The organism is Tateyamaria sp., from assembly GCF_059783535.1.
Genome location: NZ_JBYNDP010000001.1, coordinates 57,949 through 115,018 on the forward strand (window position 1 = coordinate 57,949; position 57,070 = coordinate 115,018).

Genomic DNA, 57,070 nt, shown 5'->3' on the forward strand with positions numbered 1-57,070 from the left:
CTGCTTTGCGATGCAGGATATTGCGCCGATGCCCGCGCGATCCCATCCACGACGTCATCACCTCGGACAGGCTGCGTTGGCCTGCGGCTATGTTTTCCGCGCCAAAGCAGTACCGATACCCAACACGGTCCAAACGTTGACCAATGTCAGATCCATCCGATCCTTTATGGGCAAAGAACCCAGCGCGCACCATGTCTTCGGCATGGGCACGCGCTGCAGCCTCCAGCTTGGCATCGTAAACAAGCGGCGCGCGGTTCTGCGCGGCACGCTTGGCGTTGATTGCTGCCATTGCCGTTGGATCGGCTGCCGCAGCGTTCGCCACCAGGATCAGGGCAATGGAAAACAAAACGTGTTTCATAGGGCAGCGCTCAGGTTTCGGGCCATCTCGTTCTGGCGTGCGATGACCTGTGACAGATCAATGGTCGTCAACTGCCCGTCACGCACAACCTGTCGCCCTTCAACAAACAGATCCCGCACCGTCGTTGGGCCAGCCAGCAACAACGCCGCCGGGTCCCAACTGCCCGCAGCCTCGATCCCGCTGATATCCCAGATGGCCACATCTGCCCGCGCACCCACTTGCAGACGCCCGCATTCAGGGCGGCCAAGAATATCGGCCCCGCCGCGCGTTGCAATCTCCAATGCCTCCTGCGCGCTCATCGCATCTGCTCCCGTTGCCACCCTCTGCAACAACATGGCCTGTCGCGCCTCGGCCACCAAATTGCCCGCATCGTTGCTGGCAGAGCCGTCAACACCCAGGCCAACTGGCACGCCCGCATCGCGCATGGCCCGCACCGGCGCAATGCCAGACCCGAGGCGACAGTTCGAACAGGGGCAATGTGCAACGCCGGTGCCCGTCCGGGCAAACAGGTCAATTTCATCCGCATCCAGCTTCACACAATGCGCATGCCATACATCAGGCCCAACCCAGCCCAGATCCTCTGCATATTGCCCTGGCCGACATCCAAATTGCGCAAGAGAATAGGCGATATCCTCATCATTCTCGGCCAGATGGGTGTGCATCATCACCCCCTTGTCCCGCGCCAGCAAAGCCGCATCACGCATCAACTCACGACTGACCGAGAATGGCGAACAAGGTGCAACACCGACCCGGCACTTGGACCCGGGTTCAGGGTCATGAAAGCCATCGATCACCCGCGCCATGTCCTCCAGAATGGCCGCTTCATCCTCAACCAGCCCGTCCGGTGGCAACCCGCCCGCACTCTCGCCAATGCTCATGGCGCCGCGCGTCGGATGGAACCTCAACCCGACCTCTTGCGCGGCGGCAATCGTGTCTTCGAGCCGGACACCATTCGGGTAGAGGTACAAATGATCTGAGGACAGTGTGCAGCCAGACAGGGCCAATTCGGCCAACCCGATCTGCGCAGATGTGAACATATGCTCAGGTGTGAAGCGCGCCCAGATGGGATAAAGGGCTTGCAACCAGCCAAAGAGCGGCGCGTCTTGCGCCTGCGGCACAGCGCGCGTCAACGTCTGGTAAAGGTGGTGATGCGTGTTGACCAAGCCCGGTGTGACAATACAGCCCGCCCCATCGACGATCTCGGCCGCTGACTCCAGCTCATGCCCAATTTCGGCCACTTGTCCGTTCCGCAATAGCACATCGGCATCCCGCAGAATACGACGGTTGTCGTCCATCGTCACGACGTGTGCCGCACGCCGGATCAGGGTTGCCGTCACAGATGGCCCGCCAGAATGTCCAGCGCCGCGCGATGAATGTCGGCATTTGCGGCAGCAACCACGCGACCGCCATCATGCACCGGGCCACCCGACCAATCCGTGACAATGCCACCGGCCGCTTCAATGAGACCGATAGGGGCCTGAATGTCATAGCTGTTCAAGCCGGCCTCGATCACCAGATCGATCTGACCGGCGGCCAAAAGCGCATAGGCATAACAATCCATGCCGTAACGCACCAGTTTGACGCACTCTGCCACGGCCTCGAACCCGGCCCGTTCTGCCTCCGTGCCAACCTCGGGAAACGTCGTAAACAGAACGGCGTCGGACAAAGGACGCGGCGCTCGTGTCGCAAGTGCATGCTGCCCCAGCGGGCCGCGCAAATGCGCGTGACCATCTGCCCCCCAGAACCGTTCCCGAATGTAAGGCTGGTCGATCATGCCAAAAAAGGGGCCATTCCCATCACCAACGGCGATCAAAACGCCCCATGTTGGCGTACCCGATACGAACCCGCGGGTACCGTCGATCGGATCCAACACCCATGTGAGGCCACTGGATCCGGACTGCGCGCCAAACTCTTCGCCCAGAATGGCGTCGTCCGGACGCTTGTCCGCCAGCACAGCGCGCATCGCCTGTTCTGCAGCGCGATCCGCTATGGTCACTGGATCATACCCGTCAGACGCCTTGTTTTCGTCGCCGAGGTCACGCGCGCGAAAATGCGGCAAGATGGCAGTCGCAGCCGCGTCTGCCATAGAATGGGCCACTTCGGCCAACTCAGAAATAAGTGTGCTCATACCAATCGGGTGCCAGAGTGGCACCCGTGACGCAAGCCCGGACTACATCGAAGAGATCAGGCGACGTCGCTCAAAACCCGTGCAAGCTCGAAAAGGCGGCGGCGCTGTGCCTCGGGGATCGCGTAATATGTACGGACCAGCTCCATTGCCTCTTTGTCGCTGAGCATATCGGCAGGGACAGCCCCGGTCACCGCAGCCTGGCTGACATCTTCCTTCAGACCTTCGAAGAAAAAGGCAGCAGGAACGCCCATCGCTTCTCCGATATCCCAAAGACGGGACGCGCTGACGCGGTTTGCCCCGGTCTCGTACTTCTGAATCTGCTGAAATTTGATGCCAACCATGTCAGCCAGCTTTTGCTGGGTCATCCCGATAAGCCACCTACGCTGCCGGATACGCTTCCCGACATGTACATCAACCAAATGTGCCATGGTGCTCCCAACCCTGTGATGTCGTTATGGGCGCGCTTTGCGCCCATTTGAATGGCGCGTTCCGTACTCTCGCGCCGTGTTCATTGGCAATATAATACGTATGACATGCCCAATTTTCAATGAAAGATACCCGCTTGACGGGAATCGCATGCGCGGTTTTCAGCCATAAGGCGTGTCGTCACAAGTGATACTTTGACCAAGGAGAACTTGTGCCTCCTGGATTCCAAATGGTACCAACATCAGAATGGAAATCAAATTCTCTATACTTTTCAACATACTAAATCGCAACACTTAGAGTTCTCGTTGATCCGCCGCAGCGGTAACACGTGATGACTACCAAAGTAACCACAATTTTATCTAGGTCAGCAGGGATGACAGGCACGCCCGTCGATTGGCCGATTTCCGCCCAATCACCTCCGCGCTGCCCCTGATGTCAGCGGTTCGCGACGGCGCGCAAGGTCGTTGCGTCCGGCGCCGCGAAAGCGCGACGCAGGAAACCGACAAGCGCGTCATGCACCTCGTTGACCGCACCTCCCGCTCCATACAGATTGATACTGTGCATTGGCAGGTCAGGCAACGCGCCCCCATGCTCGATCCGATCCAGATGCGGCGGCTCGGTCCCTTCGATCATGGTGTGCACAGCAAGATCCGCGCTCACTGTTGCCTCGATCGTGCGGTCGCTCTCGGTTTCGACTACGACGTCCCAGGGGATATCCGCGGCGTCCAATCGCTCAACAACGCGGGGGCGGAACGTGCATTGCCGACCAAAGGCCAGTTTCAACGGCCGTTGCCGCCAAGCCGACCCACCGGGGGCACCCACCCAGCACAACGGCTTCGTGCATAGCTGCTCACCCCCGGCATCCATACCAGTTTCCGTCGTTAGGATGATGTCACAGGCACCCTTTGCGAACTCGGCCTTCAACCGACGTGTGTATGAACTGTCCAGTTGCACCTTAACACGGGGGAAAGCTGCGTGGAATTGCTTCAACACGCGGGGAATGGCCGGGTAGACGATGTCGTGCGGCACACCCAGCGTGATCTCGCCTTCATAGGCCTGATCGGTCAAACGGGTGATGACCTCGTCATTCAACGCCACCATGCGGCGGGCAAAGACCAGCAACTGCTCGCCCGAGGCCGTCAACGCGATGGTCCGGCCGGATCGGTCGAACAGGTCTAGACCCAACAACTCCTCCAACCGTTTCAACTGCATCGACACAGCCGACTGTGTCAGATGCAAAAACCCTGCGGCACGGGTAACGCCGCCGCTCTCAGCGACCGCGACAAACGACCGAAGCGTCGTGATGTCCAAGTTCCTCACATCACACTCCCTGATACTTCACATCAAAAACATTCGTTTTAAGAATGTGTCATAATCCCCCATATACATCATGACAGTTGATTTGACTTCGGTCAATCATCACAGAATTAGAAAGGACAGCCCAATGGCATTTACAGACATCACCACCCGTCACACCAATATGAAGCCTGCAGCACGTCGCCTTCCGACGCTCGGCACGTTGCTTGATGTCTGGAAGTCCCGTCGCGCGCTGGCACGTCTGGATGCGCGGCAACTGGACGACATTGGCATCAGTGCAGACCGCGCTGAACGCGAAAGCGCAAAGCCGATCTGGGACGTCCCCGCCACCTGGCGTGACTGAACAATCGGCCATGTGTGCGTGTACTGTGCGGCATTTATGACAAAACTGGTCGGAATGTCGCATCGAACCGGTAGGAAAGCCCCGAAAAACCCTTGAATGACAGGGGAACTGACCCGATATTTAGCCCAATGCGGGCGGAAATCCGCGACCGGCGGATCAGCCGCCGGGAATGGTATCAATTTGGAGGTCAGTCATGGCTGAGTTGAATACGATCCGGTCCGCGGCCGGTACACGCGCCGCCCAGATCGATGCGGGCCTACGCGCGCATATGAACAAAGTGTATGGGACCATGTCTGTCGGCATGCTCATCACTGCACTGGCGGCATGGGCTATTGCTGGCCTGGCTGTCACATCCGACCCGACAGGTGCAACCGTCGCCCTGCGTGAAGGCCAGTACCTGACCGGCCTCGGCACCGTACTGTACACCACCCCGCTGCGCTGGGTCGTGATGTTTGCACCCCTTGCTTTCCTGCTGTTTGGCTGGGGCGCTCTGATGCGCCGTGGCTCCGCAGCCGCCGTACAGCTGGGCTTCTTCATCTTCGCCGCCGTCATGGGCGTGTCGATGAGCTCGATCTTCCTGGTGTTCACCGCCTACTCGATCACGCAGACCTTCCTGGTCACCGCGATCGCCTTCGCAGGTCTCAGCCTCTATGGCTACACCACGAAGAAAGATCTGAGCGGTATGGGCACCTTCCTGATGATGGGTGTGATCGGCCTGATCGTGGCGATGATCATCAACATCTTCTTGCAGTCGCCTGCAATGATGTTTGCCATCTCGGCCATCGGCGTTCTGATCTTTGCTGGTCTGACAGCGTTCTACACGCAGGACATCAAGAATACATATGTGGCACACGCCGCACATGGTGATCAGGAATGGCTGGAGAAAGCCGCCATTGACGGCGCGCTCAGCCTCTACATCTCGTTCCTGAACATGTTCCAGTTCCTGCTCATGTTCATGGGCCAGCAGGAATAGCCTGCACAAACAGACACGCGAAAAGGCCGGTCCAAGCGACCGGCCTTTTTTATTTTGGAAAGGGGTGTTCATGACTGTGATCAAACGCGGCACAGCCCGCACTGAAAATGGCAAGGCCGACGATCCACTGGGCCGTTACACAGCCGAACGGATCAGCGACACCGGCGGGCTCAGCCAGTTCGGGGCATTCATTGAAACGCTCCCGCCCGGGTCCGCTTCATCCTTCAACCACTGGCACGAAGCGCTAGATGAAATGATCCTTCTGCTCTCAGGGACAGTCACGCTGATCGAAGATAGTATCGAAACCGTACTCGAACCCGGCGACGCAGCGACCTGGGCGGCTGGTGTGCCCGTCGGCCATAATCTGCGGAACGATAGTGACAGTGACGCGCGCTATCTCGTGATCGGAACAAGGGCGCCAAGTGACCGCGTGACCTATCCAACCCGGGACCGCGTTCTCATCTACGACCGAACCACAGACACCCGCCGGTACGAGACACTGGACGGCCACCCTAGTACCAAACCGGATTGACCAGTCAAAGCTCTTGCAACATCCGCAGGGACGGAAAGACGATGCCAGCGGCCAGAGGCACATCTATTCGCCCAATCACCCGAAAACCGACCGCTTCATAGAACGGGACCGCCGTTCGGGTTGCCCAGCACTCCAACCGCGTAACTCCGCTAGTCCGGGCCACGTCGAATGTGTGCTGCATCAGGCGACGCCCCACCCCACGCCTCAGCGCACGATCATCTGTCACAACATGCCGGATATGACCAAGGGTTCGGTCCGTCTTATCCCGGGTCCACCCGCCAGCACCCAGGATGCGACCATCCTCTTCGACGACGTAATACGTGCCACTGGCCAGCAACTCGGGCCGCGCCCGACTGATGATTGGCAAGGCCGTTACCAGAACTGAAGGTGGGTAGTCCGCCTTTAGCAGTTTCGGATAAGTGCGGGCCAGAAGGGCATCCACAACAGCCATGTCTGCCTTGGTGGTCGGTCGGATAATCAACAGAGACTCCTGCTACAACGAAAAAGGCCGCGTCCCGATGGGCGCGGCCTTGGCATTCGAAAGAGGGGCGATCTTACTTGATCTTACCTTCTTTGTATTCGACGTGCTTGCGCGCCACGGGATCGTACTTCCGTACGACCATTTTCTCGGTCATGGTGCGCGCGTTTTTCTTGGTCACATAGAAGTGGCCGGTGCCTGCGGTCGAGTTCAGGCGGATCTTGATCGTGGTTGGCTTGGCCATCTGCTGTCTCCTGCATCGCCAAATAAGCCAAGTGGGCCCGCTGGCGGGAAATTCGTCTAGAGCCGCGCTTTTACCCGCGTCCCCCCCCGAGTCAACCCCGCGCGCGCCGGGAACGTCAGGCGAAGACGGATTTTTCCATCTCGCTTGATTTCAACCCTACGATCTTGAGCGATCCCACATGAAAATCCGGCCATACATTCACTTTCCTGTGCCGATCGTTCCGAATACTGGACAGACGGCCTGCTGCATGCACATCTCGGATCCATGCTTGATCCACTCAGCGATATCCTCACCCGACTCACGCTCAAGGGCACCTTGTACTTTCGCACGTCCTTCACCCCGCCCTGGGGTGTGGCCGTGCCCACGCACGAAAAGGTGGCACGCTTTCACTTCGCCCATCGTGGCGACTGTCGCGTGCGGATCAAACCGTCGAACACGGTGGTGTCTGTCGCCCAGGGCGACCTGATCATCATCCCACACGGGGCCGCCCATGACCTGTTCAGTGGACGAGATGACAGGGACACAGTCCTGCCACTGGAAACGGTCTTGGAAAGCTCGGGCTACACGGGCGAAGGCGTTCTGGTCCATGGCGGCACCGAGGATGACAGGGACACGCAACTTATCTGCGGCCACTTTTCCTTGGCGGATCATGCAACGCACATGTTGCTGAACCAATTGCCGGACTACATCCTGATCCCCAATTACGGGGAAAGCGCTGGACGCTGGATGGAAACATCGCTGCGGCTGATCGCGGACGAAACCGGGCAAGACAAGCTGGGCAGCGACCTGATCGCCCAGAAAATCTCCGAAGTGATCTTCGCTCAGGCGCTGCGCACCTTCATCGAAACAGATGCAGCCACGCAAACCGGACTGGCCGGGTTTGCCGATCCGCATATCTCGCGCGCGCTTATGGCCTTTCATAAGCAGCCCGCCGAAGGGTGGAGTGTCGAAAGCCTCGCCCGCGCTGCGGGACAGTCGCGCACAGGGTTCGCAGTGCATTTTGCACAAAAGATGGGTGTGACGCCGCTGCAATATCTGACCGATTGGCGGATGCAGATCGCGCAGCAGGACCTTATCACCCAAAACAAGCCAATCGCCGAGATTGCGCGCGATGTTGGCTATGCGTCTGACTCGGCATTTGCACGTGTCTTCAAACGCGAAGTTGGACAAAGCCCAGCCGCGTTTCGGAACGAACACGTCGGAAAAACGCACCAGATCGCCAATTAGTCCAGAAACCCGAACGATCGGTCAAGAAAGCTGAACGTTCGAAAATGGAACTCACAAGCAAAGACGCACATCTTTCTTTCATCACAGCGGCACAGATCGCCGCATTGATTTCGAAAGGAAAGCTTATGTCATTGCGTTTTGTCAGCAAGGAAATCCACGCCTATCTCGACTACCCCGTCGCCATTGGCCTGATGGCGATGCCCGGCCTCTTGGGTCTTGGGCAATCGCACCCCATGGCCTTCTGGCTCTCGGTTGTCACCGGTGTTGCGGCCTTTGTCTTGACGGTGCTGACCGACCACCATCTCGGTCTGATCCGGGTCCTGCCTTACAAACTGCACCTCGCCGTCGACGGTGTCGTTGGCGGCGCATTCCTCGCAGCACCGTTCCTTTTCGGGTTCTCGGGTCTCGATGCCGCTTACTACTGGGTCTTGGGCGCAACCGTGGCTGTGGTGGTGTCACTGCACAAGGCTGACACGGCCGAACGAGGTCTGCTCTAAGCACCCTCCCCCAAAACCCTCTCTCCCTCTCAAAAACCTCCTCCTTGGCATGGCAACTGCTGCGCCAAACCAACCGGGCTATGCCCAACAAACCTCGAAACGAAAGGAAAACCCATGTTTCGCACTCTCACTCTCGCCACCATCATCGCAGGCGCCGCGGCGCTGTCCTTCACTTCGCATGCCATGGCCGCAGATGAATACAACGTCTCGACCGGTATTACGGCCGCAGGCGCACCCCTTGGCCTGCACGGTGTCGATCCCGTTGCCTTCATCGCATCGGGCAACCCGGTCGAAGGTGTGGCGGCACACACGGTCGTCCATGACGGCGTTGCGTACCGCTTTGCATCTGAAGACAACCTGAAGACTTTCAAAGCCGCACCAGCCGAGTACCTGCCGCAAAACGGTGGCTTCTGCACCTTCGGTGTGTCTGTGGGCAAGAAATTCGACGGCGACCCCGACTACGCGGCAGTGATCGACAACAAGCTGTATGTCTTCCTGAATGCCGACATCTTCGAAGCGTTCAACAAGGACCGCGCCGGAACGATCTCGAAGGCGGCAACGCAGTGGACAGACATCCGCAGCACGCCTGTCGAAGAACTCTGAGAAAGCGTTCACCTCCATTCGAACCCGGTCGTGTTCGGATTGGATTTAAATCGGGGCAAGTGCAGGAGCGCTTGCCCTTTTTCGTGGCGGGTGGTCGCGCGCGGAAGGGCTGTAAGCCGGATTCTGTCTAGGCGGGTTGCCCCGCCCGAGATGACCATTCATCTTGCGACACTGTTGCCAGTGCCGCTCTAGCTGCCAACCCGGACCTGCTGGGGCAGAAGCAGCCCCGCTGGTTGCCCAGCACGCGGTCCCTATTTGGCATTGCTCCCGGTGGGGCTTGCCGTGCCCGGTCTGTTGCCAGCCCGGCGGTGGGCTCTTACCCCACCGTTTCACCCTTACTGCAGCGTGCCGCAGCGGTCTGTTTTCTGTGGCGCTGTCCGTCGGGTTGCCCCGCCCGGGTGTTACCCGGCACCGTTGCTTCTGGGAGTCCGGACTTTCCTCTCAAACAGGTTTCCCCATCCAAGCGGCCATCCGCCCCTCCGCGCCGCTTGCCCTTACGTGTGGGAGCGGGGGCGCGTCAATGGGGATCGCTGCGCAAGCAGTGAGCGCAGGAGCCTTCTGCGGTGATATTTTCAGACAGAAGAAACTTGGAGCTCAGGTCTGCTGGGTCCTATGCCCAATCGGAGCAAAGTCTTCCGGTTCAATCGGACCCGTTTTGAAAGGCCTGTAACGAAGGCGCACTGCTGCAAGCAGCGTTTCCGGGTCGACATCAGCCGCGTAACCAGCCGATCTGGCAAGCGTCGCAAAACTCTCCAGATCAGGATCTTCGGGGGAAAAATCATGTCCCCGCCTCGCGGCGAGTCCCTTCGCTTCTAGCCGTGACCAATCGAACCAGGGACCGGGGTCAAACTTCCGCCCTGGCGCCATGTCCGAATGACCAATGACATTCTCACTCGGGATGTCCCACGCTTGCAGGATCGTGCGTAACAGCACCTCAAGGCTTTGCATCAGTACTTCTGCAAAGGAACTCTGCCCATCATTGTCGAGCTCAATGCCAATAGAGCGGGAGTTAATGTCGGAAAGCCCCTGCCATTCCCCTGCCCCCGCGTGCCAGGCGCGCAGCCCTTCCGGTACCAACTGCGTGACACGGCCTGATTTACAGATCACGTAGTGCGCCGACACCTCGGTTTCTGGATCACACAGCCGCTCAATGGCAGCCTCTGCCGTGTCCATCGCCGTGTAGTGCAACACCACAAAGCGCGGCGTCAGACCATCACGCCGCGAGCCGCAATTCGGCGAAGGATGCCAGTGGAGGATCAGTTGCCAGCCGCCCGGCGGAACGGCGCCGGATCCCAACCGCAGGCATAGCCATCCCCATCGGGATCAATGCCACGGCGGTCACGTTCCGGGCCACCACGGGCCAGAAAGTCGATCTGCGCCTCGTCGGCCGAGCTGTATTCCGCACAATTTCGCTGGAACTTCGCAGCAGAACCAACGCTAAAGCGGCGGTGGACGCGCGTGCCCTTGGGGTGCCGGGTCTGGAGCGCATATTGCACAACGTTCGGCTGCGCATTGCCTGCGCGGGACGGCAAAGCCGTGGGCTGAACCACCTGGTATTGCTGACGGTTCGCCTCCAGACGGGCGGCATCGCTTTCGATACTCTGGCGCGACGACACAGCGTCAAAGTTGTTCTCGTCCGAAATACCCGGATTGTTCAGGATCACAGGCGCCGCATTCGATGGGCTCGCATTAAGCACCGCCTGCCCGGAGTTTCCGCGTGCGGCGGCAGCATCATTCTCGGCCGCAATCTGCGCCAGTTCCGCATCGAGGCTTGCAGGATTTGACACCGCCCGAGGAGTTGCCCGTCCCTGAGCCGTGGCCGCGGGTACCGCAGGCTGGGCCTGCGACGCGGGTGGCAAGGATTGCGCGCCCACAGCTGGCGCAGCAGGCACCGCTGCCGCCGCCAATTGGGCATCACGCGCTTCACGCGCCGCCAGGGTGTTGGGATTATTGAAACCAACACCGCGACCCGGATCAACAATGCCGCTCCCACTGTCGGGGACGACAGGCTGACATGCCGAAACCGCGGCAACCGCGCCGAGGATCAGAAAACTGCGGAAAGGTATCATCTGCTCTACACTTCTTTGGTACAGTCGAACTGGGTTACCACCATTTCTGCGGTTTTGCTATAAACCCAGCCCGGGCCTCCAGCGCATAAGCGGTGTTCAGCAAATCGCCTTCTTCCCATGGGCGGCCAATCAACTGCAGACCCAACGGCAATCCATTCGCATCCGTCCCCGCGGGGACAGCGATCCCCGGCAGGCCCGCCATGTTGACGGTGACTGTGAACACGTCGTTCAGATACATCTGCACCGGATCGTCCGATGCCTCTCCCAGACCAAAGGCGGCAGACGGCGTCGCAGGGGTCAGGATCGCATCGATCCCTTGGGCAAACACGTCCTCGAAATCCTTCTTGATCAGTGTCCGCACCTTGCGTGCACGGTTGTAATAGGCGTCATAGAAACCCGCCGACAGCACGTAAGTGCCTATCATCACACGACGTTTCACCTCGTCGCCAAACCCTTCCGCACGGGTCTTTTCGTACATCTCAGTGATGCCATCGCCCTGATCCAGCTTTGCGCGGTGGCCATAGCGCACCCCGTCATAGCGGGCGAGGTTCGACGACGCCTCCGCCGGCGCAATCACGTAATAGGCGGGCAAAGCGTATTTCGTATGCGGCAAGGAGATATCGACAATCTCCGCGCCTGCATCGGCCAACATCTCGCGGCCCTGCGCCCAAAGCGTCTCGATCTCTTCGGGCATGCCATCCATGCGATATTCCGCTGGTATGCCGATCTTCTTGCCCTTGATGTCGCCGGTCAGCATTGCCTCGAAATTCGGCACCGGCAAATCTGCGCTGGTCGAATCCTTGGGATCATGGCTGCACATGGCCTCCAGCATGATGGCCGCATCGCGAACCGACTTGGTCATCGGTCCCGCCTGATCCAGCGAGGAAGCAAAGGCCACCACACCCCAGCGCGAACAGCGCCCATAGGTGGGCTTGATACCTGTAATGCCAGTGAAGGCCGCAGGCTGGCGAATGGAGCCACCGGTATCGGTGCCGGTCGCCGCAAGACACAGATCAGCCGCCACGGCGCTGGCTGACCCACCGGACGACCCACCGGGGGTCAGGGCAGCCTCATCATTGCCACGGCGCCAGGGGTTCACCGCATTGCCATAAACGGACGTCTCGTTGGACGAGCCCATGGCGAACTCATCCATGTTCAGCTTGCCCAGCATGACCGCACCCGCATCCAGCAGGTTGCCACTTACGGTGCTTTCATATTCAGGCAAAAACCCTTCCAGAATGCGGCTCCCGGCCTGGCTCGGCACACCCTTGGTGCAGAACAGGTCCTTGATACCGATGGGCAACCCGCACATGTCGGGCGCATCACCCGCCTTGATCCGCGCATCCGCCGCCTTGGCTTGGTCACGCGCGATCTCGGGCGTGTTGTGGACAAAGGCGTTCAGCGCCCCCGCCCCTTCGATCTCGGTCAGACACGCCTCGGTCAACTCGACCGATGTTACATCGCCCTTGCGTAGCGCATCACGGGCCTCAGCCAGCCCCAGCTTGTTCAATTCAGCCATTACTCAACCACCTTCGGCACGGCAAAGAACCCTTCGCGGGCATCCGGGGCATTCGCCAGCACCTTGTCCTGCTGCCCGCCATCAGTCACCTCATCCACACGGCGCTTCAAACGCTGCGGCGTGACCGAGGTCATGGGCTCCACACCCTCGACATCCACTTCACTCAGCTGCTCGATGAAGCCAAGGATCGTGTTGAATTCGGACGCCAGGGCCGGAAGCTGGTCTTCCTCGACCTTGATCCGGGCCAGTTTCGCCACGCGGGCGGCGGTGCTTTGATCGATGGACATGAAACCCCTCGTGTTCTCGTCTCGTCGGGCAATAGCGAAGGGATGGGCCACCTTCAAGCCTTGGCCCTTGCCCCACCGGCCCGATCGCCACAGATTTGAACAGGAAGGAGGCCCCATGAAGCTGAAACTACACCATGTGAACCTTGTGACTGATGACGTGGCACGGATGGACGCCTTCTATCGCGATGTGCTGGGCCTCGACCGCGAAAGTGATGGCCTGCCCATGTTGGAAAAGAAAAAGGGATATGCCGGCGATGTGGCCTTTGTCACGGATGGCGCAATCCAGACACATCTGGCACAAAAGGACCCGCTGGCCGGGTTCCGGTCAGGGCAGATGGTGAACCCGGTCAGCCACGGGCACATCGCCTACCGCACCGATGATCTGGCTGCGTTCAAGACGCACCTGGAGGCGCAAGGCATTCCCTATGCCGATTGGGGCAACAGGGCCGTTGCGGGCTGGGATCAGATCTTTTTCTACGACCCAGATGGCAACGTCATAGAAGTGCATCAGGTGTCAGACACGACTTGATTGCGTTCAGTTACGGACGACACGTAACGCCGATAAACCTCAATCATCCACCCAAGCATAATCCCGTTCAGGATGTGCCACAGGAAATGGGTGCCCATTGGAAACTGGGCGCACAGCATTTCGTCCACTGACCGGGCAGTCAGCGACACGAACAGGATCAAAGCCCCGACGACGAATCCCCGCGCCACGTCTGGTGCGCGGCGTCGCAGCAACACGGCGTAAGTCAGGATCAACGCCGGAACAGGCAGATACCCGGCCGACACGCCGAGAACCGGAACATATTGAAACAACGGGATCGTCGCCGCCGCATAGGGAAAGAACAACGCCGTTACCCCCAAGGCCCATCCGGTGCGCATGCCCCACACATCGCGGTTGATGGCAAAGACATAGAGCAGGATGAACGCCGCGATCGGCGCAACATCGGCAATGGCCGACCAGACCTGTGCATGGGTATGAAAAAGATAGCTGCCGATCCCGATTAGCCCCAGAATGATCGACAGCGCCCGCGCCATGGGCACCCCGGCACTGCGCCGCCACATCCAAAGTGCAACGATAACAAAGGCCGCATTCGTCACGGCATTCACCGGTTCGGCCCAATACTCCGGCCCCACCCGCTCGCAATACCCGTCGATCTGTCGCAACAATTCCATGTCCCTCACCTACGCTGCCCCGCGCCGCGATCAAGGTGCGTACGTTGCGTTAACTTCACCCCGACCGTCCGTTGGGGGTGTACAGGGGGTGTACGGATGCTGCACGGGAGGTGACACCCTGCCATACGCGCTTAACTTCAGTGAAAATCGGGTAAATCCCGGTACGAATCGACCCCATCTTCCCTGTTTCAAAAAAATCCCCGCCGGAGGCTCCCGCACCTTCAATTCGGCGCTACACTGACCCAAAGGGAGGATACGTCATGAACATCATCTGGCTCGGCCACGGCAGCTTCCGCATCGAAATCGGGGACCAGATCCTGCTGATCGACCCATGGTTAACCGGCAACCCAATGCTGGCCGAAGACCAGCACGCTGCAGCCGTCAAAGACGCCAGTCACATCCTTGTCACCCACGGCCACTTTGACCACACCGCCGACAGCGTCACAATCAGCCAGCAGACCGGCGCGCCCGTCTCGGCCATCTTCGAACTTGGCAACCTCCTCTTTGCCCAGGGTGCGATCCAAGGCCATGCGTATGGTCGTGGCGGCACGATCAACCTTGGCAATGTCACTGCGACCCTCGTCCCTGCATCACACTCATCTTCGATCGGCACAGACGAAGAGCCGCGCTATTCGGGCCAGGAATGCGGGTTCATCCTGCGTGGCGAGGGCCAGACCATCTACGTCTCGGGCGACACAGACATCCATGCCGACATGGACTGGATCGGGGACTACCACAGGCCAGATATAGGCATCCTATCTGCGGGTGGATACTTCACCATGGACATGGCGGGTGCTGCATATGCCGCCCGGAAGTACTTCCACTTCGACACCGTAATCCCCTGTCATTACAAGACATTCCCACTCCTAGAACAATCCGCGGAAGTGCTGCGCAACGGCCTGCCGGGGGTCAAAGTGATTGAGCCGGAGGTGATGCAGCCCATCACGCTATAAGGCGGTCAAGAACTAGCGGCGCGACGCAAAAAAGTCCTTTAGCAAGGCTTCGGCCTCTGCCGCGCCAATGCCGTCATAGACTTCGGGCACATGGTGCGCCTGGCTATGTGAAAACACCCGAGCACCATGGGCAACCCCGCCCGATTTGGGATCAGACGCCCCATAATACACACGGCCAATCCGTGCCGCGGCAATGGCCGCCGCACACATGGCACAAGGCTCAAGCGTGACGTAAAGGTCATGCCCCACCAAGCGCTCTGATCCCGCATCTGCACAGGCCGCGCGGATCGCCAGCATCTCAGCATGGGCCGTGGGGTCCGACATCTCGCGGGTCCGGTTCCCGGCCCGCGCCACGATCTGTCCCCGCGGGGACACCACGATAGCCCCCACGGGAACCTCACCCCGTGCTCCTGCCGCACGCGCTTCCTCCAGCGCCTGATCCATGAATGACCGAAACTCCATGCCTTCCCCTGCCACGCCGCTTGCCCCCCGCGCAACCCACCGCTATGGCCTGCTCATGACCCAAGACACCCCCAAGGGCGACCGCATCGCCAAGGTTCTGGCCCGCGCCGGCATTGCCAGCCGCCGTGGCGCAGAAGAGATCATCACCGCCGGACGCGTCAGCGTAAACGGCAACCGTATCGACAGCCCAGCCCTGAACGTAACGCCCGCCGACAAGATCACCGTGGACGGCAAACCGCTGAATGCGCCGGAGCCTGAGCGGCTGTGGCTCTACCACAAACCTGCGGGCCTTGTGACGACTACCAAGGACGAACAGGGACGCAAAACCATCTTTGATGCCTTGCCCGAAGACATGCCGCGGGTGATGAGCGTCGGCAGGCTCGACCTCAATTCTGAAGGACTTTTGCTGCTGACCAATGATGGCGGGATCAAGCGCAAGCTCGAACTGCCCTCGACCGGTTGGATGCGCCGCTACCGCGTGCGGGTGAATGGCCGTCCCACCGACCCGCAACTTGAACCGCTGCGCAAAGGCGTGACCGTCGACGGGGAACGGTTCCAGCCGATGCAAGTTACGCTCGACCGGCAACAAGGCGCTAATGCGTGGCTGACGGTCGGCCTACGCGAGGGCAAAAACCGCGAAATCCGGCGTGCCATGGACAGCATCGGCCTTGCCGTGAACCGCCTGATCCGGGTCAGCTATGGCCCGTTCCAGTTGGGAGAGTTGAAGCAGGGCGACGTCGAGGAAGTACGCCGCCGCGTCATGCGGGATCAATTGGGCTTGGATCCGGAACCGGCGGCACAACAAGGCAAACCACGTGGCAAACCGCGTAGAACACGCAAACCGCGATAATCGCCAACCGTCTGCCACACCTCAATTTTGACGCAAAACGGGAAAATTTCCCCTTGCGCCTGTCATTTGCGCGTCACACCTCTAATGCGATGAAGGACATGCGCGCGCCTCTAGTGCTGCATCCGCAAACCGGCTATATGTGTCATAGCCAACAGGGACTTACGGGATGGAGCCAACCGCTTTTCAAAAAATCGCATTTGCGGTTCTGATTGCGCTGATGTTCGGCGTGACAACCGGATTGCTTGGGGGACTTTGACGATATGGCGCAGCGCTATGGCGGCAAATTCAGCCCCGATCCCAAAGACACGTCCACATCCCAAGAGCGGCCCGCCTTCGATAAGGCACGCGTCGACCCCGTAGGCGCGCGCGCAAACCTGATGTTTCTACCTGCCGTGCCAATGGTGTTCCTGGCGCTGAATGACGGGGCGACAGGGTTGGTGACAGCCCTTGTCTCTGCCGCTGTCCTGACTGGTGGCGCATTCATGCTGCGCGAGGGGCTCAAAGCCGAAGCGGCATATGTCGCCCGCAAAGTGGCCCGTCGTCCCGCACTGCCCCGCAAGATCATCGCCGCGCTTCTTGTCGGCGTTGGCATCGCACTCGCCGCCTACAGGTCCGAGCCCGGAATTGTTGCGCCCGTGCTCTACGGCCTCGCGGCGCTTGGCCTGCATCTGGCCGCATTCGGCATTGATCCGCTGAGATCCAAGGGCATGGAAGGCGTAGACACGTTCCAGCAAGATCGCGTGGCCCGCGTCGTCGACGGCGCCGAAGAGTTGTTGACCGACATGCGCGACGCGATGAAGCGCGCGCAGGACCGCAAGATGGAGCTGCGTTTGGACCAGTTCCAGACCACCGTTCGTGACTTGATCCAGACGGTCGAGGAAGACCCCCGCGACCTGACTGCCGCCCGCAAATACCTCGGCGTCTACCTGATCGGTGCGCGCGATGCGACGGCCAAGTTTGCCGACATCTACGGCCGCAGCCGCGACACGCAGGCCCGTGTAGACTATGCCGCGCTGCTTGATGATCTCGAGGAGAATTTCGCGGCCCGCACACGCGCGCTGCTCACCGAGGATCGCACAGACCTCACCATCGAAATCGACGTGCTGCGCGACCGCTTGCAGCGCGAAGGCGTGCGCCTGTCGCCCGCCGATGACATATAAAACCAAGGGGGGCATACATGTCCGAAACAGTCCGTCAAAAAGCCGAAGCAGCACTTGCTCAGGTCGAAGAAGTAACAGCCGTTGTGCTGCCGGAACCTGCCGAGGCTACCGCTATCGTACCGCTGGACAAAGCGGATGCCCCGGTGGGCGCTGAAATCCGCGCCCGTATGGACGAGATCAACATGGAGGACACCCAGTCCATCGTGTCCTTCGGCTCCGCCGCGCAGGCAGAGTTGCAGGAAATCAGCCAGGCGATGCTGCAGGACGTGCGCAACAAGGACGTGGGCCCGGCAGGTGACAGCCTGCGCACCATCGTCACCACCATCCGTGGCTTTTCGGTGTCGGAACTCGATGTGCGTCGCGAACGCAGCTTTTGGGAAAAGCTGATCGGGCGTGCAGCACCGTTTGCCAAGTTCACCGCCAAGTTTGAAACCGTGCAGGGCCAGATCGACAAGATCACCGATGACCTGCTGGCGCATGAACACACGCTCTTGAAGGACATCAAGTCGCTCGACCTGCTCTATGAAAAGACGCTGCAATTCTATGACGAACTGGCGCTTTACATCGCGGCGGGTGAAGAAAAGATCAAAGAACTGGACGACACGATCATTCCAGCGAAAGAGGCCGATGTTCAGGCTGCTGCCGAAGATGATCAGGTCATGGTGGCGCAGGAATTGCGCGATCTCCGCGCCGCCCGTGATGATCTGGAGCGCCGGGTACATGACCTCAAGCTGACGCGGCAAGTGACGATGCAGTCCCTGCCTTCGATCCGGCTGGTTCAAGAGAATGACAAGTCGCTGGTGACCAAGATCAACTCGACCCTCGTCAACACCGTGCCGCTTTGGGAAACGCAGCTGGCACAAGCTGTTACAATCCAGCGCAGCGCCGAAGCGGCTGCCGCCGTGCGCGACGCCAACGACCTGACCAACGAACTGTTGACCGCCAACGCAGCCAACCTGCGGGAAAGCAACAAGATGATCCGCGAAGAGATGGAACGGGGCGTCTTTGACATCGAAGCGGTCAAGCAAGCCAATGCCGACCTCATTGGCACCATCGAAGAGTCGCTACAGATCGCAGACGAAGGCAAGGCAAAGCGCGCTGCTGCGGAAGAAGAGCTCAAGAAGATGGAGACCGAACTGCGCGACACGTTGGCCTCGGCCAAGGCCCGCAAGGATGGTGTCGGTGACAATACTGGCACAGCGGTTCCGGGCTGATATCGCCACGATGACAGGGGCACGGGCAAAAAACAGGATCAAAGCGTGGGGCGGCCTTGTCGCCCTGAGCCTGCTTGCGGCCTGCGACATGTTCATGCCGGTTGAACCGGTTCTGACGCCCAAAGTGCGGCCAGCCGGGTTGGTGCCCCCGCCCGTGCCGGACGTTCAGGCCACATCGCAGGAAAGTGCGGCCCTACGTGCCTATCTGGCGCAGGTGCAATCCAGCCAGTTGACGGCTGGCTTGCTCCGGCAGGACGGCGGTGGACCGGATACGCCTTTCACCTCGGACATGCTGGCCCGGAACTTCGAAGAGATTGTGTTCTTCAACGAATATGCGGGCCCCGGCGTGCGCCCCGGATCGTCCAGTGCCCTGCGCCGTTGGTCCGCCCCCGTGCGCATCGGGATTGAATTTGGGGCCTCAGTCCCGCCCAGCCAGCGTACACGCGACACCAATGATGTGATCGCATACGCGCGCAGACTGTCGCAGGCTACTGGCCATCCTGTCTCGGTCTCCAACAACCCGAACTTCCTGGTTTTCTTCGTCTCCGAAGATGACCGCGCAACCACGCTGAATGCCCGTGCAACGAACTTGCCGGGTGTGAATCGGGTCAACCTTGGTCCGGTGCGTGACCTGCCAACCGACGCCTATTGCGCGGTCGCAGCCTATGCCAGCGGGGCGGAACGGTCGACCTACACCGCCGCCGTCGCCGTGATCCGGTCCGAAAACCCCGATCTGTTGCGCCTGTCCTGCATTCACGAGGAACTGGCTCAAGGGCTGGGCCTTGCCAATGACAGCCCGGACGCGCGCCCATCGATCTTCAACGATGACGACGAATTTGCATTGCTCACGGACCATGACGTGCACCTTTTGGGGATGCTCTACGACGACCGCCTGCGCCCTGGGATAGGTTTGAACGAGGCGCGCCCAATTGTGCGCACCCTCGCGCGTGAGGCTGTGGAGTCAGGCTCGTGAAGATACGCGCTGCCGCCCTCTTTGTGCTTGTACCGTTGGTCGCCGACGCAGAGCCCGGCGCCGTGGAGTGGATCATAGCAAACACTGAGCAGCCACTGCGGCAGACACATGTCGGCGGCTATGATCCCGACGGCCCGATCATTGGCGTGGACAGCCTGACCTACGAGCCCAGCTATCCGTGGCCGTATGTTGATGTTCCTGATGAACGCGCGCAATTCTATGCCTTCTTTGATGACGAGAGCGGGCGGGTGTCCAAGGCAGCCTTAGTCTTTTCGGATGCGGAGCCCAGCTGCGGCGAGGATGTCGCCACCATGCCGGTAGACACTGGCACGGGTTCCTTCCTGGATCGCAAGGCCGCCAATGCGCTCGACAAGATCGCGACGGAGACGGGCGATCTCTATGGCGACTTCATGGTGCCACAAATTGGTGACGCTCATGCCTTTGCAAAGTTCCTGAAACTGCCGGACGGCCATGTCTTTCCGGCCTTTCAAACCGGGTGGGGTGATGGCGGCTATCCGGTGGCCAGCCTTCACGCATCAAACGGCGCATTGGTTGCAATCTACGCAGACTTCATGGGCAAGGACGACGACGGCAACTGGTTGCTGCCCGCGCCTTGCACGACAACGGGAGGCAGCGAATGATCTATCCTCCTTCAAACGATCACACCCTCAAGGCCCCGCACCCTTGCAGGCAACATAGGCAGGAGTAAGCCAATGGGCATTTTCGACTTCCTCTCCGGCGAATTCATCGACGTCATCCACTGGGTGGACGACAGCCGCGACACAATGGTCTGGCGGTTCGAACGTGAGGGCCACGAGATCAAATACGGTGCCAAGCTGACCGTGCGCGAAGGCCAATCAGCCGTCTTTGTCCACGAGGGGCAGTTGGCCGATGTCTTCACCCCCGGTCTCTACATGCTCGAGACCAACAACATGCCCATCATGACGACGCTGCAGCATTGGGATCACGGCTTCAAGAGCCCGTTCAAATCCGAGGTCTATTTCGTCAACACCACGCGCTTTAACGACCTGAAATGGGGAACCAAGAACCCGATCATCTGCCGCGATCCCGAGTTTGGCCCCGTGCGCCTGCGCGCCTTCGGTACCTATTCGGTCAAGGTGGCTGACCCCGCCCGCTTCCTTGTTGAAATCGTTGGCACCGACGGCGAATTCACCATGGACGAGATCAGCTTCCAGATCCGCAACATCATCGTGCAGGAAATGTCGCGCAGCCTCGCCAAATCGGGCATTCCCGTACTCGACATGGCCGCCAACACCCGCGAATTGGGGCAACTGGTGGCCAAGGAAATCAGCGCCCAGATCGCGGAGTACGGCCTGACGCTGCCCGAGCTTTATATCGAAAACATCTCGCTCCCCCCTGCAGTCGAGGCGGTGATGGACAAGCGGTCCTCTATGGGTGTGATCGGAAACCTAAACGAATACATGCAGTTCCAGGCCGCCGAGGCGTTGGGTCGCGAAGGTGGCGATGCCAGCGGTGCGATGCAGGCCGGTCTGGGCGCAGCGATGGGCATGCAGATGGGCCAGATGGCGTCCAGCGGTCCGTGGGGCGCACGTCAACCCGCAGCGGCCACACCTCCCCCGCCACCGGTCGAACATGTCTGGCACGTGGCCGAGAATGGCGAAACCAAGGGACCGTTTTCCAAGGCCCAATTGGGACGCATGGCAGCGGCAGGAGAGTTGAGTCGTGAAACCTATGTCTGGACGGCAGGCCAGGATGGCTGGATGAAGGCTGAGGACGTGACCGAACTTGCGCAGCTCTTCACCATTCTGCCCCCGCCCCCGCCACCCGGCGCATAAGGCACAACCTTAGCCCCGACCGGCAACACTGGCCTGATAAGCGTCAAGTTCGCGGATCAGACCCACGCCGGTTGGGCGGTCGCTGCGACGACAGAACTCGGACCACACATCGCCAAATGGCAGGTCCTTGAACTCTTCTGTCATGGTCAGCCGCGTTGTGAAGTCCAGCGCAGTTTCCGCCCGCCGTAGTCGGTCGAGCGGCGTCAGCAGGGCACGCAGCAACGCTTTTTGTATGTTGCGTGTTCCGATGACCCACGCCGCCGTGCGGCTGATTGTGGCGTCAAAGAAATCCAGACCGATATGCGTCCGCCCCAACAAGTCGGCACTGACCAATTCATGGGCCATCATCAGGATTTCGTCGTTCAACAGGATCACATGGTCACTGTCCCACCGCATCGGGCGCGAGACGTGCAAAAGGATCTCGTCCAACGACAGCGCCACCGCACTCAGCTTGTCAGCGATATTCTCGGTCGGGTGAAAATGCCCCATGTCCAAACACAGCAGCGTGCCTTTGCGGATCGCATAGCCAAGATAAAACTCGTGGCTACCGACAGTGCATGCCTCAACCCCGATTCCGAACAGCTTTGATTCCACCGCGTCGCGCATCTCTGATAGCGGCTGGGACAGCATCTGATCCAGCGACGCCTCCAGTCTTGCTCGCGCCGTCATACGATCCACTGGGATATCCTTGTACCCGTCGGGCACCCAGATGTTGTTGATGCATGGCGAGCCTAGGGCGTCACCAATATGCGCCGCAATCTCGCGCGTGCGGCGCCCATGTTCGATCCAGAACTCGCGAATGCCCTGATCAGGGTGAGAAAGGGTCAGGTTGTCGTCCGCCTTCTTATGCGCAAAGAAAGTCGGGTTGAAGTCCAGCCCAATTCCCTGATCTTTCGCCCAATCAACCCAACGCGCGAAATGGCGGTATTCAATCTGATCCCGGTCCGGCGCCTCATCTGTGTCCATATACATGGCATGCAGGTTCAAGCGGTGTTTGCCCGGGATCATCGCATAGGCAAATTCCAGATCAGCGCGCAACTCATCCGGTGTGCGGGCTCGACCGGGATGGTTGCCTGTAGCCTGAATGCCGCCACCGGATGTACCCGTCTTGGGCTCAAACCCGACCACATCATCGCCTTGCCAGCAATGCATTGAAATCGGGATGGTGGTTAGCTGGTCGAGCGCCGCTTCGGTATCAACACCCCACTCAGCAAAGGCCTCCTTGGCGCTGTTGTAACCCATCTGCCCCTCCTATCGCGTGAAGGCCTGCACGTTTCCGGCATCCACGTTCAGGATGTTACCCGTGGATTTCGACGATGTATCGCTGGCAAAGAAGTAACACGCCTCGGCAATGTCCTCAGGCAAAACCGAGCGTTTGAGCATGGAACGTTGCCGGTACATCTCTTCCAACCCCTCTTTGTCAGTGCCGTAAGTATCCGCCCGCTGTTCGAGCCACTCGCCTTCCCAAATCTTGGACCCGCGCAATACGGCATCGGGATTGACGACATTGACCCGAATACCTGCCTCTGCCCCTTCCAGCGCAAGGCAGCGCGCCAGATGGATTTCCGCTGCCTTGGCCGTGCAATAAGCCGAGGCATTGGGCGACGCGGCCAAACCATTCTTGGACGCAACAAAGACGATTGAGCCACCCACGTCCTGCACACGCATAAGCTTGAACGCTTCCCGGCTGACCAGGAAGTAACCCGTGCTCAGGATATCCATATTCCTGTTCCAGAGCGGCAGTGTCGTCTCCTCCACCGGGGCCGATGATGCGATACCAGCATTGGATACCAGAATGTCGATGCCGCCAAACTCCACCGCGGCATCCGCCATGGCGCGGATCACGGCCGCTTCGTCCGTGACATCCATGATCGTCGCACGTACCGCATCTGTACCGTGAGATTGCACTAGCCGGTCCTTCACCGCCTCCACCCCGTCGGCGTTGATATCGGCCAGCATCACGCACGCGCCCGCGCGCAGATACCGCTCGGCCGTGGCAGCACCAATACCGCCCGCACCGCCAGTGACCAGCGCCACACGACCCGCCAGCGCCTTCGGCGCTGGCATACGCTGCAATTTGGCTTCTTCCAAAAGCCAGTATTCGATATCGAATGCTTCCTGCTCGGGCAGGCCCTGATAAGTGCTGACCGCTGACGCGCCCCGCATCACATTGATCGCATTGACATAAAACTCGCCGGAAATGCGGGCCGTCGCCTTGTTGTTGGCAAAGGTGATCATGCCAACCCCCGGGATCAGATAAACAACCGCATTGGGGTCGCGCATGGCCGGGCTGTCAGAGCGTTTGCACCGCTCGTAATAGGCGGCATAGTCGTCGCGATAGGCCGCGACTTGCGCAGGCAAGCCCGCCAACACCTCGTCCACATTGCCCTTTGTAGGATCGAAATCAACGACCAGCGGGCGGATTTTGGTCCGTAGGAAATGATCAGGGCAGGACGTGCCAAGCGCTGCAAGGGACGGCATGTCACACGCGTTGACGAAGTCCAGCACGGCGTCACTGTCGTCAAAATGGCCAACCATATGCTGGTTGCCACTGACAAAACCGCGGATCGCAGGCATCAATTGCGCAGCAATGGCACGACGTTCCAACGCGGGCATTCTGTCATGACGCGCGCCACCAAAGGCTTGCACGCCTTGCGTCTTTTCATTCAGCCAGGCCGTCGCGACATTGATGATATCTATGGTCGTGTCATAGCACGCACACGCCGTATCGCCCCAAGTGAACAGCCCATGGCTTTCCAGCACAACGCCGTCCGCGTCCGGGTTGTCCTTGCAAAACGCCTCCAGCCACAGGCCGAGCTCATATCCGGGCCGCTTCCACGGCAGCCAACCGATCCGGTCGCCAAAAACCTCCTGCGTCAGCGCCTTCGAATTCTCCGATGCGGCAATCCCAATGATCGCATCCGCATGCACGTGATCGACATGCGTACGCGGGACATAGGCGTGCAGGGGTGTGTCGATCGACGCGGCACGCGGGTTCAGTCGAAACGTGCAATGGGGCAAGTAGCCAACCATCTCGTCCTCGGACGCGACACCGCGATAAAGCGACTTCAGGGCGTGCAATTTGTCCATGTAGAGGGTCGCGAAGCCATCCAGCTTCATGGATCCGATGTCACCGCCCGATCCCTTGACCCAAAGAACCTCAACATCCTGCCCGGTCAGCGGGTCCGTTTCCATCACCTTGGCCGAGGTGTTTCCGCCGCCGTAATTCGTCACGCGTTTGTCCGCGCCAAGGATATTCGACCGATACAGCAACAGCTCGGATTCGCTTAAGCCTTCGGCGGCCTCGTTGTCCCAACGGTTTTCAAGTAGCTGATCTTCGAAGGTTTTCAGCACGACATCCTCCCGGTTCGGCGGCCCGCGGGCAGATCACCACCCATAGCGTGTGTGAGCAGTTTACGGCGCTATGTCAATCACTTTCAATCAATATCAATCTCAAAATCACCCTAAATGATCACTATTGATCGTTTGTGATTGACAGAACAGTCGAATCTGCGCAGGCTTCATCAATCGGGAGGCATCATGCACGAAAAAGAACGGCATAGGATCATTCTGTCCGCAGTGCAGGACAGACCCGTCGCAACGGTTGTCGAACTGTGCAACCTGACCGGCGCGTCCGAAGCAACCATCCGCCGGGACATCGCCACGCTTCACATGCAACAAAAGCTGCGGCGCGTGCGCGGCGGCGCCGAGGCGATCAACCCGCCCCAATTCGTTGGGCTGGCCGGGCGTACCTTTGCCGTGAACGAAACCATGCGGACCACCGAAAAGCAGGCCATCGCCCGGGCGGCGGTGGACCTTTGCGAAGACGGCGATTCCATCATTATCAATGGCGGCACGACCACCTTTCAGATGGTGCACCCGCTCGCGACGCGCCGCTGCCAGGTTTTCACCAACTCGTTTCCCATTGCCGAACACCTGCTGAAGCATTCAAAAAACACCATCATGCTGTCCGGCGGAACGATTTACCGCGAGCAAAACATCATCCTGTCCCCTTTCGACAACGATGTGACGCGCAATTTCTATGCCAAACGCATGTTCATGGGCGCCCAGGGGCTTGGCCCGCTTGGTTTGATGGAAGCAGACCCTCTGCTGATACAAGCGGAACAGAAACTGATTGGGCAAGCGGACGAATTGGTCGTGCTTGCCGACAGCTCAAAATTTGAACGGCGGTCAAGCCTCGTGCTCTGTCCGCTCAATCGCATCACCACGGTCATTACGGATGAAGGCATCTCGGACAAGGCGGCAGCCATGCTGGACGCTGCGGACGTGACGTTGGTCGTTGCCCAAGCTGGCAGCGGTCAGGAGGAGGTCTCTTAACCGGCCTCGTGCAAAAGACAATTTGGGAGGATTGAAATGAAACGTAGGACATTTACGTCGCTGGTGGCAGGCCTGAGCCTGGGCGCAAGCCTATTGGGTACAAGCGCCATCGCCCAGGACAACATGCGTATTGCATTGGTGGTTAAGGCACTGGGCATCGGTTTCTTCGAAGCAGCCGCAGAAGGTGCGGAAGAGGCCGCAACCGAACTTGGCAATGTCGAAATCATCTATACCGGCCCCACTGACACAACCGCCGAAGGACAGATCGAGGTGATCAATTCCCTGATCGCACAAGGCGTCGATGCCATCGCGATTTCTGCCAATGATCCCGATGCGCTGGTCCCTGCCCTGAAGCGCGCCATGCAGCGCGGGATCACCGTGATTTCTTGGGATTCCGGTGTGGCCGAGGACGGGCGGCAGATGCACCTCAACCCGTCATCGAACGCACTGATCGGCAACATGATCATCAAGCTGGCTGCCGATCACCTGCCCGACGGCGGTGAAGTGGCTGTGCTATCGGCCTCCGCGACCGCTACGAACCAGAACATCTGGATCGAAGAGATGAACAAGGTGATGGGCAACTATCCCGGCATCAATGTGGTGAGTACGGTCTATGGCGACGACCTGGCCGACAAATCCTATCGCGAGGCGCAGGGCCTGATGCAGTCCCACCCCGATCTGGATGCCATCATTGCGCCCACAAGTGTGGGCATCGTTGCTGCGGCACAAGCCGTGGCAGATGCTGGAAAAGCGGGCGAGATCAACGTGACCGGCCTTGGCCTGCCGTCCGAAATGGCCGGCGCTATCGAGTCCGGGGCGTCCAAGTCGTTCGCAATCTGGAACCCCATCGATCTGGGTTATTCGGCGACGGTAATTGCACACGCGCTCGCCACCGAAGCGGCCACCGCCGAACCGGGTTCGGAAATCCCGATGGGCCGCATGGGATCCGTCACTCTGGATGACACGAACGCAGCCGCCATGGCGGACCCGTTTGTCTACGACGCCTCGAATATCGACCAGTTCAAGTCGATCTTCTGATACTCCCCCTGGCCCCGGCACGGTGCAGCGCGCATCGCACCGGGGCATTTTCCGGCGGAACCAAGACCCGATGCTGATGCAATCAGAAACCGATCTTTCCGGTCAGTCTGACGACACCGCCGTTCCGGTCATCGCACTGAACAGCGTCACCAAGCTGTTTCCGGTGGTCAAAGCGCTGTCCGAGGTGTCGCTGCAACTCTATCCGGGTCAGGTGACAGCCCTCGTCGGCGAAAACGGCGCGGGTAAGTCGACGTTGGTCAAGATTCTGACAGGCATCTACCAGCCCGACGGGGGCACGATCACTCTCGATGGTACACCCATCGCTTTTCCGACGCCGCAAGCCGCCGGGGCCGCAGGCGTCACCGCCATTCATCAGGAAACCGTTCTGTTTGACGAGTTGTCGGTGGCGGAAAACATCTTCCTCGGCCATGCGCCGCGCGGCCGGTTCGGCCTGATCGACACCGCCGCTATGGTGGACCAGGCGGCTGACATCCTGCGCGGCATTGGCGCGGCGATTGATCCGACGCACAAGCTCAAGGACCTCGGCATCGCCAACAAGCACCTTGTGGCCATCGCGCGCGCCCTGTCCATCGACGCCCGCGTTGTGATCATGGATGAACCCACCGCTGCCCTCAGCCAGAACGAAATCGAAGAGCTGTACACGCTTGTCGAAACGCTCAAGGCACAGGGCAAGGCCATTCTGTTCATCAGTCACAAATTTGATGAGATTTTCCGCATCGCGGATCGCTACACGGTTTTCCGCGACGGCGAACTCGTTGGGGAGGGAGAGATCAGCACCGTCACCGAGGCCGAACTGGTCAAGATGATGGTGGGTCGGGACGTCAGCCAGATTTTCCCGACACGCACACCTCAGGTGGGTAAAGAAGTTCTCGCGGTGAAAGACTACACGCACCCGACAGAATTCGCCGACATCACCTTTGATCTACACCGTGGTGAAATCCTTGGGTTCTATGGCCTTGTGGGGGCCGGACGGTCTGAATTCATGCAGGCGCTGTTCGGGATCACCCGCCGCTCTGGCGGAACGGCCACCATCGATGGGGCATCCGTCAGCATCCGCTCACCCGCCGATGCGGTTGCCAACGGCATTGTCTATGTTCCCGAGGATCGCGGCAGACAGGGGGCCATCGGCGCCCTGCCTATTTTCCAGAACGTCACTCTGCCCTCTCTGGGGCGCACATCCCGCTCGGGGTTCCTGCGCCTGGCCGAAGAGTTCAAGCTCGCCCGCGAATACATCGAACGGCTTGACCTGCGCGCAGCATCGCTGGACACGCCGGTGGGCAACCTATCCGGCGGCAACCAGCAAAAGGTCGTGATCGCCAAGTGGCTCGCCACGCAGCCCAAGGTCATCATTCTGGACGAACCCACCAAGGGGATCGACATCGGGTCCAAGGCGGCGGTGCACGCCTTCATGGCTGAACTGGCCGCCCAAGGGCTTGCCGTCATCATTGTCAGCTCCGAGATTCCCGAAGTTCTCGGCATGTCGGATCGCGTGATCGTCATGCGCGAAGGGCGGATGGCTGCCGAACTTGGCGCCGATGACATGACTCCCGAAACGCTGGTGCGCCATGCCGCCGGGATCAAGGGGAGGCCCACATGCTGAAACGTCTGCTCACCTCGCGCGAAGCGCTGTTGGCTGCGGCGATCATTCTGTTGCTCGCAGTCATCTCCGCCCGGTTCCCCGGCTTTGTGACGCCACAGAACCTCGGCAATGTGTTCAATGACACATCCCCGCTGATCCTTCTGGCAATCGGGCAAATGATCGTCATCCTGACCAAGTGCATCGACCTGAGCGTTGCCGCCAACCTCGCCCTAACGGGGATGGTCGTGGCCATGCTCAACGTCGCCATGCCCGGCCTGCCCGTTCCGATCATCATCGCAATCGCCATTTCGCTGGGGGCGGTGCTGGGTATGGTGAACGGCATCCTTGTCTGGAAACTCGCTATCCCGCCCATCGTCGTGACACTTGGGACGATGACGATTTTCCGCGGCCTAATCTTCGTGATTTCCGACGGCAAATGGGTGAACAGTCACGAGATTGGCGAAGGATTCAAGGCGTTCACTCGCACTGCCTTCCTCGGCCTGCCCACTATGAGCTGGATCGCAATCCTCGCCGTCCTTCTGTTTTCCATCGTCATGGCACGCACTACACTCGGTCGGGCATTCTATGCTGCGGGAGGCAATCCCCATGCAGCGACCTATGCAGGCATCGATGTCGGGCGGACGCAGTTCTGGGCCTTCACCGTATCTGGCGCGCTTGCGGGGCTGACCGGCTATCTTTGGGTGTCGCGCTACGCGGTGGCCTATGTCGATCTTGCGGGCGGGTTCGAACTGGATGTTGTCGCCGCCTGTGTGATCGGCGGCGTTGCGATCATGGGCGGGATCGGAACCGTGATGGGGGCCATGCTGGGCGCTCTATTCCTTGGAGTCATCAAAAACGCATTGCCGGTCGTCGATATTTCGCCTTTCTGGCAACTCGCCATCTCGGGCGGCGCAATCATCATCGCGGTTGCACTCAATGCGCAGGCCAACCGGGAAAAGGGGCGCATCATCCTGAAACGCGCCGAGCATGCCACATGACCGACAGAACACGCGTTATACCAGACCGGCTGCAATCGCCGCTCGAAAGGCACCTGAAAAGCTGGGAAAGCCTGCTGATCCTTGTAGCCGTCGCGGTGTTCGTCGCCAACAGTTTTGCCTCCCCCTATTTTCTAAACGCCTGGAACCTCAGCGACGCGACCTTCAACTTCACCGAAAAGGCAATGATCGCCTTTGCCATGGCGCTGTTGATCATCTCGGGAGAGATTGATCTAAGCGTCGCGTCGATCATTGCGCTGGCGTCAACCGCCATGGGGGCCGCCGTTCAGTTCGGGGTCGACACACCGGGCCTTGTGCTGATCGGGCTTGGCATCGGTCTGATTTGCGGGGCCTTCAACGGTTTTCTTGTGACGGTGATGGGCTTGCCCTCCATCGTTGTGACCATCGGCACGATGAGCCTGTTTCGCGGCATCAGCTATATCGTGTTGGGCGATCAAGCTTATCGTGGCTACCCATCCGACTTCGCCTTTTTTGGGCAAGGCTATGTGTTCTGGGTGATCTCTTTTGAATTTGTGCTGTTCGCCATCCTCGCCGTGATCCACGCCATCCTGCTACACAAAACGAATTTCGGGCGGGCTGTCTATGCCATTGGGAACAACCCGACCGGCGCGCTGTTTTCGGGCATTCGCGTCGCCCGCGTAAAATTCATTCTGTTCCTGCTGACCGGCCTGATGTCTGGCATCGCCGCGATCTGCCTGACCTCCCGCCTTGACTCGACCCGTCCCTCCATCGCCTTCGGGTGGGAGCTTGAGATTGTCACCATGGTCGTGCTGGGCGGCGTCAGTATCCTTGGCGGGTCGGGTTCCATTGTCGGTGTGGTGATCGCGGCCTTTGTCATGGGGCTGGTGACCTTTGGACTGGGCCTGCTGAACGTGCCGGGGATCGTGATGTCCATCGTGATCGGTGCGTTGCTGATCTCTGTCATCGCGCTGCCGCGGCTCTGGCAAAAATGGAGGGGTGAATGGAGAAATACGCCTTCAGAATGCGCCTGAACACCGACTGCCGCGATGAGTACATCAAAAGACATGACGCGATCTGGCCGGAACTGGTCGCCCTGCTGAAACAGGCTGGGGTCTCGGACTACTCGATCCATCTGGATGAAGAGACGCACTATCTCTTCGGCGTTCTCTGGCGCACGGAGGATCACGACATGGATACCTTACCCACTCATGAGATCATGCAGCGACGGTGGTCTTTTATGGCCGACATCATGGACACGCATCCTGACAACGCACCGGTCGCAGTGCCCCTGACACCCGTGTTTCATATGCCATGAGCCACGTTGCCGTCATCGACATCGGCAAGACCAATGCCAAGCTGGCCCTTGTCGACCTCGACACCCTCAAAGAACGCGCCGTGGTGATGCGCGCGAACAAGGTGATCCCAGAGCCGCCCTGGCCGCATTTCGACGTGGATGGGCACTGGAGCTTTCTGCTCAATGGCCTTGCAAGGTTCCACGCGATGCACCGCGTTGACGCGATCTCGATAACAACCCACGGCGCAGCTATCGCCCTGATTGGACACGACGGCCAGCTCGCCGCTCCAATCCTTGACTACGAACACACCGGACCTGACGCTTTGGACAAGGCATACATGGCAATCCGCCCCTCTTTTGCGGAAACAGGTGCCCCTCGGTTGGCCGGGGGACTGAACATCGGAGCGCAATTGCTCTGGCAGTTTGAGAGCGATCGGGGGCTCGAGGCACGCACACGCCACATCGTGACCTATCCACAGTATTGGGGCTATCGACTGACGGGCGTTGCGGCGACTGATGTCACTTCGCTGGGGTGCCACACCGATTTGTGGAACCCGTTCAAAGGACAGCCATCGTCCCTAGTCGCGCAGCTTGGGATCGAAGGGCAACTCGCGCCAACCCTCAAACCGGACGCGGTGTTGGGACCGCTCCTGCCCGACATCGCGCAACAAACCGGCCTGCCCTTGGACACACCCGTCTATTGCGGCATCCACGATTCCAACGCCTCACTTCTGGCTCATCTGGTGGCGCGGACCCCACCGTTCAGCGTTGTCTCAACCGGCACCTGGGTGATCTGCATGGCCATAGGTGGGGGCGCGGTTACTCTCGACCCCACCAAGGACACGCTGGTCAATGTGAACGCCTTTGGCGATCCGGTGCCATCGGCTCGCTTTATGGGCGGGCGCGAACACGACCTACTGATGCGGAGCCATGGCGTCGAGCCAAACGACAACGACATAGCAACCGCACTGAACGATCGCCCGATGCTTCTGCCTGCCGCTGTTTCCGATACCGGCCCGTTCCAGGGCATGTCGGCCCGCTGGATTGGCGCAGAGCCTTCGCCCGGCACAGGCCTCCGCACCGCATGTGTCAGCTTCTACCTCGCGCTGGTCACTTCGCGATGCCTCACGCTGATCGGGCACAAGGGGCCGGTGTTCGTCGAAGGCCCGTTTGCACGAAACACCACCTACCTCAAAATGCTCGCATCGGCGATGGGCACAACCGTGCACGCCATGACCAGTACAACAGGCACCAGCGAAGGGGCTGCCCTGTTGGCACGTATAGCCACTGGCCGAACCGAGGCCCCACAGACAGAACCCGCCGTATCTCCGTCCAATGACCACGCCGCCTACGCACGCAGATGGTCAAACCTTGTCGACCAACCGTAAGTCGGGGGCTCAGGTCCACTATCGCAAAGGTTCCGCGTCAACTTTCACTGTGAGGACACTGCTTCCATGTAGCGTTCCTGATCAGGCAGCGGTACGTTGGCCGTAGAACACCGAACGGTTGATGGCACCGCCCACACACCGTTCCACTTGAGGGAACAGACATGCGCCGAAAGGCCACGATTGCGCTTCACTGGCTCACTTTGGTGTTGCTGATCCTACTGGTGGCAGGCGGGCCGATACCAGTCATTGCATGGGCCTTTGTTCTGTCGGGTCTGACCATGTGTCTACTGGCCCTAAGCCAAGGGTTGATGAATAATCCCGGCCCGAAACTCGAAGGGGCGCTGCGCCGCGCACATCCATGGCTCAGCCGCGCTATGTACGCAGCGCTCGGCATCGTGGCCGCACTGACCGCGTGGTCGCAGCTTGGCGGCTCATGGTCAGGCCCGTCCTTGTCCGACATCTATTTCTACCTCATGTCAGCCTCTTCTCTGCACGCCATATTTCACCTCTGGCGACACACGGCGCTTGGCGATGGGGCGTTGCGCCGAATGACACCAAAATCCATGCACAAACTGCTATGACCGATATTCAAGACCAAAGCGGTCCCGCCGGCCTCGCCGACCACCGCTTTCCCTGCGATAATTGTGGCGCAGACTTCCGCTTTGATCCGGGTACCGGACAGCTTGTCTGCGACCATTGCGGCAACACCGCGTACATGGACAGCGAGACCCCACGGGCAATCGCACCCATTGCAGAGCTGGACTATCGCGCGGCATTGCGCGCTGAATTGCCCGCCGCAGAAATCGAAGAAACACGCGTCTCAACCTGCCCAAACTGCGCGGCACAGGTCGAATTCAACGCCGACATTCACGCCACCGAATGCCCGTTCTGCGCCACACCGGTGGTCACAGACACCGGGGCACATCGCCATATCAAACCACGCGGCGTTCTGCCCTTCGCCATAACTGAAGCACAGGCGCGCAAAGCCATGACCGACTGGCTAGGCGGGCTGTGGTTTGCCCCAAACGGGCTGCAGGAATACGCCCGCAAAGGCCGCGCGATGCAGGGTATCTATGTGCCCTACTGGACCTTCGACGCTGACACGCGCAGCGCCTATACTGGCGAGCGCGGTACCGTCTACTACGAAACCAAAACAGTCATGCGTGATGGCAAGCGCCAACAGGTGCGCGTCGCCAAGGTGCGCTGGCGGCGCACACGGGGCAAGGTTGCACGCTTCTTCGATGACGTGCTGGTGCTGGCTTCCAAATCCCTGCCCAAACGCTTCACTGATGCGCTTGAGCCATGGGACCTCAGCGCGCTTGAGCCCTATGCGCCCGAGTTTCTGGCCGGGTTCCGTGCTGAAGGCTACGCCATCGAGTTGGAGGAAGGATTTGAAGAGGCGCGCGCGCGTATGGATCGGGTCATCGCCCGGGATGTAAAGTTTGACATCGGCGGCGACCGTCAGCGCATCCATTCCATTGACACGAAACTGGGGGCAATCACCTTCAAGCATATCCTGCTGCCGGTCTGGCTGGCCGCTTACAAGTATCGCGGCGAAACCTACCGCTTTGTCGTCAACGGCCGCACGGGCCGGGTGCAGGGCGAACGGCCGTGGTCGGCGGGCAAGATCGCTCTTGCCGTGGTCGTTGGCCTGATCCTGGCGGCAGCTGTTGGCGCATTGGTGGCCCTCCAGCAATGACCCAATACGATACCCTGACCGACATTATGTCGGCCCGCTTTTCCTGCCGCGCCTTTCTGGCAGACCCGGTGCCGCAAGACACAGTTGCCCGGATCGTCTCTGCGGCACAAAAGGTGCCAAGCTGGTGCAACGCGCAGCCGTGGCAGTTGATTGTCACGTCGGGAGAAGAAACAGACCGGTTCCGCAACGCGCTCTATTCCGCCGCCAGCACAACCGCCCCGGCCCCCGACATGCCCTGGCCCGAGGGATACCCTGATGTCTACGGCGACCGCCGCCGCGCCTGTGGCTTCCAGCTTTATGATGCGGTCGGGATCGAAAAGGGGGACCGCGCCGCCTCTGCTCGTCAGATGATGGAGAATTACCGCCTGTTCGGCGCGCCGCACGTCGCCATCGTGACCAGCCCCAAGGTGCTGGGCCCTTACGGCGCGATGGATACGGGTGGCTTTGTCACGGCGTTTTGCCTTGCTGCACAGGCTTTGGGCGTTGCGTCGATCCCGCAAGCCGCCATTGCCGCCCAAGCCCCCTTTGTCCGCAACCATTTCAACATTCCCGAAGACCGCCAGATCCTCTGCGCCATCTCCTTCGGCTATGCCGACCCGGACCACCCCGCCAACGGCTTCCGCACAGATCGTGCCGATGTGAGCGATGTTATGGAGTGGAAGGCATGAGGGCGCTTTTGCAACGCGTGACCGAAGCCTCTGTCACTGTGGAAGGGGAAACGGTTGGCCAATGCGGCCCGGGCCTCCTGATCCTCGTCTGCGCCATGCCCGGCGACACCTATGACACGGCCAAGGCGCTTGCGGCGAAGGTGTCCAAGCTGCGGTTGTTCAAGGACGACGCAGGCAAGATGAACCTGTCGATCCTGCAAACGGGCGGCAGCGCGTTGGTGGTGAGCCAATTCACACTGGCGGCAGACACGTCACGCGGCAACCGCCCCGGATTTTCAGGGGCAGCCAAACCCGACGAGGCCGAAACGCTCTACCTGCAATTTGCACACGCGCTGCGCGATCTTGGGGTTAAGACGGAGACAGGACAGTTCGGCGCAGAGATGTCAGTGAAATTTACGAACGACGGGCCAGTGACAATTTGGCTGGATACTAGCTCTAGCTAGTTTGACATCACCTTGTACGCGGGGTGAAACTGAATTTCAGTCTTTATTTCCTTTAGAATCTTATTTGTAAGAGCATTGGTTTCCAGTGCCGGCCAAGACAACAATGGTTCGACTGAGGACAGAAGAACAGTGAACGTTCTGAATATCAAATCAGTGGGCTTTTGGGTTTGACGCCGGTAGTCTTAGCGCATGAACTGTGACTTGTTAAAAGGTGAGCTGCTTGCTTCGTTGAAAAAGCGAGACCCACAGTGGATTTCTGCGGTTGCAAAATCCTCTGGTAAGCCCCCTGCAGATTTGACCTATGACGATCTTGCCAACATTAGATTTGGCGAGTTTACAATGGGTCGGATTACAAGCGATGTCGAACACCTGTTTTGCGTTTGTCTGCCATTGGATATGCAGTGCAAAAAGTGGACCGTAACCGAGTGTTTCAGTTATTTGCAGGTTCGAGCTCAAAAAAAGGATATCAACTTAAAACTAGCGGCAAACAGGGCTGCTGTTTCAGATCGGCCCACCGTCGCGGCCTTGATAATTTTCTTTGGCTACCTTTTCCTACTAAGCAGTCCCGTTTTGCTGATTTTTCTTTGGCAAAGAGATGGCGCGCTTGTATTTCTTTATGCTGTACCCATAGCGTTCATAAGCTTTAAGATCTTCGATACCGTGTTCACGCGGATGTATTATTTACGTTTAATCCGCAGAATCGAAACATCCTGTTAAAGAAAAAGAATAAGAACTCCAGTCATCTATTGCGATCCGTCTGATGGCGAGGATGGTCTCTAACCGCACCCAACCCTAAGGCTCCCGAAACGCCTCACGCGACTTATACAGTGGCTTCATCAAATACTGCAGCACCGTCTTCGACCCGGTGTGCAACTCGACCTCCGCCTGCATGCCCGGACGGATAGACACAGATTTCTGCCACTCCGTCAGCGCCGACATATCCACCCGCACCGTCACCTTGTAGTGCGGATCGCCATCCGGCTTGCGCTCGTCCTTAAACGTATCGGCCGAGATCAGCTTCACCTCGCCCTTCAACGCCCCATAGATGGTGTAGTCATAGGCGCTCAGCTTCACACTTGCCTCTTGCCCTGGACGCACGCCCGCGATGTCCTTGGGTGACACCCGCGCCTCGACAAACAGCTCTTCGTCCAGCGGAATGATCTGCAGGATTTCCTCACCCGGACGCACGACGCCGCCGATGGTGGTGACGCTCAGATTATTCACGATCCCGCGCATCGGGCTGACCAAAACGGTTCGGTTCAACTGATCCTGCGCTGACTTGTAGGTCTGGCGCAGCGTCCCCAGCTCTTTCAACGTGTCGGAATAGGCCCGCGCACGTTCCAGCTCAGTCTGGGTGATGATCTCGTCCAGCTTGATCCGGGCATCCGCGTGCGCCTTGCGCGCGCGCGTCACTTCGATCAGCGCCACGATCTTGCGCTCAAGCAGGTCTTCCAGCAGTGCCCGCTCCTTCGCCGCCTGATCCAGAACCCGCTGCGCCCCCTCCCGACGGCTCAGGAAATCGGTCTGACGGGCGTTCAACAGCGACCGTTCCGAGGCGACAAGCCCCGGCATCTGCCGTTCCAGCCCGCCGGGCACAGCAAAGTCGAACTGTCCCGCCAACTCGGCCTCAAGCCGCAACTGACGGACGGCCAGCGCGGTGATCTGATCTTGCAGATCATCAGCCTGTGATTGGAACTGCGTGCCTTGCAACCGTGCCAGCACGTCACCACGCTCGACAATATCGCCCTCGGCCACGGCCAGTTCCGCAAGAATACCGCCTTCAAGGTTCTGAATGATCTGCGGGCGCGAGGATGAAATCATCTCGCCCGAGCCGCGCGCGATCTCGTCCACCCACGCAAAAGCCGCCCATAAAACGAACACAAGAACCGCACCTGCGCTCAGCCACACCACCAGCGACGGGCCGCGCATATCGGCCTCAAGCTCTGCGCTCAGGTTGGTCTGCGCGATGCTCATGCGATCTTGCCCTTCAGTGGTACGGTCTTGCCGATGTGGCTCAGTACCTCATCCCGCGGGCCGTCCACGGTCATACGTCCGTTCTGCAGGATCAGCGTGCGGTTGGTCAGCGACAGGATCGGCACCCGGTGGGTTGCGATGATGGACGTGCGGCCCTGCATCCAGGTCTCCAGCCGGCTGACCAGCGTGCTTTCCAACGTCTGATCCAGCGCGGCAGTCGGTTCATCCAGCAGACAAATGGCCGGGTCCTGCAACCACAGACGCGCCCACCCGATGGATTGGCGCTGACCGATGCTGAGGCCCTGCCCTCCATCGAGTATCTCAAGGTCCAAGCCCTTGTGATGCCCCTTTACAAACGGCCCCAACCCCGCGAAATCCAGCGCGGCATAGAGACGGTCATCGTCCCGCTCCAACAGCGTCAGGTTCAGGTTGTCCCGCAGCGTGCCCGAGAAAAGGCGCACATCTTGCCCCAGATAGCCAATCAACCGCCGCAGGTCACGCGGCTCGATCTGGGCCATATCCGTGCCGTCGATCAGCACCCGCCCCTTGCTGGGCGCGTAGACACCCGAGAGCAGCTTCAAGAGCGATGACTTGCCCGCCCCGTTCGCCCCCATAATCGCAACACGCTGGCCGGGCATGATCTGCGCCACCGGAATGTCCAGCGTTGGCGCGCCATCATCTTCGTATTGAAACTGCATCTCTCGCAGTTCGAAATGCCCCTTCAGGCTGTCCCGGCGCAGATAGGTTCGGCTTTCGTCTACATCCTGCGGTGCTTCGGCGATGGCATCCAGACCATCCAGCGCCGCCTTCACATTGCCCCACCGCGCCATGGTCCCCGCCAGTTGCGTCAGCGGTGCCAAGGTGCGCGAGGTCAGAATACCCACGGCAATGATCGACCCAACGGTGAACTGCCCGGCAAAGACCAGATAGGTGCCCGCAATCACCGCAGCGACATAGGTCATCTGCTGCATACCCTGCGACCAGAACGTCAAGACCGACGCCAAGCGCCGCTGCTCGGACGATTTCATGGCGCTCAACGTCGTCAGTTCTTGCCACAACCGCATGACCCGATCCTCGGCACGCTGCGTCTTGACTGTATCGCGCTCAAAGATGGCCTCGTGCAGCAGGCGCGAGGACTTGGCGGACGCGCCCTGCGTCTCTTGCGTGAGCCGCAGCATCCGCTTTTGCAGGAAGAACCCGGGCACCACCATCAGAACCCCGCCAAGGATCAACACCCACACAACAGGCCCCGCAATAGAGGCCACCAACAGCAGGAACACAAAGATGAACGGAATGTCCGCGATGGTCCCAATCGTCGACGCGGTAAAAAACTCACGCACCGAGCCAAACTCGCGCATCGCCGAAAAGGTCATCGACGGCGACTGGCCACGCAGATCAGAACGCATGCCCATCACACGCCGCATCAGCAGGGTCAGTACAGACAGCTCGATCTGCCGCCCGGCCCCATCCATCAAACGCGCCCGCGCAATCTTGATGAACGCTTCAAGCAGAAGCGCCAGACAGGCCCCTGCCGCCAGCACCCACAACGTCGCTTCGGACTGGTGCGGGATCACCCGGTCATAGACCTGCAAGGAAAACAAGGCGACGGCGACAGCCAACAAGTTGGCCACGAAAGACCCAAGCGCCACCTCTGCCAGCGCCTTGCGAAAGCGCGGGAACTGGCCCCAGAACCAGTGGCTCGTCACCCTGAACGTCTTGTGCACCTCGGCCACATGTTCAAGCGGCGCCTCGGCCTTGACCAGAAAACCCGCAAAAAAGGGAGAGAACTCCGCCAACGGTACATGGGCGCGATTGTCCGGACATGTCTTGTCAAAGATGATCAGATCATCCCGGTCTTGTCCTACAACCAAAACCACCTGACCACTCGTCATATAGGCCAGCGCGGGCCAGTGATCAGGTGTCAATGCACCGACAGACTGCACCTGCGCCCGCAAGCCCGCCCCTTGCAAACAGGTTGCAATAGCGCTGGCCTCAACCTTGTCGCTGGTCCCCTCCTGCGCCTGCAACATAAGCGTTTCAAACACATCGGACCGGGCCGAGTACACGCCCAGCAACCCGGCATAGGCAACCGCCATCTCTGCCCGTGCGTTCAGCCGATCCGTCAGCAGGTTGGTGTTATCCGCACGCGGGGCCTCCTTGACCGGGGCCGCTTTGATCTGGGCGCGGTTTCCATTTGTGATGGTAAGGGTAAAGGGCTGCTTGTCAGTCAAATCTGCTCTCCATCGGCAAGCACACCCTGCACGCGGGCCAGTTCGACCTGCAGCCTGATGGCTTCGTATTTCAGCAGCACTTCTGACACCTGGCGCGCGGCAAAGCTTTCATAGACGCCCACCACGTCCATGACCTGCCGCTGCCCGGCCTGATATTGTTCCTGGAACAGATCCAGGTTCGTCTTGGCCAGCGCAGTCAGTCCGCGCGCCTCGCCGGCCTGTCGGGCGGTCGCAGCAACCTCTCCCTCCAACCGTCGCAAAGCCCGGTTCGCATCCTCATTGGCCTGCGCCACCTGCCGACCCGCCGCTTCCTTTGCGGCTTCGATCGCACGCAGGCGTGCGCCGGTCCAAAGGCCTAGCGACATGCCCCCCGCCGTGATGCCCGCCCCACTGTTTTCTCCAACCGTGGCCTGCGCGCTGATGCCCGGCAATTGGCTGGCCCGATCAATCTGTGCCTGCGCGATGCTGCGCTCTTTTTCGGCCTCTGCCCGCGTGACAGCAAGGGGCTGCGCGGCAGTCCCCCCAACGGTCAAGGGCGCCAGCCCCCGCACATCATCCAGTGGCTGGATCGACATGGCGTTCAGCTCGGCAATGGCCGTGGCCGCGGCTTCGTCGCTGGCCGCAATGGCGGCCCGGATCTCTGCCAGTTTCTGGCGGATCACATTCAGGTCGGACAAGTCCGACACACCACCCCGAACACGCTCGGACATGATGTATTCAAAATGCTCCATCTCACGCAGGGTCGCGCTGTGGACAGCAGCGCTTTCACGCGCTTCAACGGCGTTCAGATACAGGCCCAGACCCGTTGCAACACGCGCGTTGGTGTCTTCGACCAACGCCACAGCGGCCACCTCAACGTCGGCCTTGGCAAAGGCGCGTTCACCTTTCTTACGGCCATTGTCGAAAATCACCTGATCCACAACAATCTGCGTGATGACATCACCAAGTGAATTCAAAGACACACGCGGTCCGACAGTCGGCAACCAGTTCTTGGATGCGGCAGAGGCGCGCAAACGTGCAGCACGCAATTCGGTTTCAGCGGCACGCGCGTTGGCGGCGAGTACGGATGTCGCAACCGTGTCATAGGCGCTGCCGCCGGGCAGCACAGACTGACGGGCCAGCAGACCCTGGATCACGGGGCTTTCGGTGTTCAGTGTCTCATCATGTTTGGTTGGCGTCGCGCGCAACGCCGCGTGCGACACAGGGGCCGCGTTGTCCCCAGCACCCGTGTTCAACCGGGACACAAAGGGCACCTCACCCAAATCCCCCGTACACCCCGCAGCCAGCGAGACGGCGGCGAAAAGCGCCGCAAACTTGATACCACCTTGCCCCATAGTCCTGTCCCGTTTCGGGTTTTTATCGTTGGGTTGTGTGGGCGCGGTTACGGAACCCGGTCCGCGCCTCATATCATTCTGGAGTGTGCTCGATTGTTTTTGTAGTTGCTCTTGCCCAGTGAAAATCTCGTGTTGTCAGTGCCCTAGACGACGCCCGTGTTGACCGCGATGTCGTCGTCCAGAATGATCGTGCCCTCTGTGCCGAGGCTGTAGACGTCATAGGACTGCCCATCAACCGTTGTTGAACCGGTGCGCGTGGCTCCCGCGATTGTGACCGTATCATCGCTGCCGCCGTGGATGGTCAGCGTGTTTGTGCTGTCCGACAGACCCAGAAGCTGCGCTTCGGTGATGGTCAGGTTGGCCTCTTCCGCGAATTGCAGCTCGACCGCTTCGATCTGGTAGTTGCCCAAGGCAGGGTTACCCAGATCAACGGTGGAATTGGCGCTTTCATCGTCCAGAACCACGTAGGTGCCGACCGTGTTGCCCGCCGCATCCGCGCTGCTCACCACAAGGTGCGAGCCATCCGGCACATCGGTCTGGAATTGGAAGTTCGTCTCTCCCAACACGTCGATATCGACTTGCGTTGCCGCCACATCCGTGACCGACCCGTCGGCATTGACTTGTGCGACGGCCAGATCACCATCGCTCTGCTCGGTCGAGATACCCCGGATACCATCCGCATCCCGCGTAAAGCTGGCGATGACAGGGCCGTCGGGCGCCTCGGTGTCGATGCGTACCGTGTCGCTCAGGGTTTCGGTGTTGCCCACCGCGTCCGTCGCCATGACGGTGATAGCCGCGTCATATTCGCCGCTGGGAATGGCCGACGGCGGAATATCCAGCGACCAGTTGCCTGCTGCATCCACGGTTGCGGCCAGAACGGTGCCGTTGAAATCGACCATCACGGTTGATCCGGGTTCGACCTGGCCACCGAGGTTGATACCCTCGCGTGCCTCGGCCCCGCTGACGACGTTGTCCGAAGTCACTGTGTCTTGAATGTCCAGTTGGTTGACCAGGGTGTCGACTCGCACGGTGTCTGAAACGGTCGCCACGTTGCCCGCGCGGTCCGTCGCAGTGACGGAAACGCTGGTCGTATATTCACCCTCGGGAATTTGCGTGGCGGCGAACGGCGCCTGCCAGTTTCCGTTCGTATCCACGATGGCCGGCACTGTCTGGCTGCCCAAGGTGACCATCACTGTCGATCCGGGTTCAGACGTGCCGGTCACGATAACCCCGTCCGCGCGCTCGGCGCCCGAGATCACATTGTCGCCTTCGATCAGATCTGCCGCAACCGACAGGTTGTCGACACGTGTATCCACATGCACCGTGTCCGTCACCGTCGCCGTATTTCCGGCGGCATCCGTCGTGGTTGCGGTGATCTGCGCATCATAGGTGCCTTGCTGCACCTCGGTCGCGCTGAAAAAGGCCTGCCAGACACCGTTTGCACCCGCCACGGCCTGATGCGTTACACCATGCAAGGTGACATTGACCAAAGCCCCGGGATCGGCTGTGCCGGACAGAACCACGCCGTCGCTGGCCTCGGCCCCGTTGATGATGTCGTCGCCTTCAACCGGACCGTTGAGGGTTAGAACGCTGGCCTGCGTGTCCACGTTGACCGACTGGGTCACGCTGCTCGTGTTTCCCGCCGCATCTGTGGCGGTCGCCACCATGTCTGTGGTGTATGTACCGCTTGGCACCTGCCCCAGCGCAAAACTCGCCGTCCATGTGCCATCAGCAGACACAACCGCGTTCGTCGAAACACCACCCAGGACCACAACAATTGACGAACCGGGCTCAACAACGCCCGTGACCACCAAACCCGAGGCTACCTCGGCCGCGTTGATTGTACCGTCGCCACCTGCGGTAGACGTGTAGCCAAGCGCATTGACCAGCGTATCGACAGTGACGGACCCGGTGGCCGTCGCACTGTTACCGGCAGTATCCGTCGCAACGGCAGTAACAGCGACCTCCGTCTCGCCCGCTGGAACGTCGGCGGCGACAAAAACCGCGGACCAGTTGCCAGCCGCATCCGCCGTTGCACTGCGCGTCACGTTGCCAAAGATAACCTCAACCGTCGATCCGGGCTGCGCTGTACCCGTCAGGGTAACACCGTCCGATGCCTCAGAGGCGTTGATCACACCATCCGTCTCGACTGTGGCGGTCTCCATGGTGACCGAAGCAACGGTGTCGACAACCAACATGTCGCTTGCGGTCGTGCTGTTGCCAAAGGCATCCGTCGCCACAATGGTGACATCGGTTGAATACTCGCCCTCGGCAATCGTACCGGGCTGCCAAGTGGCCTGCCATGTCCCATCATCAGCCACCGTGACCGTGCGCGTCACACCAGCGACCGTGACAGCGACCGTGGCACCTGCCTCGCCAGTGCCTTCAAGCGTCACACCACCCGACAGCTCTGTGCCATTGACAATATGACCAACGGAATCGACGCCTTCGGTCACGGCCACCTCAGGTGGGGTCGTGTCGATGACAAAGACTGGGCCGGCAATGGTGGTTGATCCACCACCCGCATGGGCGAACAAGGCCGATGTCTCCACGGTCCCATCCGCCGGGAACGTGCCGTCGACAAACTCAACCGACCATGTGCCGTCATCCAGAATGGTGACAGTCTGAACCTGCCCACCAGCGGTCACTTCGACCGTGTCGCCCGGCTCACCCGTGCCGGAGACCGTGAAACGATGGGTCGATGTATCATCGCCACCCACATTCGTGGATGCGCCTGCATTGTCGACAGACGGGTCGGCAGGGACATAAGTGGCTGTGCCGCCACCACCTCCGCCGCCTATACCACCGCCGCCGACGACAGCAGCGCCGCCAATCACTGCAGCAGCTGCTGCACCGCCGCCCAGCAGACCACCACCGCCAAGAAGGGCAGCGCCCAGCATAGATACGTCTTCTTCAGCTGCAGCGGCAGCCTGCGCCACCTCCGTACGCCCGAGATAGATCAGATCATCCGACGGGCTCCACTTGCCCCACTGCTCGGTCGGCCCGAACTGGGCAAACAACTCACCATCGGTGGTTTCGACAAAAGCGACCTCGTTTAGGTAACCATCCGCCGAAATGAACAGCCGGTTCGCATCGCCAACATCATTGAAGTAATTTTCGAGGATGATCTGGCGCCCGTCCACCAGAGTGATGATCAGATCATCGCCATTGCGTTGCTGACCGGCAAGGTCGATCTGCCGCAGGTTGAACGAAACTTCCTGCCCGCTAGTCAGTGAAACTGTCGTTCCGCTGTCAACAGGCACGGCTCCACGCTGCAATGCGCCCGCGCCATCGCGGACGACGAAATCAATCGCCTTCATTTGGTAACACCACTCTCGCCCCGACCGCTTTAATGCGGTTCCTTCATGTAACGCGCCGCCGGCATTATTCGCCGTGCTGACCACTTGTTCTGACGCAGTGATAAGCGAATCATGATTCTAGGGCTAGAGTCTTTTTGTCTATCGATCACAATTTACAGCGTTTCCGGGTACATATTGTGCTGATTCGGACTCACTTCTTGCCAAAACGAGGTCGCACCATGCCCCAGCCCCCTGATCTTCTCGCCCTTTGGCATACGGGTGTGAATGCCGTCGGTGGGGAGGCTGCGGTCAATCGCGCGATTGCCTCCGGTCATGTCGAAAAACCCGATAGGATCATCGCAGTGGGCAAGGCAGCGGCAGCCATGGCAGTGGCCGCCGTGCGAAAATGGCCCGATGCCCCCTGCCTTATTGTCACGAAATACGACCATGCCAAAGACGCGCCCGCCAACGCGCAGGTGATCGAAGCCGCCCATCCGGTGCCGGATGCTGCATCCGTTGCGGCGGGACAGGCTCTGATAGATGCGGTGCAGTCCTGCGGGCAGGACAGCCACCTGCTCATGCTGGTCTCGGGCGGGGCATCCTCGCTTGCCGAGGTTCCAGAAGGCGATATGACGCTCGACGCACTGAAAGCCGAAACCCAATCGCTTCTCGCATCGGGCGCGCCGATCGGAGAGATGAATGCACACCGTACGTCGCGGTCTCGGATCAAGGGAGGCAAGCTGCTGTCCCGCTTCAACGGGGCAAGGGTTACAACATTGGCACTGTCGGATGTTGAAGGCGACAGCCTCGCCACCATTGGCTCCGGCATCGGGGATGCGCCCGCCCAGGCCAGCTTCGACTTTGCACCACATATCATCGCCAGCAATGCCATCGCACGGGAGGCAGTGGCTGGCGCCAGCCCGGTCCCGGTGCGGACAAACAGTGAAACACTCTATGTCGACGTCGCTGACCTTGCCCCAGATCTGGGCCGGACACTGCGCTGTGCTGCGCCGGGCCTGCACATCTTTGGTGGCGAGCCAGTGGTACATTTGCCGCCAGCGCCCGGTCACGGCGGACGCAACATGGCGCTTGGCCTTGCCCTTGCGCGCGAGATTGCCGGAACGGAGGGGCTGCAGATCCTCGTGGCGGGCACGGATGGCACCGATGGCCCCACAGATGCGGCAGGTGCGATTGTCGATGGCAGCACATGGGAAGAGAGCGGCGCCGACGCGCTTGCACGGGCCGACGCCTATCCCTGGCTCAAAGACCATGATGCACTTGTCATCACCGGCCCTACGGGTACGAATGTCATGGACCTGCTCATCGCATATAAGGCGTGACCCAAAGGCCGCTGCGCGACGACATGTTTAGGGGGCTCTGCCACGGCCTGCGGCCCCCCCCCCGAGGCACTGTCGGCCAGAAAAGAGATGAGGGAAGGTCATCCTTTCTCCTGGCACTGCCATCGGCAGCCTCTGCCTATACCGCTTGTATATTCAAAGCCTCATTGAGGTGAACAGTCTCTTTCTTCTGACCTGAAATACCTCAGGGGGTGAGCGCATCAGCGCCAGGGGGCTGCCCCCCTTGCCCCGCTTGACAGTTTTGCGTGGCGCGGCCCACGGTGCGCCCATGAAGAACGCGCTCCGCGAGATCGAAGAACAGCCTGATCTGGGCATCACTCTTACCGACGGCACCCGTTTGTCCGCCCGGATGTGGCGCCCCGTAGATTCAACGGACGATCCGGTGCCGGTGATCCTTGAATACCTGCCCTACCGCAAGCGCGACGGGACCTGCGCCCGCGACGCGCTCACACATCCTTACTTCGCCCAGCGCGGCTATGCCTGCCTGCGTGTCGACGTGCGCGGCAATGGCGACAGCCACGGTTTGATGCAAGACGAATACACCAAGCAGGAGCTTGATGATGCGGTTGAGGTGATCAGGTGGGCAGCGGATCAGTCATGGTGCAATGGCAATGTCGGCATGATGGGGATCAGCTGGGGCGGCTTCAACAGCTTGCAGGTCGCAGCCATGACGCCCGAACCGCTCAAGGCGATCATCACGCTCTGCTCGACCGTCGACCGCTTTGCAGATGACATTCACTACAAGGGTGGCTGCCTGCTCAATGAAAACCTGGGCTGGGGCGCCACGATGTGGAGCTATTCCTCCCGCGCCCCCGACCCCGCCCTGCGGCCCGACTGGCGCGAGATGTGGCTGGAGCGGTTGGAAAACGAACCCTTCCTGCCCAGCACGTGGCTGCGCCACCAATCGCGGGACGACTATTGGAAGCACGGCTCGGTCTGCGAGAGTTACGACACGATCAAGGCCAAAGTTCTGGCCATCGGCGGCTGGGGAGACTCCTACAAGAACGCCGTCCCGCAGATCGTCGACAACATCCCCGGCGCCAAGGGGATCATCGGGCCATGGGTTCACAAGTATCCGCATTTTGCAGTGCCCGAGCCACGCATCGGTTTCCTGCAAGAAGCCCTGCGCTGGTGGGATCGGTGGCTGAAAAGCATTGAAACCGGTGTCGAGGATGACCCGGACATGCGCACCTATCTCATGGACGGCGTGCGCCCCGCCACATGGTACACTGACCGCCCGGGACGCTGGCTTGCAGACCCGCAAAGCCAGACACAGCTTTGGTACCTGACCGATACGGGCCTCAATGCGGCCGAGGGCCCGCTCAGACAGGATATCGCGTCACCTCAGGATACAGGCGCAGACGGGGGGGAATACTGTGCCATCTGGCTCGGTCCCGAACTGCCCGGCGATCAACGGCGCGACGACGCACTCAGCGCCACGTTTGACAGCGCACCGCTCGAAACCGATCTCGCGATCACCGGTGCCCCAATCATACGCCTGAACCTCAGCGCCGATCAGCCCGTTGCGCATATCGCGGTGCGGCTGAACCACGTGCACCCCGATGGCGCCTCCACACGGATCACCTACGGCGTTCTCAACCTCGCCAACCATCTGGGCAGGCCCTTGGTCCCGGGACAGCGCGAAGCAATCCGGCTGAACCTGGACCATATCGCCTACACCGTCCCGGCGGGGCACCGCATCCGCGTGTCACTTTCGACCGCCTACTGGCCCCTGATCTGGCCCGCCCCACAGACCGCCACTGTGACGCTCAGCGCCGGATCGCTGTCCATTGATGCGCTGACCCCGTCAGACAGTTGCACCTTCCCACCGCCTGACGCCGCCCCACCCTGGCAAACCGAAGACCTCCGCCCCGAGGCGCATACCCGCCGTCAGGAAACAGATATGGTCACCGGGATCACCTCCCTGATCATCGAAGATGACTTCGGCAAGGTCCGTGACCTTGACCACGGCCTAATCACGGGCTCCATCGCCCGCGAACGCTGGGATATCCATCCCGATGACCCGCTCTCGGCAAGGGGCACCTGCCATTGGACCGACGAAATCGAGCGCGGCAACATACGCCTGCGCACCGAAGCAAGCTGCGCCATGTGGTCCGACGCCACCCACTTCCATCTCAGCGCACAGATGCAAGCGTTCGAGAACGATATCTGCATCTATGAGCGCACGATCACCGACCGCATTCCCCGGCGTAACCTGTAGCGTCCCGTGAACGCCAACGCTCACATTGCTGAAAACATTCCCGGATTTCCCCTTGCGGGGTGTCATCAAATAGGTACGCTGACGACGTAAACAAGAAACGCGCCACAAAGGCGCAGGGGACCAACCGGGAGAAATCGATGTCACATGAACTGGAACACCTGTCCGCCAAGGTGGCGGCAGGCACGATGACGCGACGCGAATTTATGACGCGGGCCGCAGCACTTGGCGTGACTGCCGCTGTCGCATCCTCCATGCTCGCCACCGAAGCCAAGGCCGCACCCGTCGCGGGCGGCACGTTCAAGATGGGTATTCAGGGCGGTGAATCCACCAACAGCCAGGACCCGGCCACATGGGCCTCCGATGTCCCGCTGGCAGGTGGCTTCCTGTGGGGGGAACCCCTGGTCGAGCTGGTGGCAGATGGCAGCCTCAAGGGGCTCGTGGCCGAAAGCTGGGAGGGCTCGGACGACGCCACGGTCTGGCGGTTCAAGATCCGCAGCGGCATTTCGTTCTCGAACGGCGCAGCTGTAACCGCAGATGACGTGCTGAAAACAATGGAGCGCCACTCAAACGAAGAATCGAAATCCGGCGCCCTTGGCATCGTGCAAGGCATCGAAAGCATGCGCACCGATGGCGACGTGTTCGAAGTGACACTGGGCGTCGGCAATGCTGACCTGCCTTACCTGATGGCCGACTACCACCTGATCATCCAGCCCGGCGGCGGCTTTGACGACCCGGCAGCCGCCATCGGCACAGGCCCCTACACGCTGGAATCAGACGAACCCGGCGTGCGCATGACTTTTGCGCGCAAGGCGGACTACTGGGGCGGCGACCAGACCCAGGTCGCACACTACGATGCGGTCGAAATCATCGTGCTGAACGATGCAACGGCCCGGACAGCAGCCCTGCAATCAGGTCAGGTCGATGCCATCAACCGCGTCGAACCCAAGATCGCCAAGCTGCTGGATCGCGCACCCACTGTGAACGTGCTGTCGACCCAAGGGCGCGGCCACTACGTGTTCATCATGCATGTGGACACAGCACCGTTCGATGAAGTCGAACTGCGCCTCGCCCTGAAACACGCGCTCAACCGCGAAGAAATGGTCGAAAAGATCCTGCAGGGCTACGGCTCGATCGGGAACGACATGCCGATCAACGCGGCCTACCCGCTCTTTGACGACACGATCCCACAGCGCGAATTCGATCTGGAAAAGGCGGCCGAGCACTACAAAAAGTCCGGCCATGACGGATCGCCCATCATCCTTCGCACCGCAGACGGCGCCTTCCCGGGTGCAGTCGATGCAGCGGCTCTGTTCCAGCAATCCTGCCAGGCGGCGGGCATCCCGCTGGAAATCAAGCGTGAACCGAACGACGGCTACTGGTCCGAGGTCTGGAACGTACAACCCTTCTGCGCCTCCTACTGGGGCGGTCGCCCGGTACAGGACCAGATGTACACCACCGCCTACCTATCGACGGCGGATTGGAACGACACCCGCTGGAAGCGCCCGGAATTCGACGAAATGCTGCTCGAAGCCCGCGCCGAAATCGATGAAGGCAAGCGCAAAGAGATCTACTCCAAGATGGGCCGCATGATGAACGAAGAGGGCGGCGTGATGGTGCCCATGTTCAACGACTTCGTGGATGCGGTTTCCGCCAAGGTCCAGGGGTGGGAGGCGAACCCGAACGGTCCGCAGATGTACTGGAAAACGGGTAAGTACACCTGGAAAGCCTAAGCCTGCATCACACCGCGCCCGCACACAAACGGGCGCGGTTTTTCAATTCACGACCCTGCGCACGCCCCTGACCGGGCGGCACCGGTCCCATCAGGACCCCACCCCATGCACCCCATCCTGAAACTTGTCGCAGAACGCCTCGCTCTTGGTGTGTTGCTGTTGTTCGCGGCCTCTGCCCTGATCTTTGGCCTGACAGAAATCCTGCCCGGTGACGCAGCACAGGCCATTCTGGGCCAATCCGCGACGCCCGAAAGCCTTGCCAACCTGCGCGAAGAAATGGGCCTGAACCGCCCGGCCCTGACCCGCTACTTCGAATGGCTGGGCGGCATCGTGACCGGGGATATGGGGGTGGCGCTGACCAACAAGCTGCCCATCGGGGAACAGATCGCGCGGCGCATGTCTTCCACGCTGTTTCTCGCCTTCTGGGCGGCCATTATCTCGGTTCCCCTCGCAATCCTTCTGGGTCTCGTCGCCGTGCGATTCCAGAACCGCTGGCCTGACAAGCTGATCTCAGGCGTCACACTTGCCTCGATCTCGCTGCCCGAGTTCATGATCGCCTACATCCTCGTCTTCTTCTTCGCGGTCAAACTGTTCTGGGCTCCGTCCTTTGCCTCGATCAGCCCAGGCATGCCGCTTCTGGAACAACTCCACGCCATCTCGCTGCCCGTCGCCGTGCTGACGCTGGTGGTGCTGGCGCATATGATGCGCATGACACGCGCCGCCATCCTGAACGTGATGCAATCGGCCTATATCGAAACGGCAGAGCTCAAGGGCCTGACAACGTTCAAAGTCATCTACCGCCATGCCTTTCCCAACGCGATCGCGCCCATCGTGAACGTGGTGATGATCAACCTTGCCTACCTCGTGGTGGGTGTCGTGGTGGTCGAAGTGGTCTTTGCATACCCCGGCATGGGCCAATACCTTGTGGATGCCGTGGTCAAACGGGACGTCCCCGTAGTACTCGCCTGCGGTGTGATCTTCGCCGCCGTCTACATCCTCCTCAACATTGTGGCGGACGTGGTTTCCATTCTGGCCAATCCGCGATTGAGGCACCCAAAATGAGTTTTTCACCGAGAAAACCCATTTCGTGCGACCAAGCGTCTTTGCCCAGCAAGGGCGCGGGGAGGCACCCGGTAGCCATTCCAGCCTCCCAACGACGCCAAAGCCAAGGCGAAAACCAATGTTAAAAAACATCCCCCTCTCCGCCGCCATCGGCCTGCTGATCACCGGCACCTACTTCCTCGCCGCCCTCTTCGCGCCTCTTATAGCCCCCTACGGCATGGCCGAAACCGTCGGCGACGTGTGGGAGCCGTCCTCCGCCGCCCATTGGCTCGGCACCGACCAGATCGGGCGCGACCTGCTCACCCGCATGATCTTTGGCGGCCAAACCACAATCTTCATCGCCACCGCCGCCACGATCCTCAGCTTCACCACCGGCTCCGTCCTCGGCTTCCTCGCCGCCGTCTCGGGCGGCTGGATCGACCAGGTGATGAGTCGCCTCGTCGACCTCTTCATGTCGATCCCCTCCCTGATCCTGGCGCTCGTGATCCTGTCCAGCATCGAGGCCACGGTCGTCACCCTCATCATCATTATGGGCCTGCTCGATAGCACCCGCGTCTACCGTCTCGCGCGCGCGGTCGCGGTAGACATCAGCGTCATGGATTACGTTGAAGCGGCCCGGCTTCGGGGTGAAAAACTCGGCTGGATCATCTTCCGAGAAATCCTGCCCAACGCGCTCTCTCCGCTCGTGGCGGAAATGGGCCTGCGCTTCATCTTCATGGTGCTTTTCATCTCGACGCTCAGCTTCCTCGGCATCGGTGTCCAACCCCCGCTCGCAGACTGGGGCGGCATCGTGAAAGAGAACAAGGAAGGGATCAACTTCGGCATCGGCGCAGCCCTCTACCCGGCCGTCGCAATCGCCACGCTCGCAATCAGCGTAAACCTGATCGCCGACTGGATTCTCAACCGCACAACCTCACTCAAGGGAGGCCGCGGATGACTCTTCCCTTCTTTTGGCCCAAAATACCTCGGGGGTCCGGGGGCAGCGCCCCCGGGAATACGCAACCATGACCACACCACTGCTCAAAGTCCGCGGCCTCAAGATTGGTGCCACCGTGTACCCACCGGGTGAAAAACCCCACGACATCGAAATCGTGCACGGCGTCGACTTCGACGTCGAACCGGGCAAGGTGCTGGGCCTGATCGGCGAATCCGGCGCAGGCAAATCCACCATCGGCCTCGCCTCCATGGCCTATGGGCGTGGCGGCGTGAAACTCACCGCCGGTTCGGTCGAAGTGAACGGGCGCGACGTCCTGAAGGCACCGCTCAAGGACATCCGCAAGCTGCGCGGGGCCGAAGTGACATATGTGTCCCAATCCGCCGCTGCCTCTTTCAACCCGGCCAAACAGATCATGGAACAGGTGATAGAGGCCGCCGTGGGCCAGGGCAAATTTACCAAGGCGCAAGCGCAAAAACGCGCCGTGGAACTGTTCACCAAGCTCGGCCTGCCCAACCCCGACACGATCGGAAACCGCTACCCGCACCAGGTCTCCGGTGGGCAACTCCAGCGCTGCATGACAGCGCTCGCGCTCTGCCCCGAACCCGACCTCGTGGTGTTCGACGAACCCACCACCGCGCTCGACGTCACCACGCAAATCGAAGTGTTGAAAGCGATCAAGGACGCCATCCGCGATACCGGGGTGGCCGCGCTCTACATCACCCACGATCTCGCCGTTGTCGCACAAGTCAGCGACCACATCATGGTGCTGAGGCACGGCAATATGGTCGAATACGGCACCACCGATCAGATCATCAACGCACCCCAAGAAGACTACACCGAGGCGCTCGTCTCAGTCCGCTCGATCACCCACGAAGAAAAACAACCCACCGAACCCGTCCTGCGCGTCGAAAACATCACCGCCCGCTACAAGGGAACGAATTTCGACGTCCTGCACGATGTCAGCGTCGACATCAGCCCGGGCCAGACACTAGCGGTGGTGGGGGAATCTGGTTCCGGCAAATCCACCCTCGCCCGCGTGATCACGGGCCTTCTGCCCCCCACGGCAGGCAAGATCACCTTCGCAGGCCGCACACTCACCCCCGATCAACCCAGCCGCAGCATCGAAGACCTGCGCGAGCTGCAGATGATCTACCAGATGGCCGACACCGCCATGAACCCGCGCCAGACGGTGGGCACGATCATTGGGCGGCCGCTGGAATTCTACTTCGGCCTCAAAGGCGCCGAGAAACAGAAACGCATCCAGGAACTGCTAGACGAAATCGAACTCGGCAAAGGCTTCCAGGACCGCTACCCGGCGGAACTCTCTGGCGGACAGAAACAAAGGGTCTGCATCGCCCGCGCCCTCGCTGCCAAACCCAAGCTGATCATCTGTGATGAGGTCACATCCGCCCTCGACCCGCTGGTCGCGGACGGCATCCTCAAACTACTCCTGAACCTGCAAAAGATCGAGGATGTGGCGTATCTTTTCATCACCCATGACCTCGCCACGGTCAAAGCGATCTCGGACAGCATCGCCGTGATGTACCAGGGCAAGGTCCAGCGCTATGGCACCAAGTCCCACGTGCTCACGCCGCCCTATGACGACTATACTGACCTCCTGCTCAGCTCGGTGCCGGAAATGAAACTCGGCTGGCTCGAAGACGTGATCGCCAACCGCAAAATGGAAAGCGCCGGAAACTAAGGGACGGTGGGCGGGGCGTCTTTGCCAAGGGCAAAGCGCGTCCGACCCGTCCCGCCCGCCAATTTCGCAACCTCACCTGCACAAACATGTCTTGGTCCCGACACATCTGTCTGCCTACAGTGCCCTGACACGAAGGGGGCCCGCCATGACCAACAAACTCCTGCTGATCATCCTCGACGGCGTACCGCTGCGCAATTTCCGCCGCCTCTTCGGCAATCTCGAAGGGTGGGTCGACAGCGGCGCCGCTCAGACATGGACACATCGCAGCGTGATCCCCTCCATCTCGGCATCCTGCTACGCCTCGATCCACACCGGGGTCACGCCCGCCGAACATGGCTGCACCGGCAATGGCAACGTATTCCGACTCACCCACCCGGACGTCTTCGGACAGGTCCGCAAGGCAGGCGGCACCACAGGGGCCGTCGCCCATTCCTTCTGGTCGGAATTCTTCAACCGCCACCCCTTCGATTTTGTCCGCGACATCGAATATGACGAACCAGACAGCGCCACGATCAACCATGGCCGGTTCCACAGCATGACGGGTTACGGGGCGAACAACCAGATGACGCCGTCAGACGTGGACCTCTTCGGCACGCTCACGAACCTCTGCGCCCGGTTCGATCTGACCTACGGCATGCTGCACACCTGCACACTCGACAGTATGGGGCACCGCTTCTTCCACGATTGTCAGGAAATGGATGCCGCCTGTTTCGTCATGGACGAAATGCTGGCCCCATTCATCCCACGCTGGCGCGCCATGGGGTACGAAGTGATCGTGACCGCCGACCACGGACAGGACGACCGCGGCCACCATGGCGGGCGCGGCGCGCTCCAGCAGGAAACGGCGCTCTACTATTTCGGAGAGGTCAAAGGCCCCGATGCAGACACCGTGATCGACCAGTTGCAACTGGCCCCCACGATCCTGAACCGCCTCGGCGCCGACATCCCCGACACGATGAAGGCCAAACCGTTCCTGCGCTGACCGAAGCCGTGCCAGTGGCGGCCCGTGGGCTGCCGCTCAGCCGTTCATTCCCCTCGATTTATGGTCAGTATTTGCCCGAAACGCAGCTTCAGCGCACAAACAGACCCAAAGCGGCAGCCCGCCCGGACGGGCCGCCACTGGCACGGCGCCTTCGGCTCGATTCCGTGCCCCGGTTCTCCGCTCAGGCCGTCGCCTTGTAATCCGCAAACACTTCGGCCAACTGCGCCGCCTGCTGCATCCCCTGCACCCGGCGCTGCAATTCCCCCTGCCCGTCAAACAGCAACAACGTCACGTGCGGTGAATTGAACCGGCGGGCAAAGGCCGCCCCCTCGGGCGTCTTGATGTCTGCCACCAGATACACCAACCCGCAATCGTCAAAGTCGCGCAGCGCCTTGCGGGTCTGTTTCTGCAAAGCCGTGCAGGTGGGACATTGCGGGTCATGGACCTGCACAATCGCCAGATCGCCCTGGCCGACGCGGCTCAGATCATGTTCAGCGGCATAGGTCCGGAACGAACTCACGCCCCAAAACCCACCGCCCAACACGACGGCGGATGCAGCCGCACCGCCACCCAGTACCGTCCGGCGCGACAGATCGCTTTTCTCCGGCTTGGATTGTGCCGCTTTCACACGTTTTTTCGACTTCGGCATCTTGTCCCCTTTCCGACACGTCTTGGTAGAAGGATAAAACAGAACACCGGGACATGCGGTCACGTCTCCGTCAGGTTCCGACCGCCCGGTGAAGAGAAGGTTAAGGGACGTCGCCAAAGGTTAACGGAAGGGTGTTGGTAAAACGCAGGTTAATGGCGGTTCAGAGGCAAAATGCGCAGTTTCGCAGCCAAAATATGCGGAACAGCCCAACTGGCGAAAAAACAGGGGAAATGCTGAGGGCCAAAAAACGCAAAAGGCGCGGCAAACTTCGCAGTTCCGCGCCTTTCACTCTGTCAAACCACACCGCACGGTGCGTTAGGATTTACTGGGCCGCCATCGCCTCGGATGCCATTTCCCACGGCCGGACAAAATCACCCAGCACAGTCTGGATCGCCGTCTCGCCCTCACCGTGTGCCGCCACCTGAGCGACCAACCCACGCTTCTTGTCGTCGATCACGGCCACGACCTGCGCCTTCAGCCCGGCCTCGGTCAACGCCGCGTTGTAAACACGTGTGATCGCTTCCTTGCGCAGGTCCGGCTTAAAGATCTTGCCAACGGCCGTCTTCGGCAATTCGTCCATGATGGTCATATGCTTGGGCTGCGCGGCCCGCTCGTGCACATGTTCCTTGCAGAACGCCATCAACTCATCCGGCGTCACGCTCGCACCATCAACCAGCTCGACATAGGCGCAAGGCAGCTCACCCGAATGCTTGTCCGGCTGACCAATCGCACCAGCAAAAGCCACGGCCTCATGGCCCAGCAGTGCCTCTTCAATCTCGGCTGGATCGATGTTGTGGCCACCACGAATGATCAGGTCCTTGGCACGGCCCGTGATCCACAAATACCCGTCTTCGTCAAAGCGACCCAGGTCACCTGTGCGCAGGTATTTTTCGTTGTAATACAAGTCTTTGTTCTTGTCGGCCTCGGTATAGGTGTTGCCCGCCCAGACACCCGGGTTGCTCACACAAATCTCGCCAATCTCGTCTACGCCCGCCTCGATTGGACCGTCCGGTGTGCCCTTGTAGATCTTGACGTCCGTGTAGGGGAATGGGATGCCAACTGACCCGATTTTCTTCTCGCCATCAATCGGGTTACCGGACACAAGGCAGGTCGCCTCGGTCATGCCGTAGCCTTCAACAATCTCCACGCCCGCAGCACTCTCATAGCGCTTGAACAGCTCTTGAGGCAGCGGCGCCGACCCCGAGAAGGTTGATTTCACAGTGCCGATATCAGCATCAATCGGGCGCTGCATCATGGCCGCGATGGCTGTTGGAACGGATGCGATGAAGGTGATCTTCCACCGCTCGGTCAGCTTCCAGATATTGTCAAACACGCCCTCGCCCCGGTAGCCCTGTGGCGTCGGGAAAATGCAATGCGCACCGGACGCAACCGCCCCCAGCAGCAAAACATGCGCCGCCATGACGTGGAAAAGTGGCAATGGCGCCAATATGTTATCCTCGGCAGTCAACAGCACAGTCGCCCCGACCCAGCCATTGTAGACCATGCCCGAATACTTGTGCTGCGCAACCTTCGGCATGCCAGTGGTGCCACCGGTGTGGAAGTAGCACGCAACGCGGTCTTCCTGCACATCCTCGAACTGCAGCGTTGTTGGATGCTTGGCACATTCTTCGTTGAAATTCAGATAGGTGACACCCGAAGCCTTCTCGAACTTCGGACGGATCAGCGGAATGATAAAGGATTTCAGACCTGACACATGGCCCAGCAGATCAACCTCGAATACGGTCTTGACGTTGGGGGCCAGCTTCACCGCTTCGGTGGTCTTCTCGGCCACATCCGTCTTTGGGAAAGCACGCAGGGTAACTACAGCCTTGGCATCCGTTTCGCGCAGGATGGCACCGATCTGTTCGGCGTCCAGCAGCGGATTGATCGGGTTCACGATGCCGGCCGTCGCACCACCCAAAAGCGTCACAACGGTTTCCGTGGCATTGGGCAGGATGTAAGCGACAACGTCGGTCGGACCGATGCCGTGCTTGCGGAACATGTTGGCACATTGCGCTGTGCGGCCCTGAAGCTGCGACCATGTCAGCGTCTCGGCCTTCGACTTTGGGTCAGAGAAAATCTGGTAGCTGACGGCGTTGTGGTTGGGGTAATTTTCAGCCGTTCGGCTCAACATACCAAAGAGGGTTTTGGCGACGTCACGCTCTTCCCATGGCATTTCGTTCTGAATGGCGTCGCGGTCCGCGATTCCGGCAAATGGCATGGTCATCCTCCCTGTAGCGCCCTGTATTCTTTGTTGCGGCGCAATTGTCCCTCGCAACAAGATGCGGTGGATTGCCGCAATGTTCAAGCATTGCAAGGGGCAGGGGACCGCCGGGACGCGGCGTCAGATGCAGTGACCTAAGGTCAAAAGCGGCTACACTATTCGGCGGCCACACCATCTGTGAACTGCAAACGCGCCAGACGGGCATAGAGGCCGTCCTCCGCCACCAATTGGTGGTGCGGTCCCTGTGCCACGATGCGTCCCTGATCCAGAACGATGATACGGTCCGCCATTTTGACCGTTGCAAGGCGGTGGG

General features: G+C 60.2%; 55 protein-coding genes and 1 other RNA gene (2 of these 56 running past the window's edge). 33 read left to right on the forward strand and 23 right to left on the reverse strand.

Features of this window, described 5'->3' with window-relative positions:
- The 5 genes from AC6RA8_RS00305 to AC6RA8_RS00325 all read right to left on the reverse strand — a co-directional run.
- Positions 1–358: the 5' portion of a CAP domain-containing protein gene (locus AC6RA8_RS00305; RefSeq protein ID WP_500350130.1), read on the reverse strand. It extends 65 nt beyond the left edge of the window; 358 of the gene's 423 nt are visible here — the first part of the coding sequence; it begins with the start codon at positions 356–358; the stop codon falls past the left edge of the window.
- A complete protein-coding gene (locus tag AC6RA8_RS00310; RefSeq protein WP_500350131.1) occupies positions 355–1,695 on the reverse strand; it encodes an 8-oxoguanine deaminase in 1,341 nt (446 codons plus the stop codon). The genes AC6RA8_RS00305 and AC6RA8_RS00310 overlap by 4 nt, the downstream gene beginning before the upstream one ends.
- Positions 1,692–2,486 carry a histidinol-phosphatase gene (gene hisN / locus AC6RA8_RS00315; RefSeq protein WP_500350132.1) on the reverse strand — a complete coding sequence of 265 codons (795 nt, stop codon included), beginning with the start codon at positions 2,484–2,486 and terminating at the stop codon, positions 1,692–1,694. The genes AC6RA8_RS00310 and hisN overlap by 4 nt, the downstream gene beginning before the upstream one ends.
- Before the next feature lie 56 nt (positions 2,487–2,542).
- Positions 2,543–2,914, reverse strand: a complete 372-nt coding sequence (locus AC6RA8_RS00320; protein WP_500350133.1) for a helix-turn-helix domain-containing protein — start codon at positions 2,912–2,914, stop codon at positions 2,543–2,545.
- A gap of 433 nt (positions 2,915–3,347) precedes the next feature.
- The gene (locus AC6RA8_RS00325; RefSeq protein ID WP_500350134.1) at positions 3,348–4,232 is read right to left on the reverse strand and encodes a LysR family transcriptional regulator; all 885 of its coding nucleotides are present in this window, start codon (positions 4,230–4,232) and stop codon (positions 3,348–3,350) included.
- Positions 4,233–4,356: 124 nt separating this feature from the next.
- Here AC6RA8_RS00325 and AC6RA8_RS00330 point away from each other — a divergent pair, with 124 nt between their 5' ends.
- From AC6RA8_RS00330 to AC6RA8_RS00340, 3 genes are all read left to right on the forward strand, one after another.
- The gene (locus AC6RA8_RS00330; RefSeq protein WP_500350135.1) at positions 4,357–4,572 is read left to right on the forward strand and encodes a DUF1127 domain-containing protein; all 216 of its coding nucleotides are present in this window, start codon (positions 4,357–4,359) and stop codon (positions 4,570–4,572) included.
- A 193-nt stretch (positions 4,573–4,765) separates the two neighbouring features.
- Positions 4,766–5,545: a Bax inhibitor-1/YccA family protein gene (locus AC6RA8_RS00335; protein WP_189369062.1), complete on the forward strand. Its 780-nt coding sequence runs from the start codon at positions 4,766–4,768 to the stop codon at positions 5,543–5,545.
- A gap of 70 nt (positions 5,546–5,615) precedes the next feature.
- Complete coding sequence (locus AC6RA8_RS00340; RefSeq protein WP_500350136.1) at positions 5,616–6,077, forward strand: cupin domain-containing protein; 462 nt, start codon at positions 5,616–5,618, stop codon at positions 6,075–6,077.
- A 4-nt stretch (positions 6,078–6,081) separates the two neighbouring features.
- Here the strand turns inward: AC6RA8_RS00340 and AC6RA8_RS00345 are convergent, their stop codons facing one another.
- On the reverse strand, positions 6,082–6,558 hold the full coding sequence (locus tag AC6RA8_RS00345) for a GNAT family N-acetyltransferase (protein ID WP_500350137.1): 477 nt from the start codon (positions 6,556–6,558) through the stop codon (positions 6,082–6,084).
- Between the two features lie 73 nt (positions 6,559–6,631).
- A complete protein-coding gene (gene rpmG, locus AC6RA8_RS00350) occupies positions 6,632–6,799 on the reverse strand; it encodes a 50S ribosomal protein L33 (RefSeq protein WP_039682682.1) in 168 nt (55 codons plus the stop codon).
- A gap of 264 nt (positions 6,800–7,063) precedes the next feature.
- Here rpmG and AC6RA8_RS00355 point away from each other — a divergent pair, with 264 nt between their 5' ends.
- From AC6RA8_RS00355 to AC6RA8_RS00365, 3 genes are all read left to right on the forward strand, one after another.
- Complete coding sequence (locus tag AC6RA8_RS00355) at positions 7,064–8,026, forward strand: AraC family transcriptional regulator (RefSeq protein ID WP_500350138.1); 963 nt, start codon at positions 7,064–7,066, stop codon at positions 8,024–8,026.
- A 125-nt stretch (positions 8,027–8,151) separates the two neighbouring features.
- Positions 8,152–8,523, forward strand: a complete 372-nt coding sequence (locus AC6RA8_RS00360; protein WP_500350182.1) for an SPW repeat domain-containing protein — start codon at positions 8,152–8,154, stop codon at positions 8,521–8,523.
- Between the two features lie 114 nt (positions 8,524–8,637).
- Positions 8,638–9,126, forward strand: a complete 489-nt coding sequence (locus AC6RA8_RS00365; protein WP_500350139.1) for a YHS domain-containing (seleno)protein — start codon at positions 8,638–8,640, stop codon at positions 9,124–9,126.
- A 96-nt stretch (positions 9,127–9,222) separates the two neighbouring features.
- On the opposite strand, the gene rnpB is transcribed toward AC6RA8_RS00365, so the two are convergent.
- The 5 genes from rnpB to gatC all read right to left on the reverse strand — a co-directional run bounded on the left by rnpB (position 9,223) and on the right by gatC (position 13,001).
- Positions 9,223–9,609: RNase P RNA component class A (gene rnpB, locus AC6RA8_RS00370), an RNA gene on the reverse strand.
- Between the two features lie 111 nt (positions 9,610–9,720).
- Positions 9,721–10,422 (reverse strand): N-acetylmuramoyl-L-alanine amidase, encoded by a 702-nt coding sequence (locus AC6RA8_RS00375; RefSeq protein WP_500350140.1) that lies wholly within the window; start codon positions 10,420–10,422, stop codon positions 9,721–9,723.
- A complete protein-coding gene (locus AC6RA8_RS00380; RefSeq protein WP_500350141.1) occupies positions 10,383–11,195 on the reverse strand; it encodes a hypothetical protein in 813 nt (270 codons plus the stop codon). The genes AC6RA8_RS00375 and AC6RA8_RS00380 overlap by 40 nt, the downstream gene beginning before the upstream one ends.
- A 34-nt stretch (positions 11,196–11,229) precedes the next feature.
- Positions 11,230–12,714 (reverse strand): Asp-tRNA(Asn)/Glu-tRNA(Gln) amidotransferase subunit GatA, encoded by a 1,485-nt coding sequence (gene gatA, locus AC6RA8_RS00385; protein ID WP_500350142.1) that lies wholly within the window; start codon positions 12,712–12,714, stop codon positions 11,230–11,232.
- Positions 12,714–13,001 (reverse strand): Asp-tRNA(Asn)/Glu-tRNA(Gln) amidotransferase subunit GatC, encoded by a 288-nt coding sequence (gene gatC, locus AC6RA8_RS00390; protein ID WP_189369072.1) that lies wholly within the window; start codon positions 12,999–13,001, stop codon positions 12,714–12,716. Before gatC ends, gatA begins: the two co-directional genes overlap by 1 nt.
- Before the next feature lie 115 nt (positions 13,002–13,116).
- Between gatC and AC6RA8_RS00395 the strand changes: the two genes are divergently transcribed.
- Positions 13,117–13,530 (forward strand): VOC family protein, encoded by a 414-nt coding sequence (locus tag AC6RA8_RS00395; RefSeq protein WP_500350143.1) that lies wholly within the window; start codon positions 13,117–13,119, stop codon positions 13,528–13,530.
- Here AC6RA8_RS00395 and AC6RA8_RS00400 read toward each other — a convergent pair.
- Complete coding sequence (locus tag AC6RA8_RS00400) at positions 13,509–14,180, reverse strand: ceramidase domain-containing protein (protein ID WP_500350144.1); 672 nt, start codon at positions 14,178–14,180, stop codon at positions 13,509–13,511. The two genes, AC6RA8_RS00395 and AC6RA8_RS00400, sit on opposite strands and share 22 nt — an antisense overlap.
- A gap of 260 nt (positions 14,181–14,440) precedes the next feature.
- Here AC6RA8_RS00400 and AC6RA8_RS00405 point away from each other — a divergent pair, with 260 nt between their 5' ends.
- The gene (locus tag AC6RA8_RS00405; RefSeq protein WP_500350145.1) at positions 14,441–15,133 is read left to right on the forward strand and encodes a metal-dependent hydrolase; all 693 of its coding nucleotides are present in this window, start codon (positions 14,441–14,443) and stop codon (positions 15,131–15,133) included.
- A 12-nt stretch (positions 15,134–15,145) separates the two neighbouring features.
- Here AC6RA8_RS00405 and AC6RA8_RS00410 read toward each other — a convergent pair whose 3' ends face one another.
- Positions 15,146–15,595, reverse strand: coding sequence for a nucleoside deaminase (locus AC6RA8_RS00410; RefSeq protein ID WP_500350146.1), 450 nt, complete (start codon positions 15,593–15,595; stop codon positions 15,146–15,148).
- A gap of 55 nt (positions 15,596–15,650) precedes the next feature.
- Between AC6RA8_RS00410 and AC6RA8_RS00415 the strand changes: the two genes are divergently transcribed.
- The 6 genes from AC6RA8_RS00415 to AC6RA8_RS00440 all read left to right on the forward strand — a co-directional run bounded on the left by AC6RA8_RS00415 (position 15,651) and on the right by AC6RA8_RS00440 (position 21,609).
- Positions 15,651–16,445, forward strand: a complete 795-nt coding sequence (locus AC6RA8_RS00415; RefSeq protein ID WP_500350147.1) for a pseudouridine synthase — start codon at positions 15,651–15,653, stop codon at positions 16,443–16,445.
- Positions 16,446–16,705: 260 nt separating this feature from the next.
- The gene (locus AC6RA8_RS00420; protein WP_500350183.1) at positions 16,706–17,605 is read left to right on the forward strand and encodes a 5-bromo-4-chloroindolyl phosphate hydrolysis family protein; all 900 of its coding nucleotides are present in this window, start codon (positions 16,706–16,708) and stop codon (positions 17,603–17,605) included.
- 17 nt (positions 17,606–17,622) lie between these two features.
- Complete coding sequence (locus AC6RA8_RS00425) at positions 17,623–18,819, forward strand: toxic anion resistance protein (RefSeq protein WP_500350148.1); 1,197 nt, start codon at positions 17,623–17,625, stop codon at positions 18,817–18,819.
- A complete protein-coding gene (locus AC6RA8_RS00430) occupies positions 18,788–19,792 on the forward strand; it encodes a DUF2927 domain-containing protein (protein WP_500350149.1) in 1,005 nt (334 codons plus the stop codon). The genes AC6RA8_RS00425 and AC6RA8_RS00430 overlap by 32 nt, the downstream gene beginning before the upstream one ends.
- Positions 19,789–20,433, forward strand: a complete 645-nt coding sequence (locus AC6RA8_RS00435) for a DUF4241 domain-containing protein (protein ID WP_500350150.1) — start codon at positions 19,789–19,791, stop codon at positions 20,431–20,433. Before AC6RA8_RS00430 ends, AC6RA8_RS00435 begins: the two co-directional genes overlap by 4 nt.
- Positions 20,434–20,505: 72 nt before the next feature.
- Entirely contained in the window at positions 20,506–21,609 is a 1,104-nt protein-coding gene (locus AC6RA8_RS00440) for an SPFH domain-containing protein (RefSeq protein ID WP_500350151.1), read from the forward strand.
- A 9-nt stretch (positions 21,610–21,618) separates the two neighbouring features.
- Here the strand turns inward: AC6RA8_RS00440 and AC6RA8_RS00445 are convergent, their stop codons facing one another.
- Complete coding sequence (locus AC6RA8_RS00445) at positions 21,619–22,851, reverse strand: L-rhamnose isomerase (protein ID WP_500350152.1); 1,233 nt, start codon at positions 22,849–22,851, stop codon at positions 21,619–21,621.
- A 9-nt stretch (positions 22,852–22,860) separates the two neighbouring features.
- A complete protein-coding gene (locus AC6RA8_RS00450; RefSeq protein ID WP_500350153.1) occupies positions 22,861–24,963 on the reverse strand; it encodes a bifunctional rhamnulose-1-phosphate aldolase/short-chain dehydrogenase in 2,103 nt (700 codons plus the stop codon).
- 186 nt (positions 24,964–25,149) lie between these two features.
- Between AC6RA8_RS00450 and AC6RA8_RS00455 the strand changes: the two genes are divergently transcribed.
- The 12 genes from AC6RA8_RS00455 (at position 25,150) to AC6RA8_RS00510 (ending at position 35,771) form a co-directional block, all read left to right on the forward strand.
- A complete protein-coding gene (locus tag AC6RA8_RS00455; RefSeq protein ID WP_500350154.1) occupies positions 25,150–25,947 on the forward strand; it encodes a DeoR/GlpR family DNA-binding transcription regulator in 798 nt (265 codons plus the stop codon).
- Between the two features lie 36 nt (positions 25,948–25,983).
- Entirely contained in the window at positions 25,984–26,985 is a 1,002-nt protein-coding gene (gene rhaS, locus AC6RA8_RS00460) for a rhamnose ABC transporter substrate-binding protein (protein ID WP_500350155.1), read from the forward strand.
- 70 nt (positions 26,986–27,055) lie between these two features.
- A complete protein-coding gene (locus tag AC6RA8_RS00465) occupies positions 27,056–28,606 on the forward strand; it encodes a sugar ABC transporter ATP-binding protein (RefSeq protein WP_500350156.1) in 1,551 nt (516 codons plus the stop codon).
- The gene (locus tag AC6RA8_RS00470; protein ID WP_500350157.1) at positions 28,600–29,583 is read left to right on the forward strand and encodes an ABC transporter permease; all 984 of its coding nucleotides are present in this window, start codon (positions 28,600–28,602) and stop codon (positions 29,581–29,583) included. Before AC6RA8_RS00465 ends, AC6RA8_RS00470 begins: the two co-directional genes overlap by 7 nt.
- On the forward strand, positions 29,580–30,593 hold the full coding sequence (locus tag AC6RA8_RS00475; RefSeq protein WP_500350158.1) for an ABC transporter permease: 1,014 nt from the start codon (positions 29,580–29,582) through the stop codon (positions 30,591–30,593). Before AC6RA8_RS00470 ends, AC6RA8_RS00475 begins: the two co-directional genes overlap by 4 nt.
- The gene (gene rhaM / locus AC6RA8_RS00480) at positions 30,563–30,877 is read left to right on the forward strand and encodes an L-rhamnose mutarotase (protein WP_500350159.1); all 315 of its coding nucleotides are present in this window, start codon (positions 30,563–30,565) and stop codon (positions 30,875–30,877) included. Before AC6RA8_RS00475 ends, rhaM begins: the two co-directional genes overlap by 31 nt.
- Positions 30,874–32,244 carry an FGGY-family carbohydrate kinase gene (locus tag AC6RA8_RS00485; protein WP_500350160.1) on the forward strand — a complete coding sequence of 457 codons (1,371 nt, stop codon included), beginning with the start codon at positions 30,874–30,876 and terminating at the stop codon, positions 32,242–32,244. Before rhaM ends, AC6RA8_RS00485 begins: the two co-directional genes overlap by 4 nt.
- Before the next feature lie 161 nt (positions 32,245–32,405).
- Positions 32,406–32,825, forward strand: coding sequence for a hypothetical protein (locus AC6RA8_RS00490; RefSeq protein WP_500350161.1), 420 nt, complete (start codon positions 32,406–32,408; stop codon positions 32,823–32,825).
- Positions 32,822–33,943: a TFIIB-type zinc ribbon-containing protein gene (locus AC6RA8_RS00495; protein WP_500350162.1), complete on the forward strand. Its 1,122-nt coding sequence runs from the start codon at positions 32,822–32,824 to the stop codon at positions 33,941–33,943. The genes AC6RA8_RS00490 and AC6RA8_RS00495 overlap by 4 nt, the downstream gene beginning before the upstream one ends.
- Positions 33,940–34,611, forward strand: a complete 672-nt coding sequence (locus tag AC6RA8_RS00500) for a nitroreductase (RefSeq protein ID WP_500350163.1) — start codon at positions 33,940–33,942, stop codon at positions 34,609–34,611. Before AC6RA8_RS00495 ends, AC6RA8_RS00500 begins: the two co-directional genes overlap by 4 nt.
- A complete protein-coding gene (gene dtd, locus AC6RA8_RS00505; RefSeq protein ID WP_500350164.1) occupies positions 34,608–35,054 on the forward strand; it encodes a D-aminoacyl-tRNA deacylase in 447 nt (148 codons plus the stop codon). The genes AC6RA8_RS00500 and dtd overlap by 4 nt, the downstream gene beginning before the upstream one ends.
- Positions 35,055–35,243: 189 nt before the next feature.
- Positions 35,244–35,771, forward strand: coding sequence for a hypothetical protein (locus AC6RA8_RS00510; RefSeq protein ID WP_500350165.1), 528 nt, complete (start codon positions 35,244–35,246; stop codon positions 35,769–35,771).
- Positions 35,772–35,846: 75 nt separating this feature from the next.
- On the opposite strand, the gene AC6RA8_RS00515 is transcribed toward AC6RA8_RS00510, so the two are convergent.
- The 4 genes from AC6RA8_RS00515 to AC6RA8_RS00530 all read right to left on the reverse strand — a co-directional run bounded on the left by AC6RA8_RS00515 (position 35,847) and on the right by AC6RA8_RS00530 (position 43,913).
- Positions 35,847–37,028, reverse strand: a complete 1,182-nt coding sequence (locus AC6RA8_RS00515; RefSeq protein WP_500350166.1) for an HlyD family type I secretion periplasmic adaptor subunit — start codon at positions 37,026–37,028, stop codon at positions 35,847–35,849.
- The gene (locus AC6RA8_RS00520; RefSeq protein WP_500350167.1) at positions 37,025–39,259 is read right to left on the reverse strand and encodes an ATP-binding cassette domain-containing protein; all 2,235 of its coding nucleotides are present in this window, start codon (positions 39,257–39,259) and stop codon (positions 37,025–37,027) included. The genes AC6RA8_RS00515 and AC6RA8_RS00520 overlap by 4 nt, the downstream gene beginning before the upstream one ends.
- Positions 39,256–40,593: a TolC family protein gene (locus AC6RA8_RS00525; protein WP_500350168.1), complete on the reverse strand. Its 1,338-nt coding sequence runs from the start codon at positions 40,591–40,593 to the stop codon at positions 39,256–39,258. The genes AC6RA8_RS00520 and AC6RA8_RS00525 overlap by 4 nt, the downstream gene beginning before the upstream one ends.
- A 143-nt stretch (positions 40,594–40,736) precedes the next feature.
- A complete protein-coding gene (locus AC6RA8_RS00530; RefSeq protein WP_500350169.1) occupies positions 40,737–43,913 on the reverse strand; it encodes an Ig-like domain-containing protein in 3,177 nt (1,058 codons plus the stop codon).
- Between the two features lie 218 nt (positions 43,914–44,131).
- Here AC6RA8_RS00530 and AC6RA8_RS00535 point away from each other — a divergent pair, with 218 nt between their 5' ends.
- The 7 genes from AC6RA8_RS00535 to AC6RA8_RS00565 all read left to right on the forward strand — a co-directional run bounded on the left by AC6RA8_RS00535 (position 44,132) and on the right by AC6RA8_RS00565 (position 53,884).
- On the forward strand, positions 44,132–45,232 hold the full coding sequence (locus AC6RA8_RS00535) for a DUF4147 domain-containing protein (protein ID WP_500350170.1): 1,101 nt from the start codon (positions 44,132–44,134) through the stop codon (positions 45,230–45,232).
- Between the two features lie 286 nt (positions 45,233–45,518).
- Complete coding sequence (locus AC6RA8_RS00540; RefSeq protein WP_500350171.1) at positions 45,519–47,471, forward strand: CocE/NonD family hydrolase; 1,953 nt, start codon at positions 45,519–45,521, stop codon at positions 47,469–47,471.
- 137 nt (positions 47,472–47,608) lie between these two features.
- Positions 47,609–49,201 carry an ABC transporter substrate-binding protein gene (locus tag AC6RA8_RS00545; protein WP_500350172.1) on the forward strand — a complete coding sequence of 531 codons (1,593 nt, stop codon included), beginning with the start codon at positions 47,609–47,611 and terminating at the stop codon, positions 49,199–49,201.
- Between the two features lie 105 nt (positions 49,202–49,306).
- Complete coding sequence (locus AC6RA8_RS00550) at positions 49,307–50,263, forward strand: ABC transporter permease (protein ID WP_500350173.1); 957 nt, start codon at positions 49,307–49,309, stop codon at positions 50,261–50,263.
- A gap of 118 nt (positions 50,264–50,381) precedes the next feature.
- Positions 50,382–51,200 carry an ABC transporter permease gene (locus AC6RA8_RS00555; RefSeq protein WP_500350174.1) on the forward strand — a complete coding sequence of 273 codons (819 nt, stop codon included), beginning with the start codon at positions 50,382–50,384 and terminating at the stop codon, positions 51,198–51,200.
- Between the two features lie 67 nt (positions 51,201–51,267).
- A complete protein-coding gene (locus tag AC6RA8_RS00560; RefSeq protein ID WP_500350175.1) occupies positions 51,268–52,902 on the forward strand; it encodes an ABC transporter ATP-binding protein in 1,635 nt (544 codons plus the stop codon).
- A 145-nt stretch (positions 52,903–53,047) separates the two neighbouring features.
- Complete coding sequence (locus AC6RA8_RS00565) at positions 53,048–53,884, forward strand: alkaline phosphatase family protein (protein WP_500350176.1); 837 nt, start codon at positions 53,048–53,050, stop codon at positions 53,882–53,884.
- A 181-nt stretch (positions 53,885–54,065) separates the two neighbouring features.
- Here the strand turns inward: AC6RA8_RS00565 and AC6RA8_RS00570 are convergent, their stop codons facing one another.
- The 3 genes from AC6RA8_RS00570 to AC6RA8_RS00580 form a co-directional block, all read right to left on the reverse strand.
- Entirely contained in the window at positions 54,066–54,533 is a 468-nt protein-coding gene (locus AC6RA8_RS00570) for a hypothetical protein (protein WP_500350177.1), read from the reverse strand.
- A gap of 322 nt (positions 54,534–54,855) precedes the next feature.
- Positions 54,856–56,754, reverse strand: a complete 1,899-nt coding sequence (locus AC6RA8_RS00575) for an acyl-CoA synthetase (RefSeq protein ID WP_500350178.1) — start codon at positions 56,752–56,754, stop codon at positions 54,856–54,858.
- 158 nt (positions 56,755–56,912) lie between these two features.
- The coding region annotated (locus tag AC6RA8_RS00580) for an ABC transporter transmembrane domain-containing protein (protein WP_500350179.1) crosses the window boundary (this coding region is incomplete at its 5' end): on the reverse strand, positions 56,913–57,070 show 158 of its 1,580 nt. The annotated region continues 1,422 nt past the right edge of the window.

What these genes read in the sequence shown, in the direction of transcription:
- hisN (WP_500350132.1), bottom strand. Translation starts at nt 2,486, where the DNA reads ATGAGCACACTTATTTCTGAGTTGGCCGAAGTGGCCCATTCTATGGCA.
- AC6RA8_RS00320 (WP_500350133.1), bottom strand. Translation starts at nt 2,914, where the DNA reads ATGGCACATTTGGTTGATGTACATGTCGGGAAGCGTATCCGGCAGCGT.
- AC6RA8_RS00330 (WP_500350135.1), top strand. Translation starts at nt 4,357, where the DNA reads ATGGCATTTACAGACATCACCACCCGTCACACCAATATGAAGCCTGCA.
- AC6RA8_RS00335 (WP_189369062.1), top strand. Translation starts at nt 4,766, where the DNA reads ATGGCTGAGTTGAATACGATCCGGTCCGCGGCCGGTACACGCGCCGCC.
- AC6RA8_RS00340 (WP_500350136.1), top strand. Translation starts at nt 5,616, where the DNA reads ATGACTGTGATCAAACGCGGCACAGCCCGCACTGAAAATGGCAAGGCC.
- rpmG (WP_039682682.1), bottom strand. Translation starts at nt 6,799, where the DNA reads ATGGCCAAGCCAACCACGATCAAGATCCGCCTGAACTCGACCGCAGGC.
- AC6RA8_RS00355 (WP_500350138.1), top strand. Translation starts at nt 7,064, where the DNA reads ATGCTTGATCCACTCAGCGATATCCTCACCCGACTCACGCTCAAGGGC.
- AC6RA8_RS00360 (WP_500350182.1), top strand. Translation starts at nt 8,152, where the DNA reads ATGTCATTGCGTTTTGTCAGCAAGGAAATCCACGCCTATCTCGACTAC.
- AC6RA8_RS00365 (WP_500350139.1), top strand. Translation starts at nt 8,638, where the DNA reads ATGTTTCGCACTCTCACTCTCGCCACCATCATCGCAGGCGCCGCGGCG.
- AC6RA8_RS00380 (WP_500350141.1), bottom strand. Translation starts at nt 11,195, where the DNA reads ATGATACCTTTCCGCAGTTTTCTGATCCTCGGCGCGGTTGCCGCGGTT.
- gatA (WP_500350142.1), bottom strand. Translation starts at nt 12,714, where the DNA reads ATGGCTGAATTGAACAAGCTGGGGCTGGCTGAGGCCCGTGATGCGCTA.
- gatC (WP_189369072.1), bottom strand. Translation starts at nt 13,001, where the DNA reads ATGTCCATCGATCAAAGCACCGCCGCCCGCGTGGCGAAACTGGCCCGG.
- AC6RA8_RS00395 (WP_500350143.1), top strand. Translation starts at nt 13,117, where the DNA reads ATGAAGCTGAAACTACACCATGTGAACCTTGTGACTGATGACGTGGCA.
- AC6RA8_RS00400 (WP_500350144.1), bottom strand. Translation starts at nt 14,180, where the DNA reads ATGGAATTGTTGCGACAGATCGACGGGTATTGCGAGCGGGTGGGGCCG.
- AC6RA8_RS00405 (WP_500350145.1), top strand. Translation starts at nt 14,441, where the DNA reads ATGAACATCATCTGGCTCGGCCACGGCAGCTTCCGCATCGAAATCGGG.
- AC6RA8_RS00410 (WP_500350146.1), bottom strand. Translation starts at nt 15,595, where the DNA reads ATGGAGTTTCGGTCATTCATGGATCAGGCGCTGGAGGAAGCGCGTGCG.
- AC6RA8_RS00415 (WP_500350147.1), top strand. Translation starts at nt 15,651, where the DNA reads ATGACCCAAGACACCCCCAAGGGCGACCGCATCGCCAAGGTTCTGGCC.
- AC6RA8_RS00420 (WP_500350183.1), top strand. Translation starts at nt 16,706, where the DNA reads ATGGCGCAGCGCTATGGCGGCAAATTCAGCCCCGATCCCAAAGACACG.
- AC6RA8_RS00425 (WP_500350148.1), top strand. Translation starts at nt 17,623, where the DNA reads ATGTCCGAAACAGTCCGTCAAAAAGCCGAAGCAGCACTTGCTCAGGTC.
- AC6RA8_RS00440 (WP_500350151.1), top strand. Translation starts at nt 20,506, where the DNA reads ATGGGCATTTTCGACTTCCTCTCCGGCGAATTCATCGACGTCATCCAC.
- AC6RA8_RS00445 (WP_500350152.1), bottom strand. Translation starts at nt 22,851, where the DNA reads ATGGGTTACAACAGCGCCAAGGAGGCCTTTGCTGAGTGGGGTGTTGAT.
- AC6RA8_RS00455 (WP_500350154.1), top strand. Translation starts at nt 25,150, where the DNA reads ATGCACGAAAAAGAACGGCATAGGATCATTCTGTCCGCAGTGCAGGAC.
- rhaS (WP_500350155.1), top strand. Translation starts at nt 25,984, where the DNA reads ATGAAACGTAGGACATTTACGTCGCTGGTGGCAGGCCTGAGCCTGGGC.
- AC6RA8_RS00465 (WP_500350156.1), top strand. Translation starts at nt 27,056, where the DNA reads ATGCTGATGCAATCAGAAACCGATCTTTCCGGTCAGTCTGACGACACC.
- AC6RA8_RS00470 (WP_500350157.1), top strand. Translation starts at nt 28,600, where the DNA reads ATGCTGAAACGTCTGCTCACCTCGCGCGAAGCGCTGTTGGCTGCGGCG.
- AC6RA8_RS00475 (WP_500350158.1), top strand. Translation starts at nt 29,580, where the DNA reads ATGACCGACAGAACACGCGTTATACCAGACCGGCTGCAATCGCCGCTC.
- rhaM (WP_500350159.1), top strand. Translation starts at nt 30,563, where the DNA reads ATGGAGAAATACGCCTTCAGAATGCGCCTGAACACCGACTGCCGCGAT.
- AC6RA8_RS00485 (WP_500350160.1), top strand. Translation starts at nt 30,874, where the DNA reads ATGAGCCACGTTGCCGTCATCGACATCGGCAAGACCAATGCCAAGCTG.
- AC6RA8_RS00490 (WP_500350161.1), top strand. Translation starts at nt 32,406, where the DNA reads ATGCGCCGAAAGGCCACGATTGCGCTTCACTGGCTCACTTTGGTGTTG.
- AC6RA8_RS00495 (WP_500350162.1), top strand. Translation starts at nt 32,822, where the DNA reads ATGACCGATATTCAAGACCAAAGCGGTCCCGCCGGCCTCGCCGACCAC.
- AC6RA8_RS00500 (WP_500350163.1), top strand. Translation starts at nt 33,940, where the DNA reads ATGACCCAATACGATACCCTGACCGACATTATGTCGGCCCGCTTTTCC.
- dtd (WP_500350164.1), top strand. Translation starts at nt 34,608, where the DNA reads ATGAGGGCGCTTTTGCAACGCGTGACCGAAGCCTCTGTCACTGTGGAA.
- AC6RA8_RS00510 (WP_500350165.1), top strand. Translation starts at nt 35,244, where the DNA reads ATGAACTGTGACTTGTTAAAAGGTGAGCTGCTTGCTTCGTTGAAAAAG.
- AC6RA8_RS00515 (WP_500350166.1), bottom strand. Translation starts at nt 37,028, where the DNA reads ATGAGCATCGCGCAGACCAACCTGAGCGCAGAGCTTGAGGCCGATATG.
- AC6RA8_RS00525 (WP_500350168.1), bottom strand. Translation starts at nt 40,593, where the DNA reads ATGGGGCAAGGTGGTATCAAGTTTGCGGCGCTTTTCGCCGCCGTCTCG.
- AC6RA8_RS00530 (WP_500350169.1), bottom strand. Translation starts at nt 43,913, where the DNA reads ATGAAGGCGATTGATTTCGTCGTCCGCGATGGCGCGGGCGCATTGCAG.
- AC6RA8_RS00535 (WP_500350170.1), top strand. Translation starts at nt 44,132, where the DNA reads ATGCCCCAGCCCCCTGATCTTCTCGCCCTTTGGCATACGGGTGTGAAT.
- AC6RA8_RS00540 (WP_500350171.1), top strand. Translation starts at nt 45,519, where the DNA reads ATGAAGAACGCGCTCCGCGAGATCGAAGAACAGCCTGATCTGGGCATC.
- AC6RA8_RS00545 (WP_500350172.1), top strand. Translation starts at nt 47,609, where the DNA reads ATGTCACATGAACTGGAACACCTGTCCGCCAAGGTGGCGGCAGGCACG.
- AC6RA8_RS00550 (WP_500350173.1), top strand. Translation starts at nt 49,307, where the DNA reads ATGCACCCCATCCTGAAACTTGTCGCAGAACGCCTCGCTCTTGGTGTG.
- AC6RA8_RS00555 (WP_500350174.1), top strand. Translation starts at nt 50,382, where the DNA reads ATGTTAAAAAACATCCCCCTCTCCGCCGCCATCGGCCTGCTGATCACC.
- AC6RA8_RS00560 (WP_500350175.1), top strand. Translation starts at nt 51,268, where the DNA reads ATGACCACACCACTGCTCAAAGTCCGCGGCCTCAAGATTGGTGCCACC.
- AC6RA8_RS00565 (WP_500350176.1), top strand. Translation starts at nt 53,048, where the DNA reads ATGACCAACAAACTCCTGCTGATCATCCTCGACGGCGTACCGCTGCGC.
- AC6RA8_RS00570 (WP_500350177.1), bottom strand. Translation starts at nt 54,533, where the DNA reads ATGCCGAAGTCGAAAAAACGTGTGAAAGCGGCACAATCCAAGCCGGAG.
- AC6RA8_RS00575 (WP_500350178.1), bottom strand. Translation starts at nt 56,754, where the DNA reads ATGCCATTTGCCGGAATCGCGGACCGCGACGCCATTCAGAACGAAATG.